At 74.8% G+C, this 55,208-nt stretch carries 58 protein-coding genes, 2 tRNA genes, 2 pseudogenes and 1 riboswitch (1 of these 63 running past the window's edge); of the genes and pseudogenes, 19 read left to right on the forward strand and 43 right to left on the reverse strand.

The window, feature by feature from the left end:
- Nucleotides 1-83: 83 nt before the first annotated feature.
- Nucleotides 84-410, reverse strand: a pseudogene (locus tag E9529_RS02435) (transposase); the annotation flags it as partial.
- Between the two features lie 49 nt (nt 411-459).
- On the opposite strand from E9529_RS02435, the gene E9529_RS02440 reads away from it, so the two are divergent.
- Both E9529_RS02440 and E9529_RS02445 read left to right on the forward strand, forming a co-directional pair.
- Nucleotides 460-1,098 (forward strand): vitamin K epoxide reductase family protein, encoded by a 639-nt coding sequence (locus E9529_RS02440; RefSeq protein ID WP_236829516.1) that lies wholly within the window; start codon nt 460-462, stop codon nt 1,096-1,098.
- 278 nt (nt 1,099-1,376) lie between these two features.
- Nucleotides 1,377-1,580 carry a helix-turn-helix domain-containing protein gene (locus tag E9529_RS02445; protein WP_236829517.1) on the forward strand — a complete coding sequence of 68 codons (204 nt, stop codon included), beginning with the start codon at nt 1,377-1,379 and terminating at the stop codon, nt 1,578-1,580.
- Nucleotides 1,581-1,635: 55 nt separating this feature from the next.
- On the opposite strand, the gene E9529_RS02450 is transcribed toward E9529_RS02445, so the two are convergent.
- Entirely contained in the window at nt 1,636-2,886 is a 1,251-nt protein-coding gene (locus E9529_RS02450; RefSeq protein ID WP_236829518.1) for a site-specific integrase, read from the reverse strand.
- A gap of 108 nt (nt 2,887-2,994) precedes the next feature.
- A tRNA-Asn gene (locus tag E9529_RS02455) sits at nt 2,995-3,067 on the reverse strand.
- Between the two features lie 139 nt (nt 3,068-3,206).
- Between E9529_RS02455 and E9529_RS02460 the strand changes: the two genes are divergently transcribed.
- Entirely contained in the window at nt 3,207-3,416 is a 210-nt protein-coding gene (locus E9529_RS02460) for a hypothetical protein (RefSeq protein ID WP_236829519.1), read from the forward strand.
- 13 nt (nt 3,417-3,429) lie between these two features.
- Here E9529_RS02460 and E9529_RS02465 read toward each other — a convergent pair whose 3' ends face one another.
- Genes E9529_RS02465 through E9529_RS02480 form a run of 4 tightly spaced genes read right to left on the reverse strand, consistent with a single transcriptional unit; the run spans nt 3,430 to nt 6,981 of the window.
- Nucleotides 3,430-3,975 (reverse strand): hypothetical protein, encoded by a 546-nt coding sequence (locus E9529_RS02465; protein ID WP_236829520.1) that lies wholly within the window; start codon nt 3,973-3,975, stop codon nt 3,430-3,432.
- Between the two features lie 5 nt (nt 3,976-3,980).
- The gene (gene dnaG / locus E9529_RS02470; protein ID WP_236829521.1) at nt 3,981-5,867 is read right to left on the reverse strand and encodes a DNA primase; all 1,887 of its coding nucleotides are present in this window, start codon (nt 5,865-5,867) and stop codon (nt 3,981-3,983) included.
- Nucleotides 5,867-6,346, reverse strand: a complete 480-nt coding sequence (locus tag E9529_RS02475) for a hypothetical protein (RefSeq protein WP_236829522.1) — start codon at nt 6,344-6,346, stop codon at nt 5,867-5,869. The genes dnaG and E9529_RS02475 overlap by 1 nt, the downstream gene beginning before the upstream one ends.
- Nucleotides 6,347-6,357: 11 nt before the next feature.
- On the reverse strand, nt 6,358-6,981 hold the full coding sequence (locus E9529_RS02480) for a YdcF family protein (RefSeq protein WP_236829523.1): 624 nt from the start codon (nt 6,979-6,981) through the stop codon (nt 6,358-6,360).
- Nucleotides 6,982-7,126: 145 nt separating this feature from the next.
- Here E9529_RS02480 and aztD point away from each other — a divergent pair, with 145 nt between their 5' ends.
- On the forward strand, nt 7,127-8,434 hold the full coding sequence (aztD, locus tag E9529_RS02485) for a zinc metallochaperone AztD (RefSeq protein ID WP_236829524.1): 1,308 nt from the start codon (nt 7,127-7,129) through the stop codon (nt 8,432-8,434).
- Entirely contained in the window at nt 8,431-9,303 is an 873-nt protein-coding gene (locus E9529_RS02490; RefSeq protein ID WP_236829525.1) for a metal ABC transporter substrate-binding protein, read from the forward strand. The genes aztD and E9529_RS02490 overlap by 4 nt, the downstream gene beginning before the upstream one ends.
- A 45-nt stretch (nt 9,304-9,348) precedes the next feature.
- On the opposite strand, the gene ppdK is transcribed toward E9529_RS02490, so the two are convergent.
- The 3 genes from ppdK to dusB form a co-directional block, all read right to left on the reverse strand.
- Nucleotides 9,349-12,048 carry a pyruvate, phosphate dikinase gene (gene ppdK / locus E9529_RS02495; protein ID WP_236829526.1) on the reverse strand — a complete coding sequence of 900 codons (2,700 nt, stop codon included), beginning with the start codon at nt 12,046-12,048 and terminating at the stop codon, nt 9,349-9,351.
- 146 nt (nt 12,049-12,194) lie between these two features.
- The gene (locus E9529_RS02500; RefSeq protein WP_236829527.1) at nt 12,195-12,635 is read right to left on the reverse strand and encodes a hypothetical protein; all 441 of its coding nucleotides are present in this window, start codon (nt 12,633-12,635) and stop codon (nt 12,195-12,197) included.
- Nucleotides 12,632-13,795, reverse strand: a complete 1,164-nt coding sequence (gene dusB / locus E9529_RS02505; RefSeq protein ID WP_236829528.1) for a tRNA dihydrouridine synthase DusB — start codon at nt 13,793-13,795, stop codon at nt 12,632-12,634. The genes E9529_RS02500 and dusB overlap by 4 nt, the downstream gene beginning before the upstream one ends.
- 257 nt (nt 13,796-14,052) lie before the next feature.
- Here dusB and E9529_RS02510 point away from each other — a divergent pair, with 257 nt between their 5' ends.
- On the forward strand, nt 14,053-15,231 hold the full coding sequence (locus E9529_RS02510) for a type IV toxin-antitoxin system AbiEi family antitoxin domain-containing protein (protein WP_236829529.1): 1,179 nt from the start codon (nt 14,053-14,055) through the stop codon (nt 15,229-15,231).
- On the opposite strand, the gene E9529_RS02515 is transcribed toward E9529_RS02510, so the two are convergent.
- The 9 genes from E9529_RS02515 to E9529_RS02555 form a co-directional block, all read right to left on the reverse strand.
- Entirely contained in the window at nt 15,219-16,670 is a 1,452-nt protein-coding gene (locus tag E9529_RS02515; protein WP_236829530.1) for an aldehyde dehydrogenase, read from the reverse strand. The genes E9529_RS02510 and E9529_RS02515 overlap by 13 nt on opposite strands.
- Before the next feature lie 46 nt (nt 16,671-16,716).
- Nucleotides 16,717-18,114 (reverse strand): glycine--tRNA ligase, encoded by a 1,398-nt coding sequence (locus E9529_RS02520; protein WP_236829531.1) that lies wholly within the window; start codon nt 18,112-18,114, stop codon nt 16,717-16,719.
- A gap of 73 nt (nt 18,115-18,187) precedes the next feature.
- The gene (locus E9529_RS02525; RefSeq protein ID WP_236829532.1) at nt 18,188-18,562 is read right to left on the reverse strand and encodes an HNH endonuclease; all 375 of its coding nucleotides are present in this window, start codon (nt 18,560-18,562) and stop codon (nt 18,188-18,190) included.
- A gap of 23 nt (nt 18,563-18,585) precedes the next feature.
- Nucleotides 18,586-18,861: an antibiotic biosynthesis monooxygenase family protein gene (locus E9529_RS02530; RefSeq protein WP_236829533.1), complete on the reverse strand. Its 276-nt coding sequence runs from the start codon at nt 18,859-18,861 to the stop codon at nt 18,586-18,588.
- A 61-nt stretch (nt 18,862-18,922) separates the two neighbouring features.
- Nucleotides 18,923-19,684, reverse strand: coding sequence for a hypothetical protein (locus E9529_RS02535; protein ID WP_236829534.1), 762 nt, complete (start codon nt 19,682-19,684; stop codon nt 18,923-18,925).
- 75 nt (nt 19,685-19,759) lie between these two features.
- The gene (locus E9529_RS02540) at nt 19,760-20,524 is read right to left on the reverse strand and encodes an isoprenyl transferase (RefSeq protein WP_236829535.1); all 765 of its coding nucleotides are present in this window, start codon (nt 20,522-20,524) and stop codon (nt 19,760-19,762) included.
- Entirely contained in the window at nt 20,514-21,305 is a 792-nt protein-coding gene (gene recO, locus E9529_RS02545; RefSeq protein WP_236829536.1) for a DNA repair protein RecO, read from the reverse strand. Before recO ends, E9529_RS02540 begins: the two co-directional genes overlap by 11 nt.
- 1 nt (nt 21,306) lies before the next feature.
- Nucleotides 21,307-22,221, reverse strand: a complete 915-nt coding sequence (gene era / locus E9529_RS02550; RefSeq protein ID WP_236829537.1) for a GTPase Era — start codon at nt 22,219-22,221, stop codon at nt 21,307-21,309.
- 63 nt (nt 22,222-22,284) lie between these two features.
- Entirely contained in the window at nt 22,285-22,482 is a 198-nt protein-coding gene (locus tag E9529_RS02555) for a hypothetical protein (protein ID WP_236829538.1), read from the reverse strand.
- Between the two features lie 100 nt (nt 22,483-22,582).
- Between E9529_RS02555 and E9529_RS02560 the strand changes: the two genes are divergently transcribed.
- Nucleotides 22,583-23,170, forward strand: coding sequence for a hypothetical protein (locus E9529_RS02560; RefSeq protein WP_236829539.1), 588 nt, complete (start codon nt 22,583-22,585; stop codon nt 23,168-23,170).
- Here the strand turns inward: E9529_RS02560 and E9529_RS02565 are convergent.
- The 10 genes from E9529_RS02565 to E9529_RS02610 form a co-directional block, all read right to left on the reverse strand.
- A complete protein-coding gene (locus tag E9529_RS02565; protein ID WP_236829540.1) occupies nt 23,167-23,499 on the reverse strand; it encodes a cytidine deaminase in 333 nt (110 codons plus the stop codon). The genes E9529_RS02560 and E9529_RS02565 overlap by 4 nt on opposite strands.
- A 6-nt stretch (nt 23,500-23,505) precedes the next feature.
- Nucleotides 23,506-24,864, reverse strand: a complete 1,359-nt coding sequence (locus tag E9529_RS02570) for a hemolysin family protein (protein WP_236829541.1) — start codon at nt 24,862-24,864, stop codon at nt 23,506-23,508.
- Nucleotides 24,861-25,364: an rRNA maturation RNase YbeY gene (ybeY, locus tag E9529_RS02575; RefSeq protein ID WP_236829542.1), complete on the reverse strand. Its 504-nt coding sequence runs from the start codon at nt 25,362-25,364 to the stop codon at nt 24,861-24,863. The genes E9529_RS02570 and ybeY overlap by 4 nt, the downstream gene beginning before the upstream one ends.
- A 5-nt stretch (nt 25,365-25,369) precedes the next feature.
- Nucleotides 25,370-26,482: a PhoH family protein gene (locus E9529_RS02580; protein ID WP_236829543.1), complete on the reverse strand. Its 1,113-nt coding sequence runs from the start codon at nt 26,480-26,482 to the stop codon at nt 25,370-25,372.
- Nucleotides 26,483-26,618: 136 nt separating this feature from the next.
- Nucleotides 26,619-27,440 carry an enoyl-CoA hydratase/isomerase family protein gene (locus tag E9529_RS02585; protein ID WP_236829544.1) on the reverse strand — a complete coding sequence of 274 codons (822 nt, stop codon included), beginning with the start codon at nt 27,438-27,440 and terminating at the stop codon, nt 26,619-26,621.
- 49 nt (nt 27,441-27,489) lie between these two features.
- Complete coding sequence (locus E9529_RS02590; RefSeq protein ID WP_374201304.1) at nt 27,490-27,825, reverse strand: histidine triad nucleotide-binding protein; 336 nt, start codon at nt 27,823-27,825, stop codon at nt 27,490-27,492.
- Nucleotides 27,826-27,960: 135 nt separating this feature from the next.
- Nucleotides 27,961-28,683 carry an ABC transporter ATP-binding protein gene (locus tag E9529_RS02595; RefSeq protein WP_236828771.1) on the reverse strand — a complete coding sequence of 241 codons (723 nt, stop codon included), beginning with the start codon at nt 28,681-28,683 and terminating at the stop codon, nt 27,961-27,963.
- The gene (locus E9529_RS02600) at nt 28,680-30,485 is read right to left on the reverse strand and encodes an ATP-binding cassette domain-containing protein (RefSeq protein WP_236829546.1); all 1,806 of its coding nucleotides are present in this window, start codon (nt 30,483-30,485) and stop codon (nt 28,680-28,682) included. The genes E9529_RS02595 and E9529_RS02600 overlap by 4 nt, the downstream gene beginning before the upstream one ends.
- On the reverse strand, nt 30,485-31,360 hold the full coding sequence (locus E9529_RS02605; protein WP_236829547.1) for a branched-chain amino acid ABC transporter permease: 876 nt from the start codon (nt 31,358-31,360) through the stop codon (nt 30,485-30,487). The genes E9529_RS02600 and E9529_RS02605 overlap by 1 nt, the downstream gene beginning before the upstream one ends.
- A 133-nt stretch (nt 31,361-31,493) precedes the next feature.
- Nucleotides 31,494-32,666 carry an ABC transporter substrate-binding protein gene (locus tag E9529_RS02610; RefSeq protein ID WP_236829548.1) on the reverse strand — a complete coding sequence of 391 codons (1,173 nt, stop codon included), beginning with the start codon at nt 32,664-32,666 and terminating at the stop codon, nt 31,494-31,496.
- A gap of 324 nt (nt 32,667-32,990) precedes the next feature.
- Between E9529_RS02610 and E9529_RS02615 the strand changes: the two genes are divergently transcribed.
- From E9529_RS02615 to E9529_RS02625, 3 genes are all read left to right on the forward strand, one after another.
- A complete protein-coding gene (locus E9529_RS02615) occupies nt 32,991-33,950 on the forward strand; it encodes a putative selenate ABC transporter substrate-binding protein (protein WP_236829549.1) in 960 nt (319 codons plus the stop codon).
- 62 nt (nt 33,951-34,012) lie between these two features.
- Nucleotides 34,013-34,693: a phosphonate ABC transporter ATP-binding protein gene (locus E9529_RS02620; protein ID WP_236829550.1), complete on the forward strand. Its 681-nt coding sequence runs from the start codon at nt 34,013-34,015 to the stop codon at nt 34,691-34,693.
- Nucleotides 34,690-36,300 (forward strand): ABC transporter permease, encoded by a 1,611-nt coding sequence (locus E9529_RS02625; protein ID WP_236829551.1) that lies wholly within the window; start codon nt 34,690-34,692, stop codon nt 36,298-36,300. Before E9529_RS02620 ends, E9529_RS02625 begins: the two co-directional genes overlap by 4 nt.
- A gap of 113 nt (nt 36,301-36,413) precedes the next feature.
- Here the strand turns inward: E9529_RS02625 and E9529_RS02630 are convergent, their stop codons facing one another.
- Genes E9529_RS02630 through hrcA form a run of 3 tightly spaced genes read right to left on the reverse strand, consistent with a single transcriptional unit; the run spans nt 36,414 to nt 39,336 of the window.
- The gene (locus E9529_RS02630; RefSeq protein ID WP_236829552.1) at nt 36,414-37,163 is read right to left on the reverse strand and encodes a 16S rRNA (uracil(1498)-N(3))-methyltransferase; all 750 of its coding nucleotides are present in this window, start codon (nt 37,161-37,163) and stop codon (nt 36,414-36,416) included.
- A 3-nt stretch (nt 37,164-37,166) separates the two neighbouring features.
- Nucleotides 37,167-38,297: a molecular chaperone DnaJ gene (gene dnaJ, locus E9529_RS02635; RefSeq protein WP_236829553.1), complete on the reverse strand. Its 1,131-nt coding sequence runs from the start codon at nt 38,295-38,297 to the stop codon at nt 37,167-37,169.
- Nucleotides 38,298-38,313: 16 nt separating this feature from the next.
- On the reverse strand, nt 38,314-39,336 hold the full coding sequence (gene hrcA / locus E9529_RS02640; protein WP_236829554.1) for a heat-inducible transcriptional repressor HrcA: 1,023 nt from the start codon (nt 39,334-39,336) through the stop codon (nt 38,314-38,316).
- Between the two features lie 256 nt (nt 39,337-39,592).
- Here hrcA and E9529_RS02645 point away from each other — a divergent pair.
- Nucleotides 39,593-39,883 (forward strand): annotated as a pseudogene (locus tag E9529_RS02645) (type II toxin-antitoxin system VapB family antitoxin); the annotation flags it as partial.
- 90 nt (nt 39,884-39,973) lie between these two features.
- Here E9529_RS02645 and E9529_RS22525 read toward each other — a convergent pair.
- From E9529_RS22525 to hemW, 6 genes are all read right to left on the reverse strand, one after another.
- The gene (locus E9529_RS22525) at nt 39,974-40,579 is read right to left on the reverse strand and encodes a response regulator transcription factor (RefSeq protein WP_236829555.1); all 606 of its coding nucleotides are present in this window, start codon (nt 40,577-40,579) and stop codon (nt 39,974-39,976) included.
- Nucleotides 40,576-41,688, reverse strand: coding sequence for a sensor histidine kinase (locus E9529_RS02655; protein ID WP_236829556.1), 1,113 nt, complete (start codon nt 41,686-41,688; stop codon nt 40,576-40,578). Before E9529_RS02655 ends, E9529_RS22525 begins: the two co-directional genes overlap by 4 nt.
- A 20-nt stretch (nt 41,689-41,708) precedes the next feature.
- Entirely contained in the window at nt 41,709-42,455 is a 747-nt protein-coding gene (locus tag E9529_RS02660) for an ABC transporter permease (RefSeq protein WP_236829557.1), read from the reverse strand.
- The gene (locus tag E9529_RS02665; RefSeq protein ID WP_236829558.1) at nt 42,452-43,375 is read right to left on the reverse strand and encodes an ABC transporter ATP-binding protein; all 924 of its coding nucleotides are present in this window, start codon (nt 43,373-43,375) and stop codon (nt 42,452-42,454) included. The genes E9529_RS02660 and E9529_RS02665 overlap by 4 nt, the downstream gene beginning before the upstream one ends.
- 98 nt (nt 43,376-43,473) lie before the next feature.
- Complete coding sequence (locus E9529_RS02670; protein WP_236829559.1) at nt 43,474-43,788, reverse strand: TraR/DksA C4-type zinc finger protein; 315 nt, start codon at nt 43,786-43,788, stop codon at nt 43,474-43,476.
- A gap of 422 nt (nt 43,789-44,210) precedes the next feature.
- Nucleotides 44,211-45,449, reverse strand: coding sequence for a radical SAM family heme chaperone HemW (gene hemW, locus E9529_RS02675; RefSeq protein ID WP_236829560.1), 1,239 nt, complete (start codon nt 45,447-45,449; stop codon nt 44,211-44,213).
- 49 nt (nt 45,450-45,498) lie between these two features.
- On the opposite strand from hemW, the gene E9529_RS02680 reads away from it, so the two are divergent.
- Nucleotides 45,499-46,287 carry an enoyl-CoA hydratase-related protein gene (locus E9529_RS02680; protein ID WP_236829561.1) on the forward strand — a complete coding sequence of 263 codons (789 nt, stop codon included), beginning with the start codon at nt 45,499-45,501 and terminating at the stop codon, nt 46,285-46,287.
- Nucleotides 46,288-46,389: 102 nt separating this feature from the next.
- Here the strand turns inward: E9529_RS02680 and E9529_RS02685 are convergent, their stop codons facing one another.
- Nucleotides 46,390-47,067, reverse strand: coding sequence for a maleylpyruvate isomerase family mycothiol-dependent enzyme (locus E9529_RS02685; protein WP_236829562.1), 678 nt, complete (start codon nt 47,065-47,067; stop codon nt 46,390-46,392).
- Nucleotides 47,068-47,143: 76 nt separating this feature from the next.
- Between E9529_RS02685 and E9529_RS02690 the strand changes: the two genes are divergently transcribed.
- Nucleotides 47,144-47,587, forward strand: a complete 444-nt coding sequence (locus tag E9529_RS02690) for a MarR family winged helix-turn-helix transcriptional regulator (protein ID WP_236829563.1) — start codon at nt 47,144-47,146, stop codon at nt 47,585-47,587.
- Between the two features lie 101 nt (nt 47,588-47,688).
- Here E9529_RS02690 and selB read toward each other — a convergent pair whose 3' ends face one another.
- The 3 genes from selB to E9529_RS02705 form a co-directional block, all read right to left on the reverse strand.
- The gene (selB, locus tag E9529_RS22530) at nt 47,689-49,434 is read right to left on the reverse strand and encodes a selenocysteine-specific translation elongation factor (RefSeq protein WP_236829564.1); all 1,746 of its coding nucleotides are present in this window, start codon (nt 49,432-49,434) and stop codon (nt 47,689-47,691) included.
- Nucleotides 49,425-50,741 (reverse strand): L-seryl-tRNA(Sec) selenium transferase, encoded by a 1,317-nt coding sequence (selA, locus tag E9529_RS02700; RefSeq protein WP_236829565.1) that lies wholly within the window; start codon nt 50,739-50,741, stop codon nt 49,425-49,427. Before selA ends, selB begins: the two co-directional genes overlap by 10 nt.
- Nucleotides 50,742-50,771: 30 nt before the next feature.
- Nucleotides 50,772-50,867, reverse strand: a tRNA-OTHER gene (locus tag E9529_RS02705).
- A gap of 53 nt (nt 50,868-50,920) precedes the next feature.
- Here E9529_RS02705 and E9529_RS02710 point away from each other — a divergent pair.
- The 4 genes from E9529_RS02710 to E9529_RS02725 all read left to right on the forward strand — a co-directional run bounded on the left by E9529_RS02710 (nt 50,921) and on the right by E9529_RS02725 (nt 54,276).
- The gene (locus E9529_RS02710; protein WP_236829566.1) at nt 50,921-51,502 is read left to right on the forward strand and encodes a YafY family protein; all 582 of its coding nucleotides are present in this window, start codon (nt 50,921-50,923) and stop codon (nt 51,500-51,502) included.
- A gap of 10 nt (nt 51,503-51,512) precedes the next feature.
- Entirely contained in the window at nt 51,513-52,520 is a 1,008-nt protein-coding gene (gene selD / locus E9529_RS02715; RefSeq protein ID WP_236829567.1) for a selenide, water dikinase SelD, read from the forward strand.
- Nucleotides 52,521-52,776: 256 nt separating this feature from the next.
- Nucleotides 52,777-53,253 carry a hypothetical protein gene (locus E9529_RS02720; protein WP_236829568.1) on the forward strand — a complete coding sequence of 159 codons (477 nt, stop codon included), beginning with the start codon at nt 52,777-52,779 and terminating at the stop codon, nt 53,251-53,253.
- A 57-nt stretch (nt 53,254-53,310) separates the two neighbouring features.
- The gene (locus E9529_RS02725; RefSeq protein ID WP_236829569.1) at nt 53,311-54,276 is read left to right on the forward strand and encodes a zinc-binding dehydrogenase; all 966 of its coding nucleotides are present in this window, start codon (nt 53,311-53,313) and stop codon (nt 54,274-54,276) included.
- Nucleotides 54,277-54,339: 63 nt separating this feature from the next.
- Here E9529_RS02725 and E9529_RS02730 read toward each other — a convergent pair whose 3' ends face one another.
- Complete coding sequence (locus tag E9529_RS02730; protein ID WP_236829570.1) at nt 54,340-54,654, reverse strand: multidrug efflux SMR transporter; 315 nt, start codon at nt 54,652-54,654, stop codon at nt 54,340-54,342.
- 11 nt (nt 54,655-54,665) lie between these two features.
- A riboswitch (guanidine-III (ykkC-III) riboswitch) is annotated at nt 54,666-54,730 on the reverse strand.
- Nucleotides 54,731-54,800: 70 nt separating this feature from the next.
- Here E9529_RS02730 and E9529_RS02735 point away from each other — a divergent pair.
- Both E9529_RS02735 and E9529_RS02740 read left to right on the forward strand, forming a co-directional pair.
- Nucleotides 54,801-55,034, forward strand: a complete 234-nt coding sequence (locus tag E9529_RS02735) for a helix-turn-helix domain-containing protein (protein ID WP_236829571.1) — start codon at nt 54,801-54,803, stop codon at nt 55,032-55,034.
- 2 nt (nt 55,035-55,036) lie between these two features.
- Nucleotides 55,037-55,208 carry the 5' end (the start) of a Clp protease N-terminal domain-containing protein gene (locus E9529_RS02740; protein ID WP_304505567.1) on the forward strand. Its footprint extends 362 nt past the window's final position, so 172 of the gene's 534 nt are visible here — the first part of the coding sequence; its start codon is at nt 55,037-55,039; its stop codon lies off the right edge, out of view.

A 55,208-nucleotide genomic window follows, 5' to 3' on the forward strand; every position in this document is an offset into this window, starting at 1 on the left:
CGCTGGACAAGCCACCGGCCGCAGCCGGGGCAGCGAAGAAAGGAGCGAACCCCGCCGGGCAGCTCTCATGCTGGCATTGACGCGAAGAAAGCCGACGCGCTCTTGAGGATCGCGTTCGCCCGGCGCAACTCGCGGTTCTCCCGCTCCAGCTCGGCCAGCCGCGCCCGCTCATCGCTGGTCAGGCCCGGCGCCGTGCCGGCGTCGATGCGAGCCTGCTGCACCCAGTTCCGCAGCGAGTCCGGCACGATCCCCAGCTGCTCGCCGACCCGCTTGCATGCGGCGTTGACGCTGAGCTTCTCCGGTCCCTGTACCAGCTCGAGCGCGAAGCGGATTGCCCGCTCACGCAGCTCGTCGGGGTACTTCCTCGGTGCGGCCATGACTTCCATCCTTCGGGGGTTGGAAGCCTCCATCAATCCCGGGGCGGTTCAGAGTTCGTCGCGCAGATCGAGGCCGCCCTCGATGAGTGACATCGGGGTCGCCGACCGACCGGTCATCGCCGAGGCACGCCCCGCGGCCGGCCGCGGGCTGGCGGTGTGGCTGCTGGCCGGCGGCCTGATCGGCTTCGTCGCAGCGCTGGTGCTGGCCGTGGAGAAGTACGCCCTCCTCGCCGACCCCGACTACGTGCCGACCTGCAGCCTCAACCCGGTGCTCAGCTGCGGCTCGATCATGGCCAGCCCGCAGGCGGAGGCCTTCGGCTTCCCCAACCCGCTGCTCGGTGTCGCCGGCTTCCCCGTCGTGGCCGCCGCCGGCGCCGCGCTGTTCGCCGGCGGACGGCTGGCGGAGTGGTTCTGGGCGGCCCTACAGGCCGGGGTCGCCGCCGCGGTCGTCTTCGTGCATTGGCTGATCTTCGCCAGCCTGTACCGCATTGAGGCGCTGTGCCCGTATTGCATGGTGGTCTGGGCGGTCACCATCCCACTGTTCACCGCCGTCACCCTGCGGAACCTCACCGCCTGGGCGCCACGGCTGCCGGCGGGCGTCGGCGCCGTCGTCACGGCGATTCGCGCCCGGCACAGCGTCCTGCTCACCGTCTGGTTTCTGCTCATCGCCGCTGCCATCACCCAGCGGTTCTGGCTGTACTGGAGCACCCTCGTTGCCTGATACCCGACCTGCCGAGGCCTGCTGGCGGCCGCGTGCACTGCCGCCTTCCTCCTGCTGTCGGGGTGCTGGCCACCACCGGCCTTGGCTCCTCCGTGGTCTGAGAACGAGGAATCACTCCCGTGACTGCCGGCAGCAGAACCGAGTGGAACTCAGGGACCGCACCGGAGCCCGGTAGGGATTTCCCACCGGGTGCCTGGCGGACGAGCTGTCCATACCTCGCCCTATCTTGCGATGCAGGGCCTCCCGCGGGCGGCGGCACGAGACCAGAGAGGTTCGTCATGGACAACGCCGATGACCTGCTGACCACGGCTGAGGTTGCCCAGATCATGCGCTCCCCCGTCTCCACGCTGAGATACTGGCGGCACATCGGCACCGGGCCGCACAGCTTCCGTGTGGGACGACGCGTGGTCTACCGGCGCGCCGACGTGACCGAGTGGCTGCATGAGCAGGCGGAAGCAGGACGCGCCGAACGAGCGGGGTGAGCGGCGGGAGCGAGCGCCGCCCCGCCGTCGTGCCAGGACTTCACGGCGACGCAGCTCAGCGATCCAGCACCTTCGCCGCCTCGGCGCTGACGACCTGCCGGCCGAAGTAGACGTCGAGCGTCATCGACGGGTTGGCATGGCCCAACTGGTCGGCCACCTGGCGCGGGCTGAGCCCGGCCTCGTCGAGGCGCGTGGCGACGGTCTTGCGGAAGGTGTGCGAGGTGACCCACGACCAAGGCCCCTCCTCGCAGCGGATGCGTCGCCCACCTGCCCCCGCCTTGAAGGAGCCGTCCTCGTCGATCTGATAGCCCGTTCCACCGCAGGTCTCGCACTCGAACGAATCGAGCAACTGGCGGAGGTCTCCTGAGACGTTCGACGGATCCCGCAGGATGCCGGTCAGCGGCGGCGGGAAGACCACCTGAGCGTCCGTCTGCCGGCGAGCACTTTCCCGCCGGTCCTCCAACATGCGGACGGCGAAGTCAGGGAGCGCGACGATCCGCCAACCGGCGGTGGTCTTCGGCCGGGGTTGGATCGTCAGTCCGGCGCCTGGAAGGCGGACGACGGTGGCGTTGACCTCCCACGTCCCAGCGTCGAGGTCGAGAATTGGCTTGCCGTCGCCGTTGGTCCCGTACCGCAGACCCAGCGCTTCGCCGATCCGGCAGCCGGTGGCAAGCATCCAGTCGACGAGGTCGGGAAGGTCGAGCTCGGTCCCGCGGTCGCTGGTCCGGAACAGCTCGACGAGTCGACCGGTCTCTGCTGCAGTCAGTGCGCGCGGCGCTCGCTTGCCGGTACTGATCTTGGCAGTGGAGTCGCGGACCGGATTGACCGCGATGGCGCCGTCCTGGATCGCCAGCGCGAACATTCCGGAGAGGCATGCCCGCGCTGTCTTGGCCGCCCCCGGTCCGCTGCTCTTGGCGATGGCGGCCAGCGCCCGGCTGACCACGCCGGAGGTCACCTCCCGGATGCAGAGCTGGCCGAAGGCCGGCTTGACCTGCTTGTTGACCACAGACCTGTAGGTGCGCTGCGTTCCGGTCGACCAGCCGTGGTCGGCCTCGATCCACGCCTCGGCCAACGTGGCCATTCGCGTCCCGGCGGTGATCGCGCCGACGCCACCGGGCGCCTGGCGGCCGGTGAGCTCGGCCTTCAGCGCCCGCTCGGCGGCGGCGCGCGACGGCCCCACCTTGGACACGAGCCGGACCCGGCCGTCGAAATCGCGGAACTTCGCACGGGCCTTGACCTGGCCGCTGGGCTGCGCGATGAACAGGACCTTGCCGTACGTGCCCAGCGGGAGCGGTGGCCGGCCCACGGCGTCCTCCTCATCCGTTTTGGATGCCTAAAGGATGCCCGACCGGTTCGGTTGATGCCACAAGAATGGCCCCGACCAGCGAACTTGCTGGTCGGGGCCTCGGTAGTGCTCCCCCGATTGGACTCGAACCAATAACCCTGCGATTAACAGTCGCATGCTCTGCCAATTGAGCTACGGGGGATCAGCGGGCGCGACCCGCTGGCGCCGACGAGACTACCCCACGCCCCGAGGGCTCCCGAGGGCGGCTCGCGGACGGCAGCGCGATGCCCGCCACAGGTAGCGTGTCCGCTGTTCACCGCCCGAACACCTGGAGGTCACCCGTGGCCAAGCTGTCGTTCCTCGCCGGATTCGGCGCCGGCTACGTGCTGGGATCGCGGGCCGGCCGCGAGCGCTACGAGCAGATCCGCCGCGCCTGGGAGCACGCCAAGGACGACCCTCGCCTGCAGAGCCTCGCGGGCATCGCGCAGGCCAAGGCGGACGACGCCGTCTCGACGCTCAAGTCCCAGCTGGGCAGCGAGCCGCAGCGCTGAGCCGCCCGCCGGTTCAGTCCGGCTGCTCGGCGGCGAGCGCCTCGGTGAGCTTGCGCCGCGCGATGTCGCGGGCCACCGGGTCGTCGCGGTCGGCGTCGTCGTCGAACACGACGGTCCACTCCCGGGCCGCCTGACCCGGGACCCGCCGGGCCACCAGCAGCAGCCCGCCCCGGTCGGGCAGCGGGCTCCGGCGGCTGGTCACGATCGTCTGGTCGACCCGCCGGCGCACCGTCGCCGGGAGGTCGCCGGCGTCGGTGAGCACGTGCCGCACGGCGGGGAGCCGGGCCTGCACGCCCGGCTCCACCTCGGTCAGCGGCGTCACGGTGAACGAGCCCCCGCCGTCGGTGGTCGACGCCCAGCGGGCGTGCCCGACCTCGTGCCACGGGAGCACGGGGGCGTCGGCGCCCGGGCCGACCGTCCGCAGGCCCCGGGAGGTGGCCACCAGCCACCCGGCGCCGCGGGCGAGGACGCCCCAGGCGAGCACCCGCTCGTCCGGGTCGGTCACCGCGGCCCGCACCTCCTCCGGCGGCCGCGCGAACCGGCGCCGGAGGTTCTCCACCAGGTTCACGCGGCCCCGCCCATCGCGCGCTTGCGCAGCGAGATGGCCAGCTGCTCGAGGTCCATGAGCGTCTTGAACGCCTTCATGTACTCGTCGCCGGACTCCACCGGGTTCATCCGCTGCAACCGGCCCTTGAGCGCCTGGATCTCCCGGACGGTCGCCATCTCCTGGAGCCGGGCGAGGATGGCGTTCACGTAGGCGGGGTCGCACTCGCCGGTGACCGAGCGCATCGGCTCCACCGCCAGCGCGGTCAGCAGCGCGCGGGCGCTCTCCCGCTCGCAGTGCGCGGCCACCTGGTCCAGCCAGGCGGGCCCGGTCTCCGTCACGCCACCAGCTCCGCCCGCGCCGGCCACCGCCGCGGCGACGGCGGCGTAGTCGGGGTCGGTGTAGGCCGTCGGCGGGACGGCGTCGAAGGCGGGCCCCGCGTACTCGGGGGCCTGCAGCGCGGCCTTGACCGCCTCCCGCTCGACGGCGACCGCGGCGTCGTCCGGTGTGCGCTTGGGGGCACGCGGGCGGCCCCGCGAGGCAGCCCCTCCCCCGTCACCGGTCAGCCGGCGCACCCGCTCCAGCACCTCGGCCTCGTCGGTGTTGCCGATCATCCCGGCGAGCTCCCGGGCGTAGGCCGGGCGCAGCGCGTGGTCCTTGATGCCGGCCACCAGGGGCGCGGTCTTCTCCAGCGCGGCGACCCGGCCCTCCACGGTGTCGAGGTCGTAGCCGGCCAGCGTGGTGCGCAGGACGAAGGCGATCAGCGGCGTGCGCCGGGCGACCAGGTCGCGGACGGCGGCGTCCCCCTGCTCCTGCCGCAGCTCGCACGGGTCGCGGCCCTCGGACTCGACCGCGACGAAGGTCTGCCCGACGAAGCGCTGGTCCTCGGCGAAGGTCTTCATCGCCGCCGCCTGCCCGGCCGCGTCGCCGTCGAAGGTGTAGACCACCTCGCCGCGGAACTCGTCCTGGTCCATGAGCAGCCGGCGCAGCACGCCGATGTGCTCGGCGCCGAAGGCGGTGCCGCACGAGGCGACCGCCGTCGTCACGCCGGCCAGGTGGCAGGCCATGACGTCGGTGTAGCCCTCGACGACGACCGCCTGGTGCCGCTTGGCGATGTCGCGCTTGGCGCGGTCGATGCCGTAGAGCACCGAGCTCTTCTTGTAGAGCGGGGTCTCCGGGGTGTTGAGGTACTTGGGGGCCGGGTCGTCGTCCATGAGCTTGCGGGCGCCGAAGCCGATGACGTCGCCGGTGATGTCGCGGATCGGCCACACCAGCCGGCGGTGGAAGCGGTCGATGAGCGTGCCGCGGGAGGACTCCTTCGCCAGGCCCGCCGTCACCAGCTCGGCCTGGGTGAACCCCTTGGCGCGCAGGTGGCGGGTGAGCCCGTCCCAGCCGCCGGGGGCGTAGCCGCAGCCGAAGTCCAGCGCGGCCTGCCGGTCGAAGGCGCGGTCGGCGAGGAACTGCCGGGCGGGCGCGGCCTCGGGGGTGCCCAGCTGCTCGGCGTAGAAGGCGGCCGCGGCGGTGTTGGCGGCAACCAGGCGCGCGCGCTGGCCCACCGAGGCGCGGTCGGGCCCTGCGGTCGGGCGCCCGCCGTCGTCCTCGTACTTCAGCTCGATGTTCGCCCGGCCGGCGAGCAGCTCGACGGCCTCGGTGAACGACAGGTGGTCGATCTGCTGGACGAACGAGATGACGTCCCCACCAGCACCGCAACCGAAGCAGTGCCAGAGGTTCCGCGACGGCGTGACCTGGAACGACGGGGACTTCTCGTCGTGGAACGGGCACAGGCCCTTGAGGCTGCCGCCGCCGGCGCGCTTGAGCTGCAGGTGCTCGCCGACGATCTCGTCGATCTTGCTGCGCTCGCGCACCAGCGCGATGTCCGCGGCGCGGATGCGCCCCCGGCCGGCCATCAGGCCGCTCCCGCCGCTGCCGCGGCCCGACGCCGGATCACGTGCTCCCACCACAGCAGGAAGACCTGCTGCTCCACCGGCAGCTCGCCGTCCACGGTGATCGTGGCCCGTGGCATCCAGCCCGGGGTGGTGCCGCTCTCGGCGACCTGGCGCCCGTGCAGCAGGAAGCGGTGGGTGCCCTTCCAGCGGGACGCCGGCCGGACCTCCACCGTGCCGCCCTCGACGTCGATCTCCCAGGATCCCTTCCACGCCGAGGTCTGCCGCGCCCGCAGCCGGGCGGCGCCGTCGGGGTCACCCGACCTGCGCCCGGTGAGCTCCCGCTTCCGCCGCGCGTACTCCCACGTCGAGCCGGCGACGTCCACCGTCGCGGCCTCCGTCCACGTCGCGGACCGCATCGTCGCGACGATGCTGCCGTCGCGGAGCACGGGCAGGACGCCCTTCGGCAGCCCGTGCGTGCCGGCCTTGCCCAGTTCGAGCACCGCGTCCTCCCTCAGCCGATGCCGGGTGCGCCGGCGACGCTCTCCCCGGTCACCCGGTAGAGCAGGTAGGCAGCAGTCTCCCGCAGGATGTACCGCACCTGGGTGGCGCGGGTCTGCACGGCCGGGCCCTGGCGGGTCGGGGAGCTCTCCGCCTCCATCCCGGCGTCCTCGGCCATGCGCTCGGCGCGCATCGCGTGCCAGGGGTCGGTGACCAGGACGGCGGTCTCCCAGCCGCGCTCGGCGAACGCCGTGCCGACCACTCGCATGCTCTCCAGGGTGTCCACGCCCTCGGGCACCGCGAGCAGCGCCTCGGCGGGCACCCCCGCCCGGGCCAGGTAGTCACGGCCGGCCTCGGCCTCGGTGAACTGGTCACCGGCGGCCTTGCCGCCCACGGTGACGATCACCGGCGCGACGCCCTGCTCGTGGAGCCGCAGCGCGTGCTCCAGCCGCGCCTCGAAGATCGACGACGGCACGCCGTTGTACTGGGCGGAGCCGAGCACCACGATCGCGTCGGACTGCGGGCGCGCGTCCTGCCGCGCCGTCCACCAGATGGCGAGCGCCGTCGAGGCCACGAAGAGCACGGTGGCCAGCACCCCGGCCCCCACCACCCGCGCCAGCAGACTCCGCACACCCACGCGTCATGGGTACCACGCGGGGCCGACTCCCTGCGGCTCCCCGGTGCGGTGCGCGCCGTCACCGTACGGCGCACCCCTAGATGGGAACGATTCTCGCTTTCGGTTAGGGTTCCCGGCGTCCCGTCCTCCCGAGAAGGAGCACCCCGTGCGCCCCCTGACCGCCCTCCGCACCACCGCCCTCGCGGCGGTCGTCCCGCTCGCCGCCGCCACCGGCTGCGCGTCCACCGACCCCGGCGGCGCCGCCGCGCCCGCCGCGGAGACCACGCCCGTCGCCGAGCCCACCGAGGTCGGCGCGAACAAGCCCCGGCTCGCCGTCACCCACGACGGCGGCGTGCTGGTGGTCGACGCCACCACCCTCGAGGTGCTCGCCGACGAGCCCCTCGACGGTTTCAACCGGCTCAACCCCGCCGGGGACGGCCGCCACTTCCTCGTCTCGACGCAGGGCGGCTTCCGCCTGCTCGACGGCGGCGCCTGGGCCGAGCCGCACGGCGACCACTCGCACTACTACACCGTCGACCCCGAGCTGACCGACGTGCTCTTCGAGGCCGAGAAGCCGGGGCACGTGGTCGCCCACGCCGGCCGCACGGTCCTGTTCGACGACGGCACCGGCGAGGTCACCGCCTTCGACAGCGCCCACATCGCCGACGAGGACGTCGAGCTCCGCCGGTTCGCCACCCCGGAGGCCCACCACGGCGTCGCCGCCGAGCTGGAGGACGGCACGATGCTCGTGTCGGACGGCACCGAGGAGTCGCGCAGCGGCGTCCGCATCCTCGACGCCGACGGCGAGGAGATCACCGCCCGCGACGACTGCCCCGCCGTCCACGGCGAGACGGTCGCCGCCGACGAGGCGGTCGTCATCGGCTGCCAGGACGGCGCCGTCCTCTACACCGGCGGCGAGCTCACGAAGATCCAGAGCCCCGACGAGTACGGGCGCATCGGCAACCAGTTCGGCACGGAGGCGTCGCCGATCGTGCTCGGCGACTACGAGCGCAGCGCCGAGGACCGGTCCAGCACCGTCGCGCTGATCGACACCACCACCGCGGAGCTGCGCCTGGTCGACCTCCCCGCCCCGTACTGGTACCGCTCCTTCGGCCGCGGGCCGAACGGCGAGGGCCTCGTGCTCACCTACGACGGCGCCCTGCAGGTGATCGACCCGGTCACCGGCGCGATCACCCGCTCCATCCCCGTGACCGGCGCGTGGGAGGAGTCCGAGGACTGGCAGGACCCGCACCCGAACGTCGTCGTCGTCGACGGCATGGCCTACGTGACCGAGCCGGCCACCCGGCAGGTCCACGCGGTCGACATCGAGGGCGGCGAGGTCTGGAAGAGCGCCGACCTCGGGGTGACGCCGAACGAGCTCTCGGGTGTGTCGGGCGACGTCGAGGAGCACGCCGCCCACGAGCACGAGGGCGGGGCGCACACCGGCGACGAGCACGACGAGAGCGGCGAGTGACCGCCGCCGGTGCCGCGCGGAGGGCGGCCCTCGCCGGGCTCGTCCTCGGCGCGGTCGCCGGCTGCGGCGGGAGCCCGGCCGGCGCCTCGGACGGGGTGCTCGACGTCCTCGTCTCCTCCTACCCGCTGGAGTACGTCGCCGAGGAGGTCGGGGGCGAGCACGTGGAGGTCGCAAGCCTCGTCCCGCCCGGCGGCGACACCCACGGGCTGGAGCCGGCCCCCCGCGACGTCGCGGCGCTGGGCGAGGCGGACCTCGTCGTCCACCTCTCCGGCGGGCTGCAGCCGGGCGTCGACGAGGTCCTGGCGCAGCAGCCGCCGGAGCACCTGGTGGACGCCGCCGGCGTCGCCGACCGCGGGCCGGACCCGCACTTCTGGCTCGATCCCCTGCGGCTGGCCGAGCTGGGCCGGCAGGTGGCCGACGGGCTCGCCGCGCTCGACCCCGATCACGCGGCGGAGTTCACGGCGGCGGCCGACCGGCTGGCGGCGTCCCTCGCCGGGCTGGACGAGGAGTACGCCGAGACCCTGGCGCCCTGCCGGGGCGCCACGCTGCTGGCGACGCACGAGGCGTTCGGCTACCTCGCCGACCGGTACGGGCTGCGGCAGGTCGGCGTGGCCGGCCTCGACCCGCAGGTCGAGCCGCCGCCGAGCCGGGTGCGGGCGGCCGCCGACGCCGTCCGCGAGTCGGGGGCGCGCACGATCTTCTTCGAGACGGCGGCGGGCTCGTCGGTCGCCGAGGTGCTCGCCGCCGACCTGGGGCTGGAGACCGACGTGCTGCACCCCATCGAGCGGGTGTCGGCCGAGCAGACCTATCCCGGGCTCATGGCCGCCAACCTGGCCGCCCTGGAGCGCGGTCTCGTCTGCAGCGGCTGACGACGGGCCCCCGGCCGGTGCCCGACCGGCCGGGGGCCCCCTCGGTCAGGAGCCCGCCAGCTCCGCGCCGAGGGCGGCTCGCCCGGCCTCCAGCCGCGCCACCGGCACCCGGAACGGCGAGCAGGAGACGTAGTCCAGGCCGACCTCGTGGAAGAAGTGCACCGAGTCCGGATCTCCCCCGTGCTCCCCGCAGATGCCGAGCTTGAGGTCCGGCCGCGCCGACCGGCCCTTCTCCGCACCGATGCGCACCAGCTCCCCGACGCCGTCGCGGTCCAGCGACTCGAACGGCGAGATGCCGAAGATCCCCTTGTCCAGGTACTGGTGGAAGAACGCGGCCTCGACGTCGTCGCGGGAGAAGCCCCACGTCATCTGGGTGAGGTCGTTGGTGCCGAAGCTGAAAAACTCGGCGTGCTCGGCGATCTCGCCGGCGGTCAGCGCGGCGCGGGGCACCTCGATCATCGTGCCGACCAGCGGGCGCAGGTCGATGCCGCACTCCTCGCACACCTCGGCGAGCACCCGCTCGGCCTCCTCGCGGATCGCCTCCAGCTCCTGCACCGCCCCGACCAGCGGGATCATGATCTCCGGGCGCGGGTCCCCGCCGGCCCGCTTCCGCTCGCAGGCGGCCTCGGCGATGGCGCGGACCTGCATGGCGAACAGCCCCGGCACGACCAGGCCCAACCGCACGCCGCGCAGCCCCAGCATCGGGTTGGACTCGTGCAGCCGGCGGACGGCGGCCAGCAGGCGCAGGCTGCCCTCGTCCGGCTCGCCGCGCTCCTCGGCCACCGCCACGCGCACCGAGAGCTCCGTGAGGTCGGGCAGGAACTCGTGCAGCGGCGGGTCGAGCAGCCGGACGGTGACCGGCAGCCCGTCCATCGCCTCGAAGATCTCCAGGAAGTCCTGCTTCTGCAGCGGCTCCAGCGCGTCCAGCGCGGCCTGCCGCTCGTCGTCGCCGTCGGCGAGGATCAGCTTCTCCACCAGCTGCCGCCGGTCGCCGAGGAACATGTGCTCGGTGCGGCACAGCCCGATGCCGCGGGCGCCGAAGCGGCGGGCGCGGGCGGAGTCCTCCGGGGTGTCGGCGTTGGTGCGCACGTCCAGCCGCCGCACCTCGTCGGCGTGGGTGAGGATGCGGTGCACGCTGCGCACCAGGTCGTCGGCGTCGTCGGAGTCCGGGTCGATCTCGCCCTCGAAGTAGCGGACGACGGACGACGGCTCCACCGGTACCTCGCCGAGCCACACCTTGCCGGTGGAGCCGTCGATGGAGATGACCTCGCCCTCGCCGACCACCGTGCCGTCGGGAGCGGTGAACCGCTTCGCCTTGGTGTCGACCTGCAGCTCCTCCGCCCCGCAGACGCAGGTCTTGCCCATCCCCCGGGCGACGACGGCGGCGTGCGAGGTCTTGCCGCCGCGGCTGGTCAGCACACCCTCGGCGGCGATCATCCCGGAGAGGTCGTCGGGGTTGGTCTCGCGGCGGACGAGCACGACCTTCTCCCCGCGCTGCGCCCACTCCACCGCCGTCTCCGAGGAGAAGACGGCCTTCCCCACCGCGGCGCCCGGGGAAGCGTTCATGCCCTGGGTGAGCTGCTGGGCGTCACCGCCGGAGACGAACCGCGGGAACATCAGCTGCGCCAGCTGGTCGCCGGTCACCCGGCGGACGGCCTCGTCCATGTCGATGAGGCCCTCGTCGACCAGCTGGGTGGCGATGCGGAACGCCGCACCCGCGGTGCGCTTGCCCACCCGGGTCTGCAGCATCCAGAGCTTGGTCCGCTCGACGGTGAACTCGATGTCGCAGAGGTCGCGGTAGTGCTGCTCGAGCCGGCTCATGATGCCCATCAGCTCGCCGTAGGCGCCCTCGTCGATCCGCTCGAGGTCACGCAGCGGGACGGTGTTGCGGATGCCCGCGACGACGTCCTCGCCCTGGGCGTTCTGCAGGTAGTCGCCGTAGACGCCGCCCTCCCCGGTGCCGGGGTCCCGGGTGAACGCCACGCCGGTGCCCGAGTCCATGCCGAGGTTGCCGAACACCATGGCGACGACGTTCACCGCGGTGCCGGCGTCGCCCGGGATGCGTTCCCGGCGGCGGTAGAGGATGGCCCGCTCGGAGTTCCACGAGTCGAAGACGGCGTTGATCGCCAGGTCCATCTGCTCGCGCGGGTCCTGCGGGAAGTCGCGGCCGGTGTGCTCGCGGACGATCGCCTTGAACCGGTCCACGACGTCGCGCAGGTGGTCGGCGTCCAGGTCGAGGTCGGACTCGGTGCCCTGCTCGCCCTTGACCGCGTCCAGCGCGTCGTCGAACTCCTCGCCGTCGATGCCCAGCACGGTCTTGCCGAACATCTGGATGAGCCGGCGGTAGGAGTCCCAGGCGAAGCGCTCGCTGCCCGACTGCTGCGCCAGGCCCTGCACCGACTCGTCGTTGAGGCCGACGTTGAGGACGGTCTCCATCATCCCCGGCATGCTCGCCGCCGCCCCCGACCGCACCGACACCAGCAGCGGGTCGACCGGGTCGCCGAGGGTCTTGCCCATCGCCTTCTCCAGCGCCGCGAGGTGCTCGCTGACCTGGTCGGCGAGCTCGGGCGGGGTGCCGCCGTGCTCCAGGTAGTGGCGGCAGGCGTCGGTGGTGATGGTGAAGCCGGGCGGCACGGGCAGCCCCAGGTTGGTCATCTCGGCGAGGTTGGCGCCCTTGCCACCGAGCAGGTCCTTCTGGTCCTTGCTGCCCTCGCTGAAGTCGTAGACCCACTTCACGTCCGCCACCCCACGCACCTCCGCGTCCGCCCACCGATCGACCCGACAACAATGCCGTGCAGGGCGGACGTCCTAAACGTCTACCCCCGCGGCGTCCGTCGATCGTGGCGTACGGGCCCCGTCGGCGCGAGCCCTCCCCGGCGTGGCGCCGGTGGTCAGCCGATCCCGCAGATGCGCGGACCGTCCTCGTTGACGACGGCGAGCTGCGTCGATCCGCCGTCGGCCCAGCGGACGGTGACCTGCTGCACGCGGGCCCCCTCGGCCGGGTCGTCCTGCACCCCGGCGATCTCGGCCGCGCCCGGGCGCAGGTACTCGTCCTCCATGCCGGTGGCGTCCAGGCGCGCCTGCTCGTCCTCGCACAGCAGCCCGTACGCCGTCTCGGTGTCGCCGCTGGCGAGCGCGGCCAGGAACACCCCGGTGACCTCCTCGGCCTGGTCGGCGGGGGCGCCGCGGACCAGGTAGAGCACGCCCACCATGGCGACCGCCAGCAGGACGGTGCCCACGAGCAGGCCGACGAGCCAGCCCTGGCGGGTGCGCGGCGTGCCGGTGTGCAGCGGCGCCGGGTCGTCGTCGTAGAGGAAGGGGCCCTGCGTCATCCGCCGCTCGTCTCCAGTTCGGCCCCGGCCGGCGGGCGGGGGTCGTCGCGGTCGTCCAGCCAGCCCTCGGGCAGGGCGACCGGCCGCGGGGTGCTGGTGCGCCCGCGCGGCGCGCCCAGGACGGCGGTCGGGTAGGGCTGGTCGGGGATGCCGGCCAGCAGCCCGGCGAGCTCGTCGAGGCTGCTCACCATCGCCAGCGCCCGGCGGACGTCGCCGCCCACCGAGAAGCCCTTGAGGTACCAGGCGACGTGCTTGCGGAAGTCGCTGCAGCCGTGCTGCTCGCCGTGCTCCTCGGCCAGCAGGGTGGCGTGGCGGTGCATGACCGCCGCGACCTCGCGGAAGGTGGGCAGCGCGCGCTCGCTGCGGCCGGCGAAGGCGGCGGCGAGGTCGCCGAACAGCCACGGCCGGCCCAGGCAGCCCCGCCCGATGACGACGCCGGCGCACCCGGTCTCGGCGACCATGCGCAGCGCGTCGTCGGCCTCCCAGACGTCGCCGTTGCCGAGCACCGGGATGCCGACGGCCTCCACGAGCCGGGCGATCGGCGCCCAGTCGGCGGTGCCGCTGTAGAGCTGGTCGGCGGTGCGGCCGTGCAGCGTGATCGCCGCCGCGCCCTCGTCCTCGGCGATCCGGCCGGCGTCGAGGTAGGTGACGTGGTCGGCGTCGATACCGATGCGGGTCTTGATCGTGACCGGGACGTCCTTCGCCGCGCGCACGGCCTGGCGGACGATGTCCCGGAGCAGCACGCGGTGCCACGGCAACGCCGAGCCGCCGCCCTTGCGGGTCACCTTGGGCACCGGGCAGCCGAAGTTCAGGTCGATGTGCGCCGGGCGCGTGCCGGCGACGCCCTCGTCGACGAGCATCTCGACCGCGCGGCCGACGGTGGCCGGGTCGACGCCGTAGAGCTGGACGGAGAAGGCGTCCTTCTCGTCGGCGGTCGCGCGGATCATCCGCAGCGTCTTCTCGTTGCGCTCCACCAGCGCCCGCGTGGTGATCATCTCGCAGACGTAGAGGCCGGCGCCGAACTCGCGGCACAGCGTGCGGAACGCCGGGTTGGTGATGCCGGCCATCGGCGCGAGCACCACGGCGGGGTCCACGGTGAGCGCGCCGAGCCGCAGCGGCGGCAGGGGCGCCGTCGTCGTCGGCTCGAGCGTGGCGGTCACGGCACCCAGGGTAGGCGGCGACGCAGCTCACCCACCCCGCCCGGCCGGGTGAGCAGTTCTGGTCCGCCCCCGCCGTCCGGCCCCTCCCGGTGCGCCGCAGCCCGGGTCAACCCTCGGCACCGTCCCCGGAGCCGCGCCACGGCGCGGTTCGAGGGACGGCGGCGCGGCTCGAGCCGCGCCACGTCCCCAGCCCGGCCCCCGTCCACAGATCGACCGCGGCCCCCCGGGTGGGCCGGCGGAGGCCGGACGGTGCTCCCGTGACCACCCACCTGCCCGTCCCGCTCGCCGTCGACCACCCCGCCCGCCGGCGGCTCGGTCTCTTCACGACCTCCGACCTCGCCGCCCGAGGCGTGACCGAGCGCGAGGTCCGGACGGCCGTTCGCACGGGCGCGTGGGTGCGGCTGCGCACCGGCGTGTTCGTCAGCGCGGCGGACCTGGCCGAGGTGGAAGGCTCCGATCGCCGCCCGGGGCTCGACGCCCTCGCGGTCGCAGCCGGCCTCGACCGTCCGTGCGCCGTCCTCAGCCGGGACACCGCCGCCTGGGTGTGGGGGCTCCCCCGACCGCGGGGGGCATCGGCCGCGGTGCACCTGACCGATCCGCACCACTGGCGCCGATGTCGCGGGTGGCTGATGACCCGTGCCGCGCTGCCCGACGACGAGGTCACCGTCCGCGGCGCCTACCGGGTGACGACGGCGGCGCGCACGCTGGTCGACGTCGCCCGCAGCTGGCCGGAGGTCCACGCCGTCGCCGCCGTCGACGCCGCCCTGCTGCGCGGCCTGACGGGCCGCGAGGAGGTGCGCCGCGTCATCGACCGCCAGGTGACCGTGCCGGGGATCCCGCGCGCCGTCCGTGCACTGGAGCTCGCCGACGGTCGCGCCGAGTCGTGGCTGGAGACCTGCGGCCGGTTGACGTTCGACGCGCTCGGGCTGCCGCCGTTCGTCCCGCAGGTGGAGCTGTGGGTGGACGGTCGGTTGGTGAAGGTGGTCGACGGCTGGTACCTCGACGCGGCGGTGGCGGTCGAGTTCGACGGTCGGGTCAAGTACCGGCACCCGCAGTACGGCCGGACCCCGGAGGACGAGCTGTGCAGGGAGAAGCGCACAGAGGACCCGCTGCGCTCGCTCGGCGTGCGCTTCGTGCGCGTGGCCGCCGACGACCTGGCGCCCTCACGGCGGGGAGCCCTCGACGCACTCGTCCGACGCCAACTGGCCACCGAGGCCCCCGGCTGCGGGAGTTCACCGAGGCCCCCCGCACGGAAGGCTCGTGGCGTGGCCCGGATGCCGGTGACGACGGCTGGCTCGCCCGCACCGACGACGGCGTCGGCCGACCGGGTTGACCCGCGCCGGCGACCCTTGACCCGCGCAGTGGCGCGGCGTACCGGTCGGCCGTGCGGGTTGACCCGGCGCACAGCCGACCGGCGCCGGCGTCAGAACGGGTAGACGCGGGGCTCCACCTGCATGCTGATCCAGCGCAGCTCGGAGAAGGCGTCGATGCCCGCCAGCCCGCCGAACCGGCCGTACCCGCTGTCCTTGACCCCGCCGAAGGGCATCTGCGCCTCGTCGTGCACGGTCGGCGCGTTGATGTGGCAGATTCCGGACTCGATCCGCCGGGCGACCTGGAAGCCGCGCGCGGCGTCCCGGGTGAACACCGCCGCCGACAGCCCGTAGGCGCTGTCGTTGGCCGCCGCGACCGCCTCGTCCTCGCTGCTCACCCGGGTGACGGTCACGGCCGGGCCGAAGATCTCCTCGTGGAAGATCTCCATCTCCGGCGTCACGTGGTCGAGCACCACGCCGGGCATGATCGTGCCGTTCGGCTCACCGGAGGTCAGCACCTTCGCGCCCTTGGCGACGGCGTCGTCCACCAGGCGCTGGATGTGGTCGACCGTGCTCTGCCCGATCACCGAGCCGAGGACGACGTCGCCCTCGCGCGGGTCGCCGATCGGGAGCGACTCCACCCGGGCCACCAGCTTGGCGACGAACTCGTCGGCGATCGACTCGTCGACGACGATCTTGTCGGTCGACATGCAGACGTGGCCCTGGTTGACGAAGCCGCCGAAGGTCGCGCCCTGCACCGCGGCGTCGATGTCGGCATCGGCCAGGACCAGCAGCGGGTTCTTCCCACCCAGCTCCAGCACGGCCGGCACCAGGTGGCGCGCGCAGACCTCGCCGATGATCCGGCCGACCCGCGTCGACCCGGTGAAGTTCAGCCGGCGCACCGCCGGGTGGGCCACCAACGCCTCGGTGACCTCGGCGGCGTCCTCGGGGGCCACGGTGATCACGTTGACGACGCCCTCGCCGAGGCCGGCCTCGGCGAGGACCTCCCCGAGCAGCGCGTGCGTCCCCGGGGAGAGCTCGGAGCACTTGAGGACGACGGTGTTGCCCGCGGCCAGGGGGAACGCGACGGCCCGGGTCGAGAGGATGACCGGGGCGTTCCACGGCGCGATGCCGACGACGACGCCGGCCGGCTGGCGGATCCCCATGCTCAGGCTGCCGGGGATGTCCGACGGGATGACCTGCCCGCCCACGTGGGTGGTGAGGCCGGCCGCCTCGCGGAGGATGCCGGCCGCGAGGTGGACGTTGAAGTGGCCCCAGCCGGCGGTGGCGCCGCACTCGGCCGCCATCCGCTCGACGAACCGGTCGGTGCTGGCCTCGAGCAGGTCGGCGGCCGCCAGCAGCAGCCGCCGCCGCTCACCGGGCGTGGTGGCGGCCCACTTCTCGAACGCCGCCGCAGCGGCCTCGACCGCGGCCACGGCGTCCTCGACGCCGGCGGCCGGCGAGCGGGTGACGACCTCGCCGCTGACGGGGTTGGCGCGGTCGAAGGTCCGGCCGTCGGCGGCGGGCCGGTTCTCGCTGCCGATGAGCAGGCTGGTCTCGAGCACGTGCGGGCTCCTCGTGGTCGGTGGGGGGTGGGGGGACGGCGTGCGGTCAGCAGCCGGGGAGACGCGCCGCGAGGTAGGACTCGACCCGGTCCAGGGCCACGCGCTCCTGGCTCATCGAGTCGCGCTCCCGGACGGTCACCGCCTGGTCCTCGAGGGTGTCGAAGTCGACGGTCAGGCAGAACGGCGTCCCGACCTCGTCCTGACGCCGGTACCGGCGGCCGATCGCACCGGCGTCGTCGAAGTCCACGTTCCAGTTCCGTCGCAGCGCGGCGGCCAGGTCACGGGCCTTGGGCGAGAGGTCGGCGTTGCGGGACAGCGGGAGGACGGCGGCCTTCACCGGCGCCAGCCGCGGGTCGAGCTTGAGCACCGTCCGGGTGTCGACGCCGCCCTTGGCGTTGGGCGCCTCGTCCTCGGTGTAGGCCTCGATGAGGAAGGCCATGAGCGAGCGGGTCAGCCCGGCCGCCGGCTCGATCACGTACGGCGTCCAGCGGGTGTTGCTGGCCTGGTCGAAGTAGGACAGGTCGGTGCCCGAGTGCTCGGTGTGCGTCGACAGGTCGAAGTCGGTGCGGTTGGCGATGCCCTCGAGCTCGCCCCACTCCGAGCCCTGGAAGCCGAAGCGGTACTCGATGTCGACGGTGCGCTTCGAGTAGTGGGAGAGCTTCTCCTTGGCGTGCTCGTAGTGCCGCAGGTTGTCCGGGTCGATGCCCAGGTCGGTGTACCAGCGGGTGCGCTCGTCGATCCAGTACTGGTGCCACTCCTCGTCGCTGCCCGGCTCGACGAAGAACTCCATCTCCATCTGCTCGAACTCGCGGGTGCGGAAGATGAAGTTGCCGGGGGTGATCTCGTTGCGGAACGACTTGCCGATCTGCCCGATGCCGAACGGCGGCTTCTTGCGCGCGGCGCCCATGACGTTGGCGAAGTTCACGAAGATGCCCTGCGCGGTCTCCGGGCGCAGGTAGTGCAGGCCGGACTCGTCCTCGACCGGGCCGAGGTAGGTCTTGAGCATCATGTTGAAGTCACGCGGCTCGGTCCACGCGCCCTTGGTGCCGCAGTTCGGGCAGGTGATGTCGGCCAGGCCGTTCTCGGGCGCCCGGCCCTTCTTCGCCTCGAACTCCTCCTCGAGGTGGTCGGCGCGGAACCGCTTGTGGCAGCTCTGGCACTCGGTGAGGGGGTCGGTGAAGACGCCGACGTGGCCCGAGGCGACCCAGGTCTGGCGCGGGAGGATCACCGAGGAGTCCAGGCCGACGATGTCGTCCCGGCTCTGGACGACGGTGCGCCACCACTGGCGCTTGATGTTCTCCTTGAGCTCGACGCCCAGCGGGCCGTAGTCCCAGGCGGAGCGCGTACCGCCGTAGATCTCCCCGGACGGGAAGACGAAGCCCCGTCGCTTGCAGAGGTTGACGACCTTGTCGAGGCGGGCGGCGTCGTGCTTGGCGGTGCTCACGGGGAGGGGGCTCCATCCGGCTGGCGGTCGGCGGTTGACCTGCCCACGGTAGTTGGCCGGGAGAGCGCGCCCGTCAGTCGGTGGCCCCGGCGGGCTCCGGATCGAACAGCAGCGCGAGCGAGGCGCGGATCTGCGCCTGGCGCACGAGGAAGGCCCGCTCGTCCAGCCGCTTGCGCCGCAGCCACGCCAAGAAGGTCCCCGTCCTCCCCGCCCTTCGCAGGCTCAGGGCGGGACCCGGGACGGGGCCGCCGGAGTCATGGCGCCCAGAGTGCGAGATCGGCAGCACGCAGTCGCGCTGCAGCGGCCGGCCGGTGGCCCCGCAGTAGGCGCAGCCACCCCACGCGTGCTCCAGCGCGGCCCACTGCTGGTCGCTCAGGTCGTGCTCGACGGCGTCCATGCGGCGCCTGCGCCGGCGGGCGTAGCGGGCGGTGCGGGTGCGGCTGACCACGGGCCGACCGTAGGCGCTGGGCGTCACTCGGTGAGGTAGGCGCCCGGCTCGTCGAGGGCGTGCACCCAGACCGGTGCCCCGGCGATCTTCACCTCGGCCGCCGAGAGCCCGCGCCGGTAGGCCCCGACGCCGTCCCAGCGGGTCACCAGCGCCCACAGCGTCGGGTCGTCGGTCGACCGGCCCAGCTCACCGCCCCGGAAGCCGGGCCGGGCGCCCAGCGCCGCCAGCAGCCCCGCCACGGCATCGGCGAGCACCTCCGCCTGCTCCGCGGTCACCCGCAGCCGCGTCACCGCGAACACCCGCACCTCCCCGTCCGGCCAGCTCCGTCCCCGCCCCGCCCCGGGCGGCGTCCTGCCCCGCTCAGTAGAAGTCGCAGACCGCACCGGTCTCGTCGACGTGCACCAGCAGCAGGAACGGCTCGCCGTCGTCGAGCTCCAGGGTGAAGGAGGCGACGTCGGTCGCGGACTGCGCCTGGTGCTCGATCCCGTCGAAGGTGCCTCCGGTGAAGCCCTGCCCGCCCAGGGTGTCGCTGCGGAAGTAAACGCCCAGCACCTGCGCCGGGTCCTCGTCCGCCGTCGAGACCGCGGCCGCCGCCTCCTGCACCTCGGGGCAGGAGAGGTCGTAGGCCGTCCGGAAGTCGCCCTGGCCCATCGCCTCGACCCAGGCCAGCGCGACGCCGGCCGAGCCCGGGTACCGCCCCTCGTCCGCGAGCACGGGTCCGCCCACCCGCGCGCCGCCCGGCAGCTCGCCGGTGCCACCCACCGGCGACGTCGAGGAGCGGGCCGGCTGCTCCAGCTCGCTGGTCAGGACGGCGCCCCGGCCGGCGCCGCGCTGGTCCCCCGCATCCCCGTCCAGCAGGACGAGCAGCAGGGTGCCCAGCCCGGCGATCAGCAGGACGGCGGCGCCGATCAGCCAGGGCAGCAGCGTCCGCTTCCGCGGGCGCCGAGGGGGCGCCCCCGGCCCCCCGCCGTACCCGGGCGGGCCGAACGGCGGCGGGCCGACCGGGGCGGCCGGGAACGGTGCGCCCGACGCGGCCCACCCGCGCGCTTCGCCTGCCGGGCCCTCCTGCCCGTCCGGGTCCGGGGGGCCGGCGCGGTGGCTCCCCGAAGGTGGCTGCGTCATGGCGGTCGCTCTTCTGCTCGGTACCTCGTGGAACCGGTTCCCCCCGGATGAGCGGAAACCTACGTCCCGTCGGCCTCAGGCGGAACCGAAGCGGCGCTGCCGCGACGCGAACTCCTCGCACGCCGCCCACAGGTGCCGGCGGTCGAAGTCGGGCCAGAGCGTGTCGAGGAAGACGAACTCTGCGTAGGCGGACTGCCAGAGCAGGAAGTTGCTGGTCCGGTTCTCCCCCGAGCTGCGCACGAAGAGGTCGACGTCCTCCATGTCCGGCTCGTCCAGGAAACGGGCGACCGTGGCCTCGTCGACCTTGTCCGGGTTCAGCCGCCCCGCGGCGACCTCCCGGGCGATCGCGGCCGCGGCGTCGGCGATCTCCGCCCGCCCCCCGTAGTTGACGCACATGGTGAGGGTGAGGACGTCGTTGTCGCGGGTGAGCTCCTCGGCGATCTCGAGCTCCTTGATGACGCTGCGCCACAGCCGCGGCCGACGCCCCGCCCAGCGGACCCGGACCCCCAGCTCGTGCATCTCGTCGCGGCGGCGGCGGATCACGTCGCGGTTGAAGCCCATGAGGAAGCGCACCTCCTCGGGGCTGCGCCGCCAGTTCTCCGTGGAGAAGGCGTACGCGCTGATCGCCTTGACACCCAGCTCGATGGCGCCCTCGACGCAGTCGAACAGCGAGGACTCCCCCGCCTCGTGCCCGGCGGTGCGGGGCAGCCCGCGCTGCTTGGCCCAGCGGCCGTTGCCGTCCATGACCAGCGCGATGTGCCGGGGCACCTTGTCCTTCGGCAGCTGCGGCGGCCGGGCGCCGGACGGGTGCGGGTTCGGGGCCTTGACCTCACGCCTCATGCAGCAGGCTCATCTCCCGGCGCGGCGCCGACTCGGTGCGGTCCACCAGCGGCAGCGAGCGCAGCCCGCGCTCCAGGTGCCACTGCAGCAGCGCGGCGACCAGCCCGCTGCCCTCCCGCCGGTTGGTGCCCTGGCTCGCCTCGGCGCGGGACCAGTCGCCGGTCAGCAGCGCGTCGAGCAGCTCGATGGTGACGGGGCTGGGCATCGCGGAGCCGGTCGGGCGGCAGGCCGGGCAGACGGTGCCGCCGGCGGGCACGGAGAAGTGCCGGTGCGGGCCGGCCTCGCCGCAGCGGGCGCAGTCGGCCAGCGCGGGCTCCCAGCCGGCCACCGACATCGCCCGCAGCAGGAAGGCGTCGAGCACCAGCGGCGCGGGGTGCGCCCGCTCCCCCAGCGCCCGCAGCGCGCCGACGACGAGGAGGAACAGCCGCAGCGAGGGCTCCTTCTCCTCGGCGGTGAGCCGGTCGGCGGTCTCCAGGACGGCGGTGCCCGCGGTGTAGGCCGGGTAGTCGGCGACGATCTCCTGGCCGTAGGCGCGGATCGACTCCACCTGGCTCACGATGTCGAGGTTGCGCCCCGTGTAGAACTGCACGTCGACGTGGGTGAAGGGCTCGAGCCGGGCGCCGAACTTGCTCTTGGTCCGGCGCACGCCCTTGGCCACCGCGCGCACCTTGCCGTGGCGGCGGGTGAGCACGGTGATGATCCGGTCGGCCTCACCGAGCTTCTGGGTGCGCAGGACGATGCCCTCGTCCCGGTAGAGCGCCTTGGGCGTGTGCGCGCTCACGTCAGTAACCGAGCCGGTTGAGCTTCTTCGGGTCGTCCTGCCACTCCCCGAGCACGGTGACGTGCAGCTCCAGGTGCACCCGGGCGTCCAGCAGCGCCTCCATGCCCTGGCGCGCCTCGGTGCCGATCGCCTTGATGATCGCCCCGCCCCTGCCCAGCAGCATCGGCTTCTGGCTGGGCCGCTCGCAGTGCAGCAGCGCGTGCACCTCGACCAGCTCGCGCCCGGCGCGCTTGGGGTCGGGACGGCGGTTGACCTCCTCGATGGTGACCGCCAGGGAGTGCGGGACCTCCTGGAACACCTTCTCCAGCGCCGCCTCGCGCACCAGCTCGGCCAGCTGCCGCTCGGTGTCCTCGTCGGTGGTCTGCTCCTCCGGGTAGAGCGGCGGCCCCTCCGGCAGCAGCCCGACCAGCAGGTCCTCCAGCAGCTCCACCTGGTCGCCCTTGACCGCGCTGACCGGCACCACCTCGGCGGCGTCGACCAGCTGGCTGGCCGCCACGAGCTGCTCGGCGACCTGCTTCTTCGAGGCGGCGTCGGTCTTGGTGACGACGACGACCACCGGCGCCTTCACCTCCCGCAGCTGGCGGGCGATGAAGCGGTCACCGGTGCCGACGGGCTGGTCGGCCGGGACGCAGAGCACGACGACGTCGACGTCGGCCAGCGTGTCGCGCACGACGTCGTTGAGCCGGCGGCCCAGCAGCGACTTGGGCTTGTGCAGCCCCGGGGTGTCGACCAGCACGACCTGCCCGCCGGGCCGGTGGACGACGCCGCGGATGGCGTGCCGGGTGGTCTGCGGCCGGTTGCTGACGATGCCGACCTTCTCGCCGACCATCGCGTTGGTCAGCGTGGTCTTGCCGGCGTTGGGGCGCCCGACCAGGGCGACGAAGCCACTGCGGTAGGGCTGGTCAGGGTCGGTCACACCGGTCAGTCTCCCACCGGTGGCCGACAAGCCCGCGCCCCGGCGGTGGCGGCACGGCCGGCGTCAGGACCAGGGGCGGCCGATCCGGTCGCGCCGCCCGCCGTCGAGCCGGGCGAGCGCCCGGGCGCCGGTCAGCACGTCGCGGACCAGCCGGCGCCCGGCCTCCGACCAGGACGACGCCGGCGTCCCCCGCCGGGCGGCCGGTCCGGCCAGCGCCCGCAGCACCAGGACCGCCAGCAGGAGGAAGAGCAGCGTCGTCACGGCTCGACGATCCCCGGCGCCACCCCTGCGCGGAAGTGGCAGGCATGCCGGTGTCCGCAGCGTTCCTGCCAGCGGCCGCCGTCCTGGGAGGATGGGTCCCGTGGCCGGACGACAGCGCAACAGGGCGCGGCCGCCCCGCGCGGCGACGGACCGCGCCCGGCGGTCGCACGTCGAGCAGGTGCGCGGGCACCGCTTCATCGCCGGCTGGGGCCCCAAGCGGACGGCGACCGCCGTCCCCGCCCCGCTGCGCTACTGGCAGTACCGGCCCGGCGGCCCGTTCGCGGCCGGGGTGGCGGTGCTCGTCGTGGTCCTGTGGCTGGGGCTCTTCGGCTGGCTCGCCGGCGCGGCGGCGGTCCGCGAGGAGCTGCCGCTGGCGCTCGTCGCGGGGGTCGCGGTGTACGTGCTGAACACCCGCCGGGTCACCGTCTCCGACCACGGGCTCTCCTTCGACGTGGCCGGCGGCCGGACCGACCCCGCCGACGTCATCCCCTCCGCGCTCGTCCACGAGGTGCACGCCGGCCCCGCCCCGGCCGGCTGGCCCGCGGCCGACCGGCGTGGCGGGTGGTGGCCCGGGCGTAGGCGGGTCGCCGTCCGGCACCTGGCCGAGGACGGTGAGGAGGCACTCACCGTCTGGGTGCGGGACCCGGCGGCGTTCGCCGAGGCCCTGGGCGTGCCGCTGACGCGCTAGGCGGAGGCGCGCAGGCTGCCGTCGGGCCCGGCCAGGTGCACGGGCGCGCCGGCCGTGAGGTCGCGGACGGCGGCCAGCCCGGCGGGCTCCACCGCCTCGGCCGCGGAGACGACGACGGCGGCCTCCAGCCCCTCCACCCCGCTCGAGACGGCCGCGGCGACGGCGGCCTGCAGGGCGGTGAGGGTCAGCGACGGCAGCGCCACGCTGGCCGCGACGTAGGTGCGCCCGTCGGTGTCGCGCACCGCGGCGCCCTCGGTGGCGCCGGTGCGGGCGCGCGCGGAGCGGGCGAGGGTGACGAGCTTCGCGTCCTCGGGGTGCAGATCGGCCACGGTGGCTCAGCTTTCCACGCCGGCGGGCAGCTCCGCACGGGTGGCCCCCGACGCCTGCGGCTCGTCGGTGGGCTCCTCGTCGTCCTCCGACGGCTCGGGCAGCCGGCAGACGAGCATGGTGTCGATCCGGTTGCGCCGCCCGCCGGTGCTCTCGGCGACCAGGCGCAGCCCGGCGACGTCGGCCGAGGCGCCCTCGATCGGCACCCGCCCCAGCTCGCGGGCGAGCAGGCCGCCGACGGTCTCGACGTCGTCGTCCTCGGGCAGCTCGACGCCGGGGAACAGCTGGGCGAGGTCCTGCACGGGCAGCCGGGCGATGACCCGCGCCGAGCCGTCCTCGAGCTGCTCGATCTCCGGCCGCTGGAAGGCGTCGTGCTCGTCGGCGATCTCGCCGACGATCTCCTCGAGGATGTCCTCGATGGTGACCAGGCCGGCGAACCCGCCGTACTCGTCCACGACGATCGCGATGTGGATGCGCTGCGCCTGCATGTCCCGCAGCAGCTCGTCGACCGGCTTGGACTCGGGGACGAACGTCGGCGGGCGCATCAGCTCCTCGACCCTGGGCCCGTTGCGGTCCTGGGTGTTCTGGGAGCGACGGACCAGGTCCTTGAGGTAGACGACGCCGACGACGTCGTCCACGTTCTCGCCGATCACCGGGATGCGGCTGAACCCGCTGCGCAGCGCCAGGGCCAGCGCCTGGCGGACGGTCTTGGTGCGCTCGATCCAGACGACGTCGGTCCGCGGGACCATGACCTCGCGAGCGATGGTGTCGCCCAGCTCGAACACCGAGTGGATCATGTTGCGCTCGCCGGACTCGACGACGCCGCGCTCCTCGGCCATGTCGACCAGCTCGCGCAGCTCCACCTCGGAGGAGAAGGGGCCGTCGCGGAAACCGCGGCCGGGGGTGATGGCGTTGCCGACCAGGATCAGCAGGGTCGCCACGGGGCCCAGCACGCGACCCAGCAGCCGGACGACCCCCGCCGTCGCCAGCGCCGTGCCGTACGCGTGCTGCCGGCCCAGGGTGCGCGGGCCGACGCCCACGAGCACGTAGCTGACCACGGTCATGACGCCCGCGGCCGCCAGCACCGCCTGCAGCGTGCTGTCCCAGAGGTCGAAGAAGAGCAGCGCCACGATGACCGCGGCGACCATCTCGCAGAGGATCCGCAGCAGCAGGAGCAGCGAGACGTGCCGCGCCCGCTCGGCGACGACCTCTTCCAGCCCCGCCGCCCGCTTGACGCCGTCGCGGCGGAGCTCCTCCACGCGCGCCTTCGAGACCCGCTGGAGGGCGGCCTCCATCGCGCCGAACAGGCCGGCGAGGGGGATGAGGCAGATGGCGACCACCAGGCTGGTGATCGCGCCGGCTGTCATCGGGACCCGGTCTCCTTGACCACCGGCGCACCGGTCACCGGCTCGCGGGGAGCGGCGCGCCAGGCGTCGATGAGCTTGGACTGGAGACCGAACATCTCCTTCTCCTCGTCGGGCTCCATGTGGTCGTAGCCCAGGAGGTGCAGCACGCCGTGGGTCGCCAGCAGCACCAGCTCGTCGTCCATCGAGTGCCCGGCGGCGCGCGCCTGCCGGACGGCGACGGCGGGGCACAGCACGATGTCGCCGAGCAGGGCGGGCCCGGGCTCGGGGTCGTCGGGCCGGCCGCTGTCGAACTCGTCCATGGGGAAGGCCAGCACGTCGGTGGGGCCCTTCTCGCCCATCCACCGCTCGTGCAGGCTGCTCATGTAGTCGGGGTCGACGCAGAGCACGGAGAGCTCGGCCATCGGGTTGATCTTCATCTCGCCGAGCACGAAGCGGCAGACGCCGGCCAGCTCGGCCTCGTCCACGGCGATCTCGGACTCGTTGGACACCTCGACGGGCACGGTGGTCAGCTCCCCTGCCGGCGCGGCCGGGCGGTGCGGGCCGGCGCACCGGCGGCCGATCGGGTGGTGGGCGCCTGGCGGGTGGCGTCCCAGCGCTCGTAGGCGTCGACGATGTCGCCGACCAGCCGGTGGCGGACGACGTCGCCGCTGGTCAGGTTGGCGAAGTGCACGTCCTCGATGCCGTCGAGGATCTCGCGGACGATCTTCAGCCCGCTCTGCGCGCCGCCGGGCAGGTCGACCTGCGTGACGTCACCGGTGACGACGATCTTCGAGCCGAAACCGAGCCGGGTGAGGAACATCTTCATCTGCTCGGCCGTGGTGTTCTGGGCCTCGTCGAGGATGACGAACGCGTCGTTCAGGGTCCTTCCGCGCATGTAGGCCAGCGGCGCGACCTCGATGGTGCCCGACTGCATCAGCCGCGGGATCGACTCCGGGTCGACCATGTCGTGCAGCGCGTCGTACAGCGGCCGCAGGTAGGGGTCGATCTTCTCGGAGAGGGTGCCGGGCAGGTAACCCAGCCGCTCCCCCGCCTCGACCGCCGGCCGGGTCAGGATGATCCGGTTGACCTGCTTGGTGGTGAGCGCCTGCACCGCCTTGGCCATCGCCAGGTAGGTCTTGCCGGTACCGGCCGGGCCGATGCCGAAGACGACGGTGTGCTGGTCGATGGCGTCGACGTAGCGCTTCTGGTTCAGCGTCTTGGGCCGGATGGTGCGGCCGCGCCGGCTGATGATGTCCAGGCTCAGCACGTCGGCCGGGCGCTCGGCGCCCCCCGCCTTGAGCATGCCGATGACCCGGCGCACCGAGTCCGGGCGCAGCACCTGGCCGGTGCCCAGCAGCGCGATCAGCTCGTCGAAGACGCGGACGGCGAAGGCGTTGTCGGCCGGCTGCCCGGTGACGGCGATCTCGTTGCCGCGCACGTGGACGTCGGCGTCGAGCTCGCCCTCCACCAGCCGGAGCAGCTCGTCGCCCGAGCCGAGGAGGGCGACCATGGAGACCCCGTCGGGGACGGTGATGGTGGCCCGGACGGGCGTGGTGGAGGGGATGGGCGGAGCGGCGAGCGTGCCGTCCGCCGCGGCGGCCTGTGCCGAGGCCTCACGCGACGTGGGCGCGCCTGGCACGGGGACGTTCGGGGAGGTGTCGGGCAAGAACCCTCGACCCTGCCTTCCTGCGACGGCGAGGTGCGGGGACCCGCACCGATGACCCGCACGACTCTACCCGCGCGTGGCCACCCGGAACCTGGGTCGCCCGATGGGGTCAGCGCCCGGTGTAGGTGGCCTTGCCCGGCCCGTCGGCCAGGAAGGACGCGACCGCGCCGCGGAGGTCGTCGGTGGCGAACAGCGGGCCGGAGACCTCCGGCACCAGCGCGTCCGCCGCGCGGGCGCCCTCGCGGACGGCGACGGTCGCCAGTCGCTTGGTGGCCGCGTGCGCCACGGTCGGCCCGGCGGCGACCCGGTGCGCGTACGCCCGCGCCGCCTCGGCGAAGCCCTCGTCGGGCAGCACCCGGTTCACCACGTTCCACCGCTCCAGGACGGCGGCCGGGTACCGCTCGCCGGTGTAGATCAGCTCCTTGGCGCGGGCGGGCCCGGCCCGCTCGGCCAGCCGCTGGGGGCCGCCCATCGACGGGGTGAGGCCCACGACGATCTCCACGAGCCCGAACGATGCCTTCTCGGCGGCCAGCAGGATGTCGCAGGACAGCGCCAGCTCGAAGGCGGCGGTCAGGCAGAGCCCGTGCGCGGCGAAGACCGTGGGCACCGGGAGGTCCTCGAACGCGTTGGCCACCCGCAGCAGCCGGGCCCACAGCTCGCCGCCGCGCCGGGCCGGCTCCGGGCCCTCGGCGATGTCGCGGAAGTAGGTGACGTCGACCCCGCCGGAGACCACCTTGCCGCGGGCCTCGACGAGCACCGCGCGCGCCCGGTCGGCCCGCGCCGGGTCGGTCAGCTCCACCAGCTCGCCGGCCACCTGCTCGATCGCGTCGAACACCGCCGCGTCGAAGAGGTTGAGAGGCGGGTTGTCCAGCACGACGACGGCGACGTCGCCGTCCCGCTCGATCCGGACAGGGGCTGCGGCGTCGGTCATGCGCCCACCCTCTCAAGCCCCGCCCAGCCGGGCAGCACGACCCCGCCGGTCAGCCCGGCGGCCAGCCGAGGTCGCGGCCGCCGAGCACGTGCAGGTGGACGTGGTCCACCGACTGGCCGGCCTGCGGCCCGGTGTTGGTGACGACGCGGTAGCCCGGCTCGTTGCCGTCACCGGTGACCAGGCCCTCGCCGGACGCGACGGCGTGCGCCCCGGCCACCACCTCGCCGAGCAGCCCCGGGTCCGCCGTCGCCAGCGCGCCGATGTTGCGGTGGTGCTCCTTCGGGATCACCAGCACGTGCGTCGGCGCCTGGGGGTTGATGTCGCGGAAGGCGAGCACCCGGTCGGTCTCGTGGACGACGTCGGCGGGGATCTCACCGGCGACCATGCGGCAGAAGAGGCAGTCGGTCACGACCCGCACCCTAGAAGGACCTCCGTGCCCCCCACCACTCGCTGCGCTCGCGGCGGGTCCCTGCACGGAGGCCGTTCCAGCTCCTCGCCACTGCGCTCGCGGCGGGGGGCTTCAGGTGCCGCTCTCGACGCCCAGGTAGGCCTGCACGATGCGCTCGTCGGCGAGCAGCTCGGCCGCCGGACCGGAGTGCACGACCTCCCCGCTCTGCAGCACGTACCCGTGGTCGGCCGCGCGCAGGGCCCGCCGGGCGTTCTGCTCCACGAGCACGACCGTGGTGCCGGATGCGCGGATCTCCTCGATGACGCGGAAGACCTCGTCGACGATCTTGGGGGCCAGCCCCATCGACGGCTCGTCCATGAGCATGACCTTCGGCCCGGCGACCAGCGCGCGGGCGATGGCCAGCATCTGCTGCTCGCCACCCGAGAGCGCGCCCGCCGGCAGCGCCCGCCGCTCGCCCAGCACCGGGAACCGGTCGTACATGGCGTCGACCGACCGCGCACCGTCGGCCCCCGAGTGCCACGTGCCCAGCTGGAGGTTCTCCTCGATCGTCAGCGTGGCGAGGATCTGCCGGCCCTCGGGCACCTGCACCAGCCCGCGTCCCACCAGCTTGTGGGCGGGGGTGCGGGTGATGTCCTGGCCCTCGAACGTGATCCGCCCGCCGGCCGGCCGCAGGATGCCGGAGACGGCGTTGATGACCGAGGACTTGCCCGCCCCGTTCGCGCCGACCAGCGCCACCAGCGAGCCCTCAGCGGCGCTGAAGGAGACACCCCGCACCGCCTCGACCCGTCCGTAGGTCACCCGCAGGTCCTCCACGGTGAGGATGGGGTCGCTCATGTCGCATCCCTCGTCGCGTCGGGGGTGTCCAGGGTGCCGGAGGCGCCAGGGCGCAGATTCGCGACGGCGTCGGGGGGCGCGTCGCCGGCCCCGGCGGCGGTCGCGCCGGCGCGGGCCCCGGTGCCGTCCGCGTCCTCCTCCGCCGACCCGAGGTAGGCCTCGATGACCGCCGGGTCCGCCGCCACCTCGTCCGGCACCCCGCTGGCGATGACCTCACCGAAGTTGAGGACCACGACCCGGGTGCAGGTCTGGAGCACCATGCCGACGTTGTGCTCGATGAACAAGATGGTGAGCCCGTCCCGCGCCAGCGAGCGGATGAGCTCGGACAGCCGCGCCGCCTCGACGTGGTTCATCCCGGCCGCCGGCTCGTCGAGGATCAGCAGCGACGGGTCCGAGGCCAGCGCACGGGCGATCTCGAGCCTGCGCTGGTCCCCGTAGGAGAGCGATTCGGCCCGGTTGGCGGCGAGCTCGCTGAGCCCGACGCGCTCCAGGCAGCGGGCCGCCTGCCGCAGCGCGGCCTGTTCGTCCCGGCGCGCCGAGGGCAGCCAGAAGAGCCGCCGCAGGAACGTCGGACGGCTGACCAGGTGGGCGCCGACCAGGACGTTCTCCAGGGCGGACAACCGGTTGAACAGCTTGGAGTGCTGGAACGTCCGGCTGACCCCGGCCGCCGCGATGCGGTGGACCGGGGTGCTCCCGACCGTCGTCCCGAGGACCGTGGCGCTGCCCGAGCTCGGCGGCACCAGCCCGCTGATCATGTTGACCAGCGTGGTCTTGCCTGCTCCGTTGGGACCGATCAGGCCGACGACCTCGCCGGCCCGGATCTCCAGGTCCACCCCCCGCACGGCGTGCACGCCGCCGTACTCCTTGCCCAGCCCGGACAGGGTGACCACCGGTTGGCCGGCTTCCGGGTGGCGGCGGCCGGCGAGCCCGGTCGCGTCGTCGTCGGCGGGACCGGACGGCATGCGCGTGCGGCGCGGGATGAGGCTCGCCAGGCCACCCGGCAGGAAGAGGATGACGACCAGCAGCAGCAAGCTGGCGAGGAACGGCCTGATCCAGCCGGCCTCGACCCCGACCGCCCGCTGGATCTCCGGGACGATCGTCTGGAACCCGCTGCCCAGCAGCGGCCCCAGGAACATCGTGGAGCCGCCGACCACCGCCGTGACCAGACCCTCGACTGCCGCCACGAAGTCGAAGTCGTTCGGTGCGATCAGCCGCACGTAGTAGGCGTAGAGGACGCCGTACAGCCCCGCGACGGCACCCGCGGTGATGAACGCCGACAGCCGGTGGCGCCCCACATCGATGCCCATGGACCGTGCGGCGAGCTCGTCCTCGCGGATGGCCTCGAGCGCGCGCCCGTACCGGGACCGCCCCATCCGCCAGAACCAGTAGGCGACCAGCGCGAGCGCCGTCCAGGCCATGCCGACGGTGAGGACCCGCGGCACGCCGAGCCCCTGCGCCCCGCCGGTCCACTCCTGGTTGAGCAGCACCACGCGCACCGCCTCGGCGAAGCCGAGGGTCGCGATGGCGAGGAATACCCCGCGCAGGTGCATCGTCGGCAGGCCGAGGACGACAGCGCCGAGAGCACCGACGGACATGCCGATGGCGACGGCGATCAGCAGCGAGGGGACGTCGCCGACGTCGGCCGGGGCGGGTGCCAGGTAGGCCCCGGAGAACGCCGCCAGAGCGGCGAAGCCGGCCTGGCCGAGGCTGAGCTGCCCGGCGATCAGGACGGCGTAGAAGGAGTAGGCGAAGATCGCGCCCAGCGCGATGAAGGTCAGCGTGGTGGCGTACTGGCCCAGCATCAGACCTCCCGGACCTTCCGCGCGCCGAGCAGCCCCTGCGGGCGCAGCAGCAGGATCACGAACAGCAGGCCGAACGCGATGACGTTCACCCAGGACGAGCCGATGTGCTGCACGGCGAACACCTCGGCCAGGCCGAGCAGCAGCCCCCCGATGAGCGCGCCGGGCAGCGAGCCCATGCCGCCGACGATGATCACGGCCAGGCCCTTGAGCTCGATCGCGGCGCCCATGCCCAGCTGGGCGGTGTTCACGTTGATCGCGAAGAGCACGCCGGCGACCGCGCCGAGCGCCGAGGAGATCGCGAAGGTGACCGCGGTGACCCGGTCGACGTTCACCCCGAGCACCCGCGCCGCCGTCGGGTTCTCCGCGACCGCGCGCATCCCGCGGCCGAGCCGGGTCCGGGTGACCATGTAGGTCAGGCCCACCATCAGGGCGAGGGAGACGGCGAGGATCACCACCTGCACCAGGGTCACCTGGGCGCCGAACACCTCGAACCGGGTGTCCGGGAACGAGCCGGGCGGGAAGCGGCGGGTGTCGGGGCCGTAGCGCCACTGCAGCACCGCGATGAGCATGCCGGCCAGCGCGATCGAGGAGATCAGCCCGGCGAAGTGCGCGTCGGCCCGGTTCTTGAGCGGCCGGAACGCCACGCGCTCGATGACCAGCCCCAGGACGGCGCCGAAGACGAACACGACCGGCAGCGCGGCCCAGAGGGACAGCCCGCCGCGCTCGACCAGCTCGATGCCGACGAAGGCGGAGGCGGCGAAGACCGCGGGGTGGGCGAGGTTCAGCCGGTCGAGGATGCCGAACACCAGCGTGAAGCCGATGGCGAACAACGCGTAGATGGAGCCGATGAAGATGCCGTTGAGGAGCTGCTGCACAGCGTTGCCTGTTCTCGTCGTGGGTGCCGGGGCACGGTAGCCGACACGTGGCCGGGGCCCGGTCCGAGGACCGGGCCCCGGCGGAGTCCCGGCGTGGCGCCGGCCCGTCAGCCGGCCGGCGCCACGCGAGGGGTCACTGCAGGACGGCGAACTGGCCGTTCTCGACGACCTGGACGACAGCCGGGTGGTCGGCGTCCCGGTTCTCGTCGATGGAGAACTCGCCGAGGACGGTGGGCACGTCCTCGATCTGCCCCAGCGCCTCCTGGATGCTGTCCCGCTCGGCGGAGCAGTTGGCGCGCACGGCCTGGTCGACGAGCTTGAGCCCGGTGTAGGCCTGGGCGGCGAACTGGTCGGGCTGCGAGCCGTACTCGGCCTCGTAGGCCTGGAGGAACGCCTGGTTCTCCGGGTTGTCGGAGGCGGAGTTCCAGGCGGCGCCGACGACGACACCTTCAGCCGCCTCGCCCGCGTCGGCCATCAGCCGCGGGTTGTTGAACCCGTTGCCGCCGATGATGGGCACGTCGATGCCGAGCTCGCGCGCCTGGGTCACCAGCGGCACCGCGGCCTCGATCAGCGCCGAGACGACGAGCGCGTCCGGCTCGTTCTCCTGCGCCTGGGTCAGCAGGGCGCGGAAGTCGGTGTCGGACTTGGAGAAGGTGATCGTCTCGCTGATCGTCACGCCCTGGTCCTCCAGCGCGTCGGCGAACGCCTCGTAGCCGGACTCGGTGAACGCGTCGTCGTTGCTGTACATGACCACGACGTCCTCGAGGCCGAACTGCTCGGTGGCGGCCTCGATCGTCTGGGGGATGACCGCCTGCTCGGTGAGGGAGTCGCGGAAGATGTAGTCGCCGATCTCGGTCACCCCCTCGGCCGTGTTGGAGATGCCCAGCACCGGCACGCCGGCCTCCTGGGCGATCGGGTCCGCCTGGACGGCGGCGTTGGACAGCGTGGGCCCGATGATCAGGCTCACGCCGTCGTTGACGAACTCGTCGAAGAGCGTGATCGCCTGACGGGGGTCGGTCTGGTCGTCCTCGATCGTCAGGTCGTAGGTGACGCCGCCCTGCTCGGCCAGCTCCGAGGCGGCGAGCTCCAGGCCGCGCTGCTGCGACTCGCCGTAGCTGGCCGCAGCACCGGTCAGGCTGAGCACCGCGCCGAGGGGCACCTCGCCCTCGATGGTGCACGACTCCCCGCTGCCCTCGCCGGTGAGCCCGGCGGCGGACTCCCCGCCGCCGGACTCACCGGAGCCGCAGGACGCGAGGAGGAGGGCCGCGGCGCCGGCCGCGGCGACGGTGTGGAGCTTGGTGCGCATGTCTCTCCCTTGTCGAGAACGACGACCGGCCGACCGCGAGGAGGCGGCCGCGCGACACTGGCGGACGGGCCCGTCCGGGGCACCGGGCGTCGTGGGCCGACCGGAGCCGGTCGGCTGGTTACGGGGGTCACAGTAGGCACCTACCGGCGCACCTCCGGCAGGGGCTGCGCAAGCGTGCCCAGAACGTGACCGTCCGGAACTCGGCGAGCTGCGCGTCGGCGGCTCGGGGAGCTGGGCCGATGACGCCGGGTGCAGGATGGGCCGTCCCCTCTCCCCCTCCCGGAGGTCCCCGATGCCCGTACCCCCCACCCCGGCGAGGACGTAGTGCGTCCCGCTCGCGCCGCCCGGTCGGGCGGCCCCGCCTCCGGATCCGTCCTCCTCCCGCATCTCTCCCGCCGCACCCTGCTGGCCGGCACCGGTGCCGCCGTCGCCGCCGTGCTCGCCGGCTGCTCCGGCACCTCGACCGCCGCACCCGGCTCCCCCGGCCCGCTGCGCATCGGCGCCATCCCCGACCAGGACCCCGAGGTCCTGCAGCGGCAGTTCCGCACGGTGGCCGCCTCCCTCGCCGCCGCCCTCGACCTGGAGACCGAGTACCGGCCGGTGACCGACTACGCCGCCGCCGTCTCGCTGTTCCGCACCGGTGACCTGGACCTCGTCTGGTTCGGCGGGCTCACCGGTGTCCAGGCCCGGTTGCAGACCCGCGGCGCCGTCCCGATCGCCCAGCGCGACATCGACGAGGAGTTCCACTCGGTCTTCGTCGTCAACACCGCCACCGGGCTCGCGCCGGCCGACGACCTGCGCCCGCTGGCCGGTCTCCGGTTCACCTACGGCAGCGAGACCTCCACCTCCGGCCGCCTCATGCCCGCCTACTACCTGCGCGAGGCCGGCGTGGATCCCGGGGGCTTCCCCGGCGGGCCCGGCTTCTCCGGCTCGCACGACGCCACGATCGCCCTCGTCGCCTCGGGGACGTACCAGGCCGGCGTGCTCAACGAGCAGGTGTGGCGGTCGCGGTCGGAGGACGGCGAGGTGGACCCCGCGGTGACCGCCTACGCCCGCACCCCGGCGTACCACGACTACCACTGGCTGCTCGGCCCCGGCGCCGTCGAGCGCTTCGGCGACGACCTGGCCGGGCGGCTCACCGGCTGGTTCACCGGGCTGTCCGCCGACGACCCGGACGACGCCGCGGTGCTCGAGCTGTTCGGCGCGGGTTCCTTCATCCCGACCGAGGCGGCGAACTACCGGCAGATCGAGGAGATCGGCCGCGACCTCGGGCTGGTCAGCTGAGCGAGGCCGTCCGGCTCACCGGTGTCGAGGTCCGCTTCGGCGGCACCGCCGCCCTCGCCGGGGTGGACCTCGCGGTGGCCGCGGGCGAGCGGGTCGCCGTCGTCGGCGCCTCGGGTGCGGGCAAGTCGACGCTGCTCGGGGTGCTCAACGGCTCGGTGCCGCCGACGGCCGGATCGGTGCGGGTGCTCGGCCACGACCCGGCGACCCTGCGCGGCCGGGAGCTGCGCCGGCTGCGGGCGCGCACGGGCACGGTCCACCAGCACCTGGAGCTGGCCGGGCAGCTGCGCGTGGTGCACAACGTCAACGCGGGGCGGCTGGCCTCCTGGTCGGCCGCCCGCGCCGCGTGGTCGCTGGTCCGGCCGCAGGGCACCGGCGACGTGCTGGGTGCGCTGGCCCGCGTCGGGCTGGCCGACCGGGCGTACGAGCGCACCGACCGGCTCTCCGGTGGTCAGCGGCAGCGGGTGGCCCTGGCCCGGCTGCTGGTGCAGCGGCCCGAGCTCGTGCTGGCCGACGAGCCGGCGTCGGCGCTGGACCCGGCGCTGGCCGACACGGCGCTCGCCCTGCTCGGCGAGCTGGCGACCGGGCGCGGCGGCGCGCTGCTGGCCTGCCTGCACGACCCGGCGCTGGCGCTGCGGCACTGCGACCGGGTCGTCGGGCTGGTGGACGGGCGGGTGGCGCTGGACGCCCCGGCCCACGCCCTCACTGTGGCGGAGCTGGAGGGCTTCTACGGGGTGAGCCGGTGACCGCCGTCCTGGAGCGGCCCGCGCCGCCGGCTCCGCGGCTGCGCCGCGACCGCCGGCGGTGGGCCTGGGGGCTGGGCGCCCTCGCGCTCGTGGGCTGGGCGCTGGCCGGCAGCGGCCTGTTCACCGGGCCGGTGCTGAACCCGGCCGGCACCGGGCAGGTCGGCCGCTTCCTCGGCGCCGCCGTCCGGCCGGAGCTGGGCGCGGAGTTCCTCGGCGTCGTCGCGGGCTCGACCCTGGTGACCGTCGCCTACGCCGTGCTCGGCGCCGGGCTGGCCGTGCTGATCGGTGCGCTGGGTGCGGTCCCGGCGTCCCGCACGACGTGGGGACGGCGGCGCACCGGCTGGCTGCTCACCCGCGGCGGGCTGGCGCTGCCGCGCGGCCTGCACGAGGCGGTGTGGGGCCTGCTGCTCGTGAACGTGCTGGGCCTGGACCCGTGGGTCGGGGTGCTGGCGATCGCCGTGCCCTACGGGGCGATCACCGCCAAGGTCTTCGCGGACCTGCTGGACGAGGTGCCGCGCGGGGCGTACCGGGCACTGCTCGCCGCCGGGGCCGGCCGCGGGACGGCGGCGCTCTACGGCCTGCTCCCCGCGGCCGCGGGCGGGCTGCTCTCCTACTCCTTCTACCGGCTGGAGTGCGCGGTGCGCTCCGCCGTCGTCCTCGGCCTGGTCGGCGCCGGCGGGCTGGGCTACCAGCTCGCGCTCTCCTTCACCTCGCTGCGCTGGGAGCAGGTGTGGACGACGGTCTACGCGCTGGCGCTGCTGTGCCTGGTCGCCGACGTCGCCGGCCGGGCGGTGCGCCGCCGCGTCGCCGCACCGCGACCCGGGCCGCAGCGCGACCCGGTGCTCACCGGTGCCGTGCTGGCGGTCCTTGCGCTGACCGGCTGGGCGGTCTGGTACCTGGCGCTATCCCCCGCCGCCCTGGTCTCCGAGCGCACCCGCGAGCAGGTCGCCTGGGTCGCCTCGGCCGCGTGGCCCCCGGCGACCGACGGCGACCTGCTCGCGGCGGTGTGGGCGGCGTCGGTGGAGACGGTGCGGATGTCGGTGCTGGCGGTGGCGTTCGCGACGACGGGGGCGGTCGCGCTGGCCGGGCTCGCGGCGCGGCCGGGGCGCCCGGCCGGTCCCGGGCGCGCCGCGCTCGGGGTGCTCACCCGCGTCGGGCTGCTCCTGCTGCGCGCCGTCCCCCCACCGGTGTGGGCGCTGGTGCTCCTGTTCGTGCTGCTCCCCGGAGTGCTGCCCGGGGCCCTCGCGCTCGGCGTCTACACCCTCGGTGTGCTGGGGCGGCTGGTCGGCGAGGCGGTCGAGGAGGCCGACCGGCGCCCCGGCGAGGCGCTACGGGCCGCTGGTGCGCCACCTGCCGCCCGGTGGCTGTACGGCAGCGTGCCCGCGCTGGCCGGCCCGGTGCTGGCGCTGGCGCTGTACCGGTGGGAGGTGGTCGTGCGGGACACGGTGCTGGTCGGCCTGCTCGGCGCCGGCGGGATCGGCGTCCTGCTCTCGGCGGCGACGTCGTCGTTCGACTGGCCGGCGGTCACCACCGTGCTGGTCGCGATCGTGCTGCTCACCGTCGCCGTCGACCTGGTGGGAGCCCGCGCCCGCGCCGCCCTGCGATGACACCGCGCCCCTCCGGGCCGCACCACGACCACGTGCCGTCCCCAGCTGCGACGAGTGCGTCCGTCCACCGCGCCGGGAACCCTCCGGCCCCACGCCACGGTGAACCGTGCTCTCTACCCCCAGCGGGTGCGGGCGGAGAGGGCGGCGAGCGCGGCCGCACCGGCCGTGGAGGTGCGCAGCACCTCGGGGCCCAGCCGGACCGCCTCGGCCCCGGCCGCGCGGAACGCGACCACCTCGCCGTCGGAGAGCCCGCCCTCCGGGCCGACGACGACCACCACGGTCCCCGACGCGGGCACCGCCAGGCCGGCCAGCGGCCGCCGGGCCTGCTCGTGCAGGACGACGGCGAGGTCGGCCTCGGCGAGCATGCCGGCGACCTCGCGGGTGCTCATGGGCTCGGTGACCTCGGGCAGCCGCGGCCGGCGGGACTGCTTGCTCGCCGCCCGGGCCGCCGCCCGCCACTTGGCGACGCCCTTGCCGACCCGGTCGTCGCGCCAGCGGGTCACGCAGCGGGCGGCCTGCCACGGCACGATCCGGTCGACGCCGAGCTCGGTGGCCAGGTCCACCGCGAGCGGGCCCCGGTCCCCCTTGGGCAGCGCCTGGACGAGCACGAACTCCGGATCGGGCGCGGGCACCTCGAACCGGTCCCGGACGGCGACGCGCAGGCCCGCGGGCCCCGCGTCGACGACCTCACCCGCGGCGACCGCCCCGGCGCCGTCCCCCACGCGCACCCGCTCGCCGGGTTGCAGCCGCAGCACGTCGACGGCGTGCCGGCCCTCCTGTCCCGCGACGAGGAGCTCCTCGCCGTCGGGCAGCTCGTCGAGCAGGAACAGCGGGGCGCCGTCGAGCTCGGGGGCCTCGGTCACCGGTCAGCGCCCGTGGAACGCATCGCGGACCCGGGAGAACAGGCCGCCCTGCGCCTCGCGGTCGGCGCCGGGCTGGTCCTCGCCCCGCAGCGCGGCCAGCTCGCGCAGCAGCTTCTCCTGCTCGCCGTCGAGCCGGGTCGGCGTCTGCACCTCGACGTGCACCAGCAGGTCCCCGCGGCCCGTGGCCCGCAGCCGCGGCGCCCCGTGCGCGCGCAGGGTGAGCACGCTGCCCGACTGGGTGCCCGGGCGGATGTCGAGCTCCTCCTCGCCGTCGAGCGTCTTGAGGTTGAGCGTCGTGCCCAGCGCCGCGGCAGTCATCGGCAGGGTGACCCGGCAGTGCAGGTCCTCGCCGTCGCGGGTGAACACCTCGTGCGGGCGCTCGTGCACCTCCACGTACAGGTCGCCGGCCGGCCCGCCGCCGGGGCCGACCTCGCCCTGGCCGGTGAGCCGGATGCGCATCCCGTCCTCCACGCCGGCCGGCACCTTGACCGACAGGGTGCGGCGGGCCCGCACGCGACCGTCGCCGCCGCACTTCGGGCACGGCTGCGGGATGACCTGGCCGGTGCCCGAGCAGGTCGGGCAGGGGCGGCTGGACACGACCTGGCCGAGGAAGCCGCGCTGCACGCTCTGCACCTCGCCGCGCCCGGAGCAGGTGCCGCAGGTCGCCGGGTGGGTGCCGGGCGCGGTGCCGGCCCCGGTGCAGGCGTCGCAGAGGACGGCGGTGTCGACGGTGAGGTCCTTGGTGGTGCCGAAGACGCTCTCGTCGAGCTCCAGCTCCACCGGGATGAGCGCGTCCCGCCCGGCCCGCGTGCGGCTGCGCGGCCCGCGGGTGGCCGCCCCGCCGAAGAAGGCGTCCATGATGTCGCCCAGGCCGCCGAAGCCGGCGCCGCCGAAGCCACCGGCACCCCCCGCCCCCGCGTCGAAGGGGTCACCGCCGAGGTCGACGATCCGGCGCTTCTCCGGGTCGGTCAGCGCCTCGTAGGCGCGGGTGACCTCCTGGAAGCGCTCCTTGGCCTCCGGATCGGGGTTGACGTCGGGGTGGAGGTCGCGGGCCAGCCGCCGGTAGGCGCGCTTGATGTCCTGGTCGGTCGCGCCCTGGGCGAGGCCCAGCACGCCGTAGTAGTCGGTCGCCATCGAAGGTGTCTCGTCCTCAGCTCTCGGCCAGCAGGTGGCCGACGTAGCGGGCCACGGCTCGCACCGCGGCCATGTTCCCTGGGTAGTCCATGCGCGTCGGCCCCACGACGCCGAGGCCGCCGAGCGCCCGGTCGCCGGAGCCGTACCCGACGGTGACCAGCGAGGCCCCCGTCAGCGCCTCGTGCGCGTTCTCCTCGCCGATGCGGACCAGCACGGTGCCGGCGTCGACCTCGCTCATCAGGCGCAGGACGACGACCTGCTCCTCGAGCGCCTCCAGCAGCGGCCGCAGCGTGCCGGAGAAGTCGGTGCCGCCGCCACGGGCGAGGTTCGCCGTCCCGCCGATGACCAGCCGGTCCTCGCTCGGCTCGACGAGGGTCTCGACGAGCGTGGCGCTGACGGCGGCGACCAGCCCCCGCAGGTGCAGCGGCGCCGTCTCCAGCAGGACGGGCACCTTGTCGCCGGCCTCGGCGAGCTTCACCCCGGCGAACGCGGCGTTCAGCAGCGCCCGCAGCTCGGGGACGGCGGTGGCGTCGACGTCGGGCGGGCAGTCGACGACCCGCTGCTCCACCCGCCCGGTGTCGGTGATCAGCACCAGCAGCAGCCGGCCGACCGCCACCTGCACGACCTCGAGGTGACGGACGGCGCTGCGCGACAGCGCCGGGTACTGGACGACCGCCACCTGGCGGGTCAGCTGGGCGAGCAGCCGCACGGTGCGGCCGAGCACGTCGTGCAGGTCGACGGCGCCGTCGAGGAAGCGCTCGATCGCCCGGCGCTCCGCGGCCGACAGCGGCTTCACCGCCGAGAGCCGGTCGACGAAGAGCCGGTAGCCCTTGTCGGTGGGCACCCGGCCGGCGCTGGTGTGCGGCTGGGTGATGTAGCCCTGCTCCTCCAGCACCGCCATGTCGTTGCGGATCGTCGCCGGCGAGACGCCGAGGTCGTGCCGCTCGGCGAGGGCCTTGCTGCCCACCGGGTCGTTGGTGGAGACGAAGTCCTGGACGATGGCCCGGAGGACCTCCAGGCGGCGTTCGTCGTGCGCCACGGTGACACCTCCCCGTACCGGTCGACGTGCCGTGCCGCACCACCGGGGCGCGGGACCACCACCGGTCCCGGGCCACGCCCGGCCTGGCACTCGCACGGACAGAGTGCCAGGCCAGCATACGCCTAGGACGTCGTCCCCCACCGGCGCTCGCGGGCCCGCGGAGGGACCGGCCGGAGCGGGGCGCGGTCCGGTGCCGGCGGCTAGGCTGGGGGTGGTCGGTGCCCCTGGCCGGGGCGGAGAGCGGGAGGTCGGTCCCCTGATCTTCAAAGGCGTGCGCAACGGCCGCCCCTATCCCGACCACGGGCTCTCCCCACGCGACTGGGCGATGATCCCGCCGCGCCAGGTCCGGCTGGACACGCTGACCACCACCAAGCGCGAACTGGCCCTGGACGCGCTGCTCGCCGACGACTCGACCTTCTACGGCGACCTCTTCCCGCACGCGGTGCAGTGGCACGGCGAGCTCTACCTGGAGGACGGGCTGCACCGGGCGCTGCGCGCGGCGCTGCAGCAGCGCAACGTCATCCACGTGCGTGTGCTGGACCTGGACGCGCTCGCCCCGGTGCGGGCACCCGAGGGCCCGAGCACCGCCTCCCTGCCCGCGCAGCCCCCGGTCCCCGGCCCGCGCGGCCGCTGACGGCTACAGCCAGCCCTTCTCCTCCGCGACGCGGGCCGCCTCCACCCGGGTGCGGGCGCCGGTCTTGCCGATCGCCGAGGAGAGGTAGTTGCGCACCGTCCCCTCGGAGAGGAACAGCCGGCCCGCGATGTCGGCCACGGTCGCGCCGTCGGCCGCGGCCCGCAGCACGTCCGCCTCCCGCGACGACAGCGGCGTCGCGCCGATCGCCAGCGCGGCGGCGGCGAGGTCGCGGTCGATGATCCGCTCCCCCGCCATGACGGCCCGGATGCCCTGGGCGAGCTCGCTCACCGGGGCGTCCTTGACCAGGAACCCGGCGGCGCCGACCTCCATGGCCCGGCGCAGGAAGCCCGGCCGCCCGAAGGTGGTGAGGATGACCGCGCGGCACCCGGGCAGCGCCGTGGCGAGCTCCCGGGCCGCGGTCAGGCCGTCGGCACCGGGCATCTCGATGTCCAGCAGCGCCACGTCGGGACGGTGCTCGACGGCGGCCGCCACCACGGCGTCCCCCCGCCCCACCTCGGCCACCACCTCGATGTCGTCCTCGAGCTCCAGCAGCGCCCGCAACGCCCCGCGGACCATCGTCTGGTCCTCGGCGATGAGCACCCGGATCACGACGCCGTCACCGGCGAAGCGGCGACCGGGCTGGTCAGCGGCACCGACGCGGTGAGCCGGAAGCCGGAACCGGCGTCCGCGCCGTGGTCCAGCCGGCCCCCCACCGCGGCGAGACGCTCGGCGAGCCCGCACAGCCCGGCGCCGGCCGGGGCGTCCCCGCCGCGACCGTCGTCGGCGACGGTCAGCTCGACGGCGTCGTCGCCGGTCCGCAGGGTCACCGTCACCGACCGCGCCCCGCTGTGCCGCAGCACGTTGGTGGTCGCCTCGCGCACGACCCAGCCGAGCACGGCGTCGACCGGCCCGGGCAGCGACCGCCCGGGCGCCGGCGCCCGGAGCGCGATGCCGGCCGCCGACAGCGCGGACCGCGCCTCGGCCAGCGCCTGGGCGAGGTTCACCTGGCGGTAGCCGCTGACCGCGTCGCGCACCTCGGCGAGCGCCCGCCGCGCCGCGGCCTCGACGTCGGCCATCTCCTGGCGGGCTCGGGCGGGGTCGCGCTCGGCGAGCCGGCCGGCCAGCTCGCTCTTGAGCGCGATCAGGGACAGGCTGTGCCCGAGCAGGTCGTGCAGGTCGCGGGCGAAGCGCAGCCGCTCCTCGGCCACGGCGTTGCGCGCCAGCTCCTCCCGGGCCTCCACCAGCTCGTTGTTCACCGAGATCAGCTGCCGCATGCCGCGGAGCGCGAACGCGGTGAGCACGCACATCACCGGCAGGATGAAGACCTCGCCGAGGACGCCGTGCGCGGCCAGCACCCCGGCGCAGACGGCGCCGGCCCCGAGGACCGCCGGCCAGACCCACCGCTGCGGCAGGGCCACCGAGGCCGCGGCGGAGACGTAGATCATCAACCCGGCCCAGGCGGGGCCCAGCCAGACCGCCAGCCCGACACCGATGACGGCGACGACCGCCAGCGGCACCCGGGGCCAGTCGCGGCGCTCGCCGAAGGCGTCCCCGAAGATGCCGAGGTAGACGACGGTGAAGGCGACCAGCCCCGCGGCCGCCACGAGCTGCACCGGCAGCGGCCTCGGCGTGCTGACCAGGTCGGCGACCGGGAAGACCTGGAACAGCAGCCAGGGCACGGCCCAGCCCAGGCGCTGCCAGCGGTTCGGGAGACCCACGGGGCGCACGGTAACCGGGCTCAGCCCGCGACCGCGTGCAGCGGCCGCTCCCGGGCGACGGAGACCGCGATCAGCCCGAAGGCGGCGGTGAAGCCGGCCATCGCCAGGACCGCCCCCGCCGCGGGCCAGCCCCCGGCCGCCACGCCGCGGCCCAGCTCGGCGTACCAGTAGGACGGCAGCGTGTAGGCCAGCCCGCGCATCGCCTCGGGCAGAATCTCCACGGGCCACCACAGCCCGCCGAGGGCCGCCAGCACGACGCCCAGGATGCCGATCGCACCTCCGGCGGCCTTCTCGTCCAGCGCCAGCCCGACCAGCAGCCCCAGCGCCACGAACGCCGCCGACCCGGCCCAGAGCACCGCCAGCAGCGCCAGCCAGGTGCCGGCGGGCAGCTGCACCCCGTTGACGAACCGCCCGACGAACGCGACCACCAGCAGGCTCGGCAGCGCCAGCAGCACCCCGACGACGACGTCGACGGCGAACACCTGCGTCTGCGGCACGGGCGTGACGCGGAGCTGGCGCAGCCACCCCGAGGCGCGGTCGAACGAGATGCGGATGGTCGCGCCCAGGGAGGCGCCGATGGCTCCGTACGCCATCATCGAGACCATGATCGACGCCGAGACCTCCTGACGCTCGGCCACCCCCGGCATCTGCCCGCCGATGATCTTCGTCAGGAAGATCGTGAACAGCGCCGGCAGCAGCACGGTGAAGAAGACGAACTGCTTGTTGCGCGCCACCCGGCGCAGCTGGAAGGCGAAGAGCGGGTTCACCGGGTCGCTCCGATCGTGGTCTGCCGGCGGGCGGGGAGGAGGGAGAGGACGGCGTCCTCGAGGGAGGCGCCGCGCACCTCGAGGTCGGGCAGCCCGCCGTCGGCGAGCAGGGCGCGCAGGGTGGCGTCGGCATCCGTCGTCGCCAACCGGACGGTGCCGCCCTGCCAGGTCACCGCCGTGACGCCCGGGACGCCCTCGAACCGCTGCCCGGGGGCGGCGGTGAAGGAGACGGTGCGCCCGCCGACGCCGGACTTGATCTCGGCCGCGGTCCCGTCGGCGACGACGCGGCCACCGGCCACGACCACCACCCGGTCGGCGACGGCGTCGGCCTCGTCGAGGTGGTGGGTGGCGAAGACGACGGTGTGCCCGCGCCCGGCCAGGCCGCGCATCGTCGTCCAGAAGGCGCGGCGGGCCTCGACGTCCATGGCGGAGGTCGGCTCGTCCAGGAGCAGCAGCGGCGGGGCGCCGACGAGCGCCAGCGCCAGCAGCACGCGCTGGCGCTGCCCGCCGGAGAGCGCCTCCACCGGCCGGTCGAGCAGGCCGTCGATGCCCGCGGTGGTGACCAGGTCGGCCTGCGGCCAGGTGCCCTCCCCCGCGGCCCGCCCGAAGCTCCGCCGGACCAGGTCCAGCACCTCGCCGACGCGGGTCTCCGTGGGCAGGCCGCCGTGCTGCAGCATCGCGCCGATGCTCCCGGCGCGGACCGCGTCCCGTGGGGTGCGGCCGAGCACGCGCACCTCCCCGGCCGAGGGGTTGAGCAGGCCGAGGACGGCGTTCACCGTCGTCGACTTGCCGGCTCCGTTCGGCCCGAGCAGGGCGACGGTCTGGCCGCGCGGGATGGTGAGGTCGAGGGAGTCGACGGCGACCGCGTCGCCGTAGCGGACGGTGAGCCCGCGGATCTCGAGGGCGGGTGCGGGAGGCATGGGACGAGCCTGCCGCGCGGGCGGGCGGCCGGAGTAGTGCCGGACGTCGCCGGCCGCGTCTGACATCCGTCAGGTGCGGCCGGCGACGACGACGAGGCTCAGGCGGCGGCGGTGCAGGCGACGCAGGTGCGCGCGAACGGGCGCAGCTCCAGCCGCTCCTCGGGGATGGCGGTGCCGCACCCGGTGCAGCGGCCGTAGGTGCCCTCGTCGATGCGGGCGAGCGCGGCGTCGATCTCCTCGATGGTGCGCTGCAGGTCGGCGCTGCGGCGCTGGGCGACCGGGTCGGGCACCGAGGTGGCGCACTCGACGAGCGCCTCCTCGCGCTGCTGGACGGCCTCGGCGCGCTGGCCCTCCAGGAGGAGGCGGAAGCGGTCGGCCGGGGCGGCGGTCGGGCTGTCGATGCTGGCGGACATGCGTGGATCTCCTTCGAGGGGAACGCAGGATGACGCGGTCACCGGTCGGTGGCGCGTCGGGGCTGGTGGTCGTGACCCGGCGGGCGGGTCAGGAGCGACGCGGCGGGGCGCGGTCCTGGCTGCGGCGCAGGACGTCGAGGCCCCGGAGGCCACGGGCGCGGCGGTTCATCGCGAGAGCGAGCCGGGCGCCGCCGGTCAGGGTGAAGGGCGGGTGCACGGAGGGGTGCGCTGCTGGTGCGGACACCGACGCCCCCCTCCGTGCCACCCGGCCTCGTTGCCGGAACGGGCACCATAACCGACGATCGCGTCTCGCATAGCACCCTTTCGGGTGACCGGTTCCCCGGCAGCCGCCATCGGCCCTGTCCCGAGGCCCCGTCCCGAGGCTCGTCCCGAGCCTGCGAGGGATGAGGAGGACGGGGTCCTCAATCGGTGAGGTCGCGGACGACCGCGTCGGCGAGCAGCCGGCCGCGGTCGGTCAGCACGGCGCGCCCCGCGGCGTGCGCACCGGGCTCGAGCAGCCCGCCGGCGACCGCAGCCGCCGCCCGGACGCGCCCGCCGGCGGTGAGCGCGGTCAGCGGCAGCCCGGCGCGCAGGCGCAGCCCGAGCATCACCGCCTCGAGGGCCCGGTCGGCGTCGTCGAGCACCTCGGCGTCCTGCGCCGGGCTCTCACCGCGGGCCAGCCGGTCGGCGTAGGCCGCGGGGTGCTTGACGTTCCACCAGCGCACCCCGCCGACGTGGCTGTGCGCTCCCGGCCCGATCCCCCACCAGTTGGCGTTGGCCCAGTACAGCTCGTTGTGCCGGCAGCGCGCGGCCGCGGAGGTGGCCCAGTTGGACACCTCGTACCACTCGAACCCGGCCCGGCGCAGGGTCGCGTCGGCCTGCTCGTAGCGGTCGGCCAGCACGTCGTCGTCGGGCATGGGCAGCTCGCCGCGCTTGACCCGGCGGGCGAGCTTGGTGCCCTCCTCGACGATGAGCGCGTAGGCGCTGACGTGGTCGACCGGCGAGGCGAGGACGGCGTCGAGCGAGGCCGCCCAGTCGGCGTCGGTCTCCCCCGGCGTGCCGTAGATCAGGTCGAGGTTGACGTGCTCGAACCCTGCCGATCGGGCCTCGTGCGCCGCCTCGACCGCGCGGCCTGGGGTGTGCCGCCGGTCCAGGGCGGCGAGCACGTGCGGTGCGGCCGACTGCATGCCGAGGCTCACGCGGGTGAAGCCGGCGGCGCGCAGCCGGTCCAGCGACGCGGGCGACACCGTCTCCGGGTTGGCCTCGGTGGTCACCTCGACGTCGTCGGCGACGGGGAAGAGCTCCCGGACGGCGGCGAGCACCGCGGCGAGGTCCTCCGCGGGCAGCAGCGTGGGCGTGCCCCCGCCGACGAAGACGGTGGAGACGGTGGGCAGCTCCGGGCCGAGGGTGCGGGCGGCGCGCTGCAGCTCCGCGATCGCGGTGCCGGCGTACTCGCCGCGGTTGGCGCCGGGCCCGAGCTCCTCGGAGGTGTAGGTGTTGAAGTCGCAGTAGCCGCAGCGGGTCGCGCAGAACGGCACGTGCACATAGAGGCCGAACGGCGTGGTCGCGAGCCCCTCGCGGGCACCGGGGGGGAGCAGGTCGGGGCCGGGCGAGCCGGACGGCGGGCCGGCGTCGTCGATCAGCGGCAGGACGGTGTTCATCTGCTCCCAGTGTGCCGCGCCGGCGCGCGGGGGCGGCAGGATGCCGGGCGTGACCTCCGACCGAGTGCTGCAGGTGTCCCTCTCGCGCGGCGTCGCCACCCTGACGCTGGACTCCCCCGCCAACCGCAACGCGCTCTCCCGCGCGATGCGGGCGCAGCTGCGGGAGGCGCTGGCCGACGCGCTGGCCGACGACGCGGTGCGGGTGGTCGTCCTCGACCACACCGGCCGGGTCTTCTGCTCGGGGATGGACCTCTCCGAGGCCGCCGGCGGCTCCTCGGAGGACCAGGGGGTGCGCGAGTTCCCCGAGCTTCTGGAGCTGCTCTGGTCGGCGCCCAAGCCCGTCGTCGCGGTGGTGCGCGGACCGGCGCGGGCCGGAGGGGTCGGGCTGCTGGCCTCCTGCGACGTCGTCGTCGCGGCGTCGTCGGCCACCTTCGCCTTCTCCGAGGTGCGCCTGGGCCTGGTGCCGGCGGTGATCTCCGCCGTCGTCCTGCCGCGGATGACGACGCACGTGGCGCACCGGCTGATGCTCAGCGGCGAGGTGTTCGACGCGGCGACCGCGGCCGCCGGCGGGCTGGTCGACCTGGTGGCCGCCGACGACGAGGTCGACGCGGTGCTCGCCGGGCAGCTGACCGCCCTGGCCGCGGGTGCGCCCGTGGCCCTGGCCGAGACCAAGCGGCTGCTGCGGGCTCGCCAGCCCGGGCTCTCCTTCGAGCCGTTGCTCGACCTCTCGGCGCGGTTCTTCGCGGGCGAGGAGGGGCAGGAGGGGATCGCGGCGTTCCGCGCGAAGCGCCCCGCCCGCTGGGTGCCGGCCGCCGACGACCCCACCCGGGGCCAGTAGCGCTCTGCCCACCCCGGGTGGGCAGAGCACGAGGTCGCCGGGTGCGGAACCGTGGGAGGACGTAGGTGGCGATCAGCTGACGCGGGGGCTCACCGCTTCCCGCTACCGCGCGGGCAGACCCTCGCGGAGCCGGGGAACGCCCGGGCCGGAGAGCCGGTCCACGGCCGCCGCCGTCCGGCCGGTCAGCAGGAGGAGCAGCGCGTCGATCGGCCCTTCCACGCGCTGCCCTTCACCCGCCGCCCAGTCGGCGTCGGTCGCCACCAGCCGCAGGCCGGAGAGCCGTCGCCGGGTGTGGAAGGTGGTGGACATCGGCCACGGCATGGTCCACACCCGGGTCGCCGCGGTCACGGCGGCGTCCACCGGCATCGGACGCGGGCGACCGAGCGGCAGGGCGATGTCCTGCCCGTGCACCAGGACGTCGAGCAGCGGTTCGAGGTGGCTGATCCCCGGGGCCTTGCGCCGCGAGCCGGCCATCCCGCGGATCCCGGCGACCAGCTGCTCCCGCGGGACGGCGGCGGCGTGCCGGACGGCGCTGTCGTGGATCATCCGCTGCAGGCTGCCGCCCGCACGGACGAGGTCGGCAGTGGCCCGCGCCGGTCCGGTCTGCGCCAGGGCGAGGTGGGCGGCCACGTCCCGCACCCGCCAGCCCGCGCAGAGCGACGGGTGCTCCCACTCCGCCTCGGTGAGCCCGTCCAGCAGGTCGGCGAGGTCGAGCCGCTGCTGGTCGATGGTCGCCCAGACGGCGTCGACGTCCATGGTCAGGATCGGCTGCGGTCGCATGGCGCGCTCCCCGGAACTAGTAAGATCCCCGAAGCAAAGTAGTTCGAAATCCTGACTTCTGTCAAGAAGGGTGCCGATGACCGAGGATCCGATCGAGCCGCCGCTCGGCGTCCTGCTCTTCATCCCCTACCGGGCGCTGGAGAACCGGGTGCTCGAGGTGCTCGGCGCCGCCGGGTTCGACGACTTCACGCTCGCGCAGGCCCGGGTCATGCAGCGGATCGGCCCTTCCGGCACGCGGCTGACCGAGCTGGCGGAGGCGGCGCAGGTGACCAAGCAGACGGCCAGCCACCTGGTCGACCAGCTCGAGCGCACCGGCTACGTCCGGCGCACCCCCGACCCGACCGACGCCCGTGCCCGGCTGGTACGCCTCGCCGAGCGCGGCACGGCCGCGCAGGCGGTCGCCGCCTCCGTCGTCGCCGACGTGGAGGCGGAGTGGCGCACCCACCTCGGGGAGCGCCGGTGGCAGCAGCTGCGGGATGCCCTCACGAGCCTGCGCGAGGTGACCGACCCCTACCGCTGAGGAGCGGCCGGCAGCTGGTTGCCGCGCAGTGGACGCCCACCCCCGGACGCTCTGCCTCTGAGTGCCCGGGCGCTCAGAGGCAGAGTCACCGGGAGGTCCACCTACCGGAGGCGGCGGGTGTTGTCGGGCAGCCGCTGGGTGACGCCCCGGCCGTCCAGCCACTCCGCGAGCGGGACGGCGACCCGGCGGCTGGTGCCCCACGCCTGGCGGGCCTGGCTGAGCGTGAACGGCTGGGGCACCGCCGCCAGCCGCTCGCGCGCCACCGCCTCGACGCCGGGCGCCAGGTAGACGCCCTCCCCCACGCGCACGAGCTGACCGCTGCGCACCGCCGCGGCGAGCTCCCGGCTGCCCAGCCCGGCAGCCACCAGCTCCGGGGCCTCCGGCGCCGCGAACGGGTCGGCGGCGAGGCGCGCGCGGACGGCGTCGACCGCCCGCTGCACCTCCGGTGGCAGCGCGGCGGCGCCGTCGACGACCCGGCCCCCGCGCAGCACGAGCGGCTCGCGGACCAGCGCCGGGACGAGTTCTGCGTCGGGCAGATCCAGCGCCCGCCGCACCACCTCGGCCGGCGGCCCGGGCTCCAGCGGCCGCAGGCGCCGGTAGCGCGTGACGACCTCGGGCACCCGGGCGGCGAGCTCGTCGGCGAGCCCGGCCGCCAGCAGCCACGGCCCGTGCCGCGTCGCCCCGGCGGGGACCGGCCAGCCCATCGCGGCGAAGTCGGCGGCACGGACCACCCGGCGGCGGGCCAGGGCGGCGGTGGCGCCGTCCGCCCCGTCCGGCTGGGCCGCGAGCTCGGCGGCCCGGCGCCGCGCGGCACCGCGGCGTCGCAGCTCGGGCGGGTCGACGTCGCGCACGTCGGCACCGAGCACCCGGCGGGCGCCGGGGTCGCGCAGCAGCAGCCGGTCCCCGACCCGCAGCGGCAGCGGCGCGGCCAGGCGCAGGCGCACGGCCGCGCCGTCGAGCGGGCGCAGCCGCGCCCCCACGGTCGCCGAGCCGACATGCACCACCGGGCCGGCCGGCAGCCGGTCGTCGGGCACCGCGGTCAGCGTGACGTCGACGACGTCGGTCAGCCGGAAGGCGCCGGGCGTGAGCAGCGCGTCGCCCCGGGCCAGCTCCTCCACCGCGACGCCGCGCAGGTTGAGCGCCACCCGCGCGGTGGCCGTGGCCCGCTCCACCGGTTCGCCGAGGGACTGGACGCCGCGCACGGTCACCTCGCCGTCGCCCAGGACGAGCCGGTCGCCCGCCGCGACGGCGCCGGCGGCGAGCGTGCCGGTGACCACGGTGCCGGCGCCCTTGATGGTGAAGGCCCGGTCGATCCACAACCGGACCGGCGCGGCAGGGTCCGGGGCGGGCAGCCCGCCGAGCAGGTGCTCCAGCGCGGCGGTCAGCTCCGGCACGCCCTGCGCGGTGACCGAGCTGACCGCGATCCCGGGCACCTCGCCCATCGAGGTCGCGGCGAGGCGCTCCCGCACGTCGGCGAGCACCGGTGCGGGGTCGGCGAGGTCGGCCTTGGTGACGGCGAGCACGGCGTGCCGCACCCCCAGCGCGTCGAGGACGCCGACGTGCTCGGCGGTCTGCGCCGACCAGCCGTCGTCGGCCGCCACGACGACGAGCGCGGCCGGCACCGACCCCACGCCGGCGAGCATGTTGCCGACGAACCGCTCGTGCCCGGGGACGTCGACGACGGCGAGCCGGCGGCCCGACGGCAGCGTGGTCCAGGCGAAGCCCAGGTCGATGGTGAGCCCGCGGCGGCGCTCCTCGGCCCAGCGGTCGGGCTCCATGCCGGTGAGCGCCCGCACGAGCGCGGACTTGCCGTGGTCGACGTGCCCGGCGGTCGCGATCACGTCCACCGGCGCGCCACCTCCAAGACGGCGTCGGCGAGGGTCGCGTCGCCGTCCGGTGGCACGCTGCGCAGGTTGAGCAGGGTGCGGCCGTCCTCGACGTAGCCGACGACCGGCGTCGCGCCCAGCCGCAGCGGCTCGGCGAACTCCGGCGGCAGCGACACGGCGGCACCGGGCAGCGGGTGCTCGGGCGCCCCTCCCCCGCCGACGCGCGAGTCGGCGTCCACCGCGACGGCGGTCACGCCCCCGGCCACGAGGCGCGCCGCGAGCGCGCGGGCCCGCTCCCGCAGGTCGGCGACGTCGGCCGCGAGCATCTGCTGCACCGGCGGGAGGGGGCCGCGCAGCGTCGCCTCGAGGGCGGCCAGCGTCGTCTTGTCCACCCGGAACGCCCGGTAGAGCGGGTGCCGGCGGAGCCGTTGCACCAGCTCCGCCCGGCCGAGCACGAGCCCCGCCTGGGGGCCGCCGAGCAGCTTGTCGCCGCTGGCCAGCACGAGGTCCGCGCCCGCGGCGAGCGTCGTCTGCAGGTCGGGCTCGTCGGGGAGCGCGGGGTGCGGCCGGAGCAGGCCGGAGCCGACGTCGGCGACCAGCGGCACACCGGTGCCGCGCAGCGCAGGCGCGAGCTCACCGACCTCGACGGCGCGGGTGAAGCCGCGCACCACGAAGTTCGACGGGTGCACCTTGAGCACGGCGCCGGTGGCGGGGCCCAGGGCGGCGCGGTAGTCACCGAGCGCCACCCGGTTGGTGGTGCCGACCTCCCGCAGCCGGGCGCCGGTGCTCTCGAGCAGCTCGGGGATGCGGAAGCCGTCGCCGATCTCCACCAGCTCCCCGCGGGCGAGCACGAGTTCGCGGCCCTGCCCCAGCGCGGTGGCCACCAGCGCGAGCGCGGCGGCGCAGTTGTTCACGACGAGCGCGGCCTCCGCGGCGGGGACCGCCGCCAGCAGCGCCGCGATCGCCGCCTCGCCGCGCGGGCCGCGGCGCCCGGTGCGCAGGTCGAGCTCCACGTCGGTGGTGCCGCTCGCGGCCACGACCGCCTCGACCGCGGCCGTCGAGAGGGGCGCGCGGCCGAGGTTGGTGTGCACGACGACGCCGGTCGCGTTCACCACCGGGCGCAGGCTGCCGGCCACGGGCGGGAGGTCGGCGAGGACGGCCTCGACGGCGGCCTCGGGCGCGACCTCGCCCGACCGGATCCGCTGCTGGACGCGCTGCACGGCGCTCTTGACCAGGCCGCGTCCCAGCCGCTCGCCGGCCCCGGCCAGCCGGGGATCGGCGAGGAGCGTGTCGGTCCGGGGCACCTGGCGGCGCGGGTCGGTCGTCATCGCCCCGCAGCGTAGGTGCGGGGCGGGAGCTGGCGGAGGCGGACGGGAATCGAACCCGCCTGGCCGAGATGCTCGGCCACGTCGGCTTTAGAGGCCGCGGGGGCCACCAGACACCCTGACGCCTCCGCGGCTGAGCCTACGGGGTGGAACTGTCGGAGGTCGGTGCCAGCATCCGCGGCGTGAACCGCACCGAGCACCGCACCCCCGCCACGCTGCCGCCGGTCGCCCTCACGCCCGAGGAGGCGGCCGCCGCCGCCGCCGCGCTGGCCGCCCGGCCCGAGGGCCCGTACGCCGCGGCCGGGCGGACGGCGCTGGAGAAGGTGCTGGCGGCGTTGGAGCCCGACCCGGCGCAGCGGGCGCGGCTGCTGGCGAGCAGCCGCCGGCTGGCCGCAGAGGCCGCGCGCGACGCCGAGGTGCGCCGCCACGTGGAGCAGGGGCTGGCCGAGCAGCGGGTGCTGGTGATCGGCTACCGCGACCGCGAGGGCCGCTGGTCGGAGCGGGCCGTGGAGCCGCAGCTGCTCGTCCGCGCCGGCGCCTCCGAGTTCCTGCTGGCCTGGTGCCGGGAGCGCCAGGAGCTGCGGTGGTTCCGGGAGGACCGGATCGGCGCCGCCGAGGTCACCGGGGAGCCGGCGCAGCGGCGCGACCTGACCGGCGTCGGTGCCCCGCCCTCGGCCGGGCACCCCGCCGGGCGGAAGCTGCCCCGCACCCCGCCGCCGCCCGGGCCACCCCGGCTCCGGGTGCTCCCCGGCGGCCGGGCCTAGATTCGGGTCCGTGACCACCGCACCCGCGCGCATCCGGCTCACCCAGTACGCCCACGGCGGGGGGTGCGCCTGCAAGATCCCGCCCGGTGAGCTCGAGGCGGTCGTGGCCGGGCTGACCGCGCAGGGTCCGGTCGAGCCGGCCGCCGAGCTGGTCGTGGGGCTCGACGACGGCGACGACGCGGCGGTGGTCCGCACCGCCGGCGGCCAGGGGCTGGTGCTCACCACCGACTTCTTCACCCCGGTCGTCGACGACGCGTACACCTTCGGCCGGATCGCCGCGGCGAACGCGCTGTCCGACGTCTACGCGATGGGCGGCACCCCGGTCGTCGCGGTCAACCTGCTCGGCTGGCCCCGGGACGTGCTGCCGGCCGAACTCGCCGCCGAGGTGCTGCGCGGCGGCCTCGAGGTGGCCCAGGAGGCCGGCTGCCACGTCGGCGGCGGGCACTCCATCGACGACCCCGAGCCCAAGTACGGCATGGCGGTCACCGGCGTGGTCGACGTCGACCGGCTGATCACCAACTCCGGCGCGGTGGCCGGCACGCCGCTCAGCCTCACCAAGCCGCTCGGGGTGGGGGTGCTCAACAGCCGCATGAAGGCCACCGGCGAGGTGTCGGAGGAGGCGGTCGCCGCGATGACGACGCTCAACCGCGAGGCGGGGCGGGCCGCGGTCGCCGCCGGCATCCGCGCGGGCACCGACGTCACCGGTTTCGGGCTGCTCGGCCACCTCTACAAAATGGCCCGGGCCAGCGGGGTGACCGCCGTCGTCGACGCCGCCGCCGTCCCCTACCTGGCCGGTGCGCGGGAGGCGCTGGCCGCTGGCTTCGTCTCCGGGGGCACGCGCCGCAACCTCGACTGGGTGCGCCCGCACGTCGACCTCGCCGCGGTGGACGAGGACGAAGCGCTGCTGCTGGCCGACGCGCAGACCTCCGGCGGCCTGCTGCTCGGCGGCGAGGTGCCGGGCGCCCCGGTCATCGGTGAGTTCGTGCCGCGCGGGGAGCACGTGGTCGTCGTCCGCTGACGGCCCGGGGACGGCGTGTCGCCGGTGGCGCGCCGGGGAGCGGTGCAGCACCGCGTGGACACCGCTCCCCCCGCCGCCGGGAACGTGCCAGCGTCCCGCCGAGGCCGGGCGCGACGGCGCGTCCCGGCGGTGACCCGGCAGGGAGGACGACGTGGCGGTGCGGACGGCAGCACGGACGGCGCTGGCGGCGGGACTGGCGGCCACGGCCGTGTGGAGCGGCGCAGGACCGGCCGCGGCGACTGGTCCCGGTGACCGCGTGGGCAACCCCACGTGGCGGGCCAACGCCGTGCTGCTGGACGAGGCCCAGGGCGCGCTCGTCGACCTGACGGTCGCGGAGGCCGCGGCCGCCGGGACCACGCTGACCGTGGACCTGTTCCTCGCGGGGTGGGCGTGCACCGTCGACGGGCAGCCGGAGGTCGCCGACGTCGTCCGGCTGCAGTCGGCTCGCGTGGTGGGGACGTTCACCTACACCTGCACCGAGGACACCGGCGGTGGCCAGGGCCTGGCCCCGGGGGCGCTGGACGGCACGCTGTCCCTCGACGTCGCCTGGACCGGGGTGGGCCCCGCCATCGAGCAGCCGCTGTTCGACGGCGCCGTCGGTCGCTACGTCGTCCGCGAGGCCGTGGTCACCGCGGAGGCGTCGATGGCCGGGGACGTGTCGTCCCGCCTGGAGGCGAACGCGGGGCACCTGGCCCGGGAGTCGACCGTCATCCCTCCCGGTCGCCTCCGCTGACCGCGGTGCGACCGGCCCGGAGGGCAGCGGCACGGGTCCTCGGCTAGGTTCGCCGTCATGCTGGCTGCCTTCGTCTCCACGCCCGCCCCGAAGGACCCGCTCTCCGTGCTGGAGATCGGCGAGCGCCCCGAGCCCGAGGCCCCCGACGGCTGGACGACGATCCAGGTCAAGGCCGTGTCGCTCAACCACCACGACCTGTTCAGCCTGCAGGGCATCGGCCTGCCCGCCGAGCGGATGCCGATGATCCTCGGCACCGACGCCGCCGGCATCGACGAGGACGGCAACGAGGTCGTCGTCCACGGCGTCATCTCCACGCCCGACTGGATGGGCGACGAGACGCTCGACCCGAAGCGGTCGCTGCTCTCGGAGGTGCACCAGGGCTCGATGGCGGAGAAGGTCGCCGTCCCGAAGCGCAACCTGCTGCCCAAGCCGACCGAGCTCTCCTTCGCCGAGGCCGCCTGCCTGCCCACCGCGTGGCTGACCGCCTACCGGATGCTGTTCGTGAAGTCCGGGCTGCGGCCGGGCCAGACCGTCCTCGTGCAGGGCGCCAGCGGCGGGGTGGCGACGGCGCTGATCGTGCTCGGCCGCGCCGCGGGTTACCGCATCTGGGTCACCGGGCGCAGCGAGGAGAAGCGGGCCGCGGCGCTGGCGCTCGGCGCCGAGCAGGCTTTCGAGAGCGGGGCGCGCCTCCCCGAGCGGGTCGACGGCGTCATGGAGACCGTCGGCGAGGCCACGTGGGGCCACAGCATCAAGTCGCTCAAGCCCGGTGGCGTGCTCGTCACCTCCGGCGCGACCACCGGCTTCAACCCCGGCGCGGAGCTCAACCGCGTCTTCTTCACCCAGCTGTCGGTCATCGGGTCGACCATGGGCACGAAGTCCGAGCTCGAGGCGCTGATCCGGATGTGCGCGGTCACCGGCGTGCGCCCGCAGATCGACGTCGAGCTGCCGCTGACCGACGCCCGCGAGGGCTTCGCGCGGATGCTCGAGGGCCGCACCAACGGGAAGATCGTCTTCACCCTCTGAGGCGAGCGACGGCGAGCGACGGCGCGCAGTTCCAGCGGAGGAACCACGCGCCGGCGCTCATCGTCAGTGGACGAGCTTGAGGCCGACGACGCAGCCGACGATGCCGGCCAGCAGCAGCACCCGCACCAGCGAGACCGGCTCCGCGCCGGTGACCATCGCGTAGACGACGGTCAGCACCGCCCCGATCCCGACCCAGACCGCGTAGGCGGTGCCCAGCGGGAGCTCGCGCATGGCGAAGGCGAGCCCGCCCATGCTCGCGGCCAGCGCGACGCCGAACACCACCGTGGGCGCCAACCGGGTGAAGCCGTGGGACCGGTCGAGCGCCGCCGCCCACACCGCCTCCAGCACCCCGGACACGACCAGCACGATCCACGACATGACGGACCCCTCCGACGCCGTCTTGTCGCACACCGGGTACGGCGACCCTCGTCCGGGAGCCGGAGGACGGCTCTCTTCCACCATGGCACACCCCACGCGTCAACGTCAGTTGACACGGCCCCGTAACGCAACCTAGGTTGACAGCCATGGCGGATACGGCACAGGTGGCGACGGCGGCCGGCAGCAAGGACCCGACGGTGGGGCTCGCCGCGGTCCGCTCGCTGCGCCTCCTCGTCGAACGGCTGGAGGCGCTGCAGGTCGCCAACGCCCGCGACCTGGGCTGGACGTGGGAGCAGATCGCCCAGCATCTCGGGGTGAGCCGGCAGGCGGTGCACAAGAAGCACGCGAGCGGTCGCCGGCCGCTCCGACGGAGGGACTGACGATGTTCGAACGGTTCACGCAGGAGGCCCGCGACGTCGTGGTGGGGGCCCAGGCCGAGGCGCGGGCGCTGCGGCACCGGCGCATCGGCACCGAGCACCTGCTCCTGGCGATGCTGGCCCCGGGCACCACGGCGGCGCGCGTGCTCACCCGCCACGGCGTCGGCCACGACGCCG

The sequence above is a fragment of the Blastococcus sp. KM273128 genome (assembly GCF_021698975.1).
Taxonomy (GTDB): domain Bacteria; phylum Actinomycetota; class Actinomycetes; order Mycobacteriales; family Geodermatophilaceae; genus Blastococcus.

Excerpts from the sequence above, each read along its gene's own strand:
- E9529_RS02725 (WP_236829569.1), top strand. The coding sequence starts at position 53,311 with ATGCTGGCTGCCTTCGTCTCCACGCCCGCCCCGAAGGACCCGCTCTCC.
- E9529_RS02670 (WP_236829559.1), bottom strand. The coding sequence starts at position 43,788 with ATGTCCGCCAGCATCGACAGCCCGACCGCCGCCCCGGCCGACCGCTTC.
- E9529_RS02570 (WP_236829541.1), bottom strand. The coding sequence starts at position 24,864 with ATGACAGCCGGCGCGATCACCAGCCTGGTGGTCGCCATCTGCCTCATC.
- E9529_RS02730 (WP_236829570.1), bottom strand. The coding sequence starts at position 54,654 with ATGTCGTGGATCGTGCTGGTCGTGTCCGGGGTGCTGGAGGCGGTGTGG.
- hemW (WP_236829560.1), bottom strand. The coding sequence starts at position 45,449 with ATGAACACCGTCCTGCCGCTGATCGACGACGCCGGCCCGCCGTCCGGC.
- E9529_RS02685 (WP_236829562.1), bottom strand. The coding sequence starts at position 47,067 with ATGCGACCGCAGCCGATCCTGACCATGGACGTCGACGCCGTCTGGGCG.
- E9529_RS02600 (WP_236829546.1), bottom strand. The coding sequence starts at position 30,485 with ATGCTGGGCCAGTACGCCACCACGCTGACCTTCATCGCGCTGGGCGCG.
- E9529_RS02595 (WP_236828771.1), bottom strand. The coding sequence starts at position 28,683 with ATGAGCGACCCCATCCTCACCGTGGAGGACCTGCGGGTGACCTACGGA.
- dnaJ (WP_236829553.1), bottom strand. The coding sequence starts at position 38,297 with ATGGCGACCGACTACTACGGCGTGCTGGGCCTCGCCCAGGGCGCGACC.
- E9529_RS02500 (WP_236829527.1), bottom strand. The coding sequence starts at position 12,635 with ATGACGCAGGGCCCCTTCCTCTACGACGACGACCCGGCGCCGCTGCAC.
- selA (WP_236829565.1), bottom strand. The coding sequence starts at position 50,741 with ATGACGACCGACCCGCGCCGCCAGGTGCCCCGGACCGACACGCTCCTC.
- E9529_RS02585 (WP_236829544.1), bottom strand. The coding sequence starts at position 27,440 with ATGACCGACGCCGCAGCCCCTGTCCGGATCGAGCGGGACGGCGACGTC.
- dnaG (WP_236829521.1), bottom strand. The coding sequence starts at position 5,867 with ATGGCCGGCCGGGGGCGCATCCGCGCCGCGGACATCGCGCTGGTGCGC.
- E9529_RS02610 (WP_236829548.1), bottom strand. The coding sequence starts at position 32,666 with ATGCGCACCAAGCTCCACACCGTCGCCGCGGCCGGCGCCGCGGCCCTC.
- E9529_RS02540 (WP_236829535.1), bottom strand. The coding sequence starts at position 20,524 with ATGAGGCGTGAGGTCAAGGCCCCGAACCCGCACCCGTCCGGCGCCCGG.
- E9529_RS02665 (WP_236829558.1), bottom strand. The coding sequence starts at position 43,375 with ATGCCTCCCGCACCCGCCCTCGAGATCCGCGGGCTCACCGTCCGCTAC.
- E9529_RS02690 (WP_236829563.1), top strand. The coding sequence starts at position 47,144 with ATGACCGAGGATCCGATCGAGCCGCCGCTCGGCGTCCTGCTCTTCATC.
- E9529_RS02590 (WP_374201304.1), bottom strand. The coding sequence starts at position 27,825 with ATGGTCGCCGGTGAGATCCCCGCCGACGTCGTCCACGAGACCGACCGG.
- E9529_RS02440 (WP_236829516.1), top strand. The coding sequence starts at position 460 with ATGAGTGACATCGGGGTCGCCGACCGACCGGTCATCGCCGAGGCACGC.
- E9529_RS02735 (WP_236829571.1), top strand. The coding sequence starts at position 54,801 with ATGGCGGATACGGCACAGGTGGCGACGGCGGCCGGCAGCAAGGACCCG.
- E9529_RS02445 (WP_236829517.1), top strand. The coding sequence starts at position 1,377 with ATGGACAACGCCGATGACCTGCTGACCACGGCTGAGGTTGCCCAGATC.
- E9529_RS02535 (WP_236829534.1), bottom strand. The coding sequence starts at position 19,684 with ATGACGCAGCCACCTTCGGGGAGCCACCGCGCCGGCCCCCCGGACCCG.